The organism is Holosporales bacterium, from assembly GCA_031263535.1.
GTDB lineage: Bacteria > Pseudomonadota > Alphaproteobacteria > UBA3830 > JAIRWN01 > JAIRWN01.
Window position 1 is genome coordinate 1 of record JAISFO010000034.1, and the last position, 41,734, is coordinate 41,734.

Here is a 41,734-nt window from a genome sequence, read left to right on the forward strand (position 1 = left end):
ACGGCAATCTACAGAATAAATCTCCTCAAGGCAAACTCAATTCAACAACTACATCCCTCACTCATAAAACGTGGGACCTCAGTGGGATAAATCTTCAATATCCCTACAATTATAAAAAAACAAAACCTTCAGCAAACTAAGTAATTTCAATGGTGCCGGGCGTCGGAATTGAACCAACGACCTACTGATTACAAATCAGCCGCTCTACCAACTGAGCTAGCCCGGCATTCGACCAGCAAAATCTACTGTGCCAGGGGATTTGTTGCAATCTAAAAATAGAACTCTAAGGTACGTTTTATGGCCTCAGTAAGCCCGGTCACAGGCTGCCAGTTAAGATACTTTTTGGCGTTTTCGATCGACGGTACCCGGTGATTGGTGTCCTGATAAGACCCTCCGTAATAATCATTGCCTGGCACAGAGATAATCTTTGTTCGCGACGCCTTATCCTTCAATTGCGGAACGGTAACGGCAACCTCTAACAGCTTCTCAGCCAGCTCGGCAATTGAGTATCTTTCATGCGGGTTGCCTATATTGAATATCCTGCCTTTGGCGCAGTCGTCTTTGTTTTCTATAATTTTCATCAAGGCAGACACGCCGTCATCAATGTAAGTGAAGCAGCGCTGCTGTTTTCCTCCATCGACCAGCTTAATTTCACCGTCATAAAGGATGTTGCTTATAAACTGACTAAGCGCGCGCGATCCGCCTTCTTTTTGCTTACCAATAGAATCAAGCCTGGGGCCGATCCAGTTGAATGGACGAAATAAAGTATAACTAAGTCCATCCCTGATTCCATAAGCATATATCACGCGGTCAAGTAGCTGCTTGCAGCAGGAGTATATCCACCGCTGTTTGTTGATAGGACCTACGATAAGGTTGGACTCTTCTTCCTTGAACTCTGAGTCCTGGCACATGCCGTAAACCTCGGAAGTAGACGGGAAAATGATGCGCTTTTTATATTTGGCTGCCAGTTTGATTACTTCAAGATTGGCGGCAAAATCCAAATCAAATACGCGTAAGGGGTCGCTGACATAGGTCGCTGGAGTAGCGATGGCCACCAAAGGCAAGACAACGTCGCATTTTTTAATATGATACTCAATCCATTCTTTGTGTATGGTTATGTCGCCCTCCTGAAAGGTAAGGCGTGGATGGGAAAGGTAATCTTTAAGCCAATTGCACCTTAGGTCCATGCCATAAAGCTGCCAGTCGGTGTCCTTAAGGGCCTTTTCTGTCAGCGTGCTGCCGATAAAGCCGTTAATACCAAGTATCAAAACCTTCATGTGCTAATCCTTATTTCTCAATTATTTTTTTTATTACGTATCGCGGATGGTTACACAGCGAAAGATAAGCCCTTCCCACGTATTCCCCTATAAGACCTATGCCGGTTATCAGAACGCTCATCATAAAAAACAAAAGGGCAAATAAGGTAAAAACTCCTTCGACCTCAGGGCCGATGAAAATACGCCTAATCACCAGGTAGACAACTAATGTCCCGCTAAGTAGGGATGTAAGTACCCCGACCAAGGTGAACACTTGCAAGGGAATCAATGAAAACCCAGTCAACAAATCAAATCCAATTCTGATTAATTTGTATGGGTTATATTTCGATATTCCACGCTTACGCTCACTGTGGCGGACGGGAATATCGATTGGGTTTTTGGAAAATTTTTGTGCCATAGCCGTTATAAACGTAAAGGCTTCACGGGTTTTTATTACCTGGTCGACGATATCACGGCTGTAGGCGCGAAGCATACAGCCATGATCACGCATATGAAGGCCAGTCAGCTTATCTCGCATTCCGTTTACAAACTTGGACACATAGGTCCTGTATAAGCTGTCCTGACGATGTTCTCGATACCCGCCCACAAGGTCGTAACCTTCGTCAATTTTTTTAAGTAATTTTGATATATCCTCAGGTGGATTTTGAAGATCGGCGTCCAAGCTGATTATGACCTGACCACGGACATGCTCAAACCCAGCAAAAATGGCGATATACTGGCCATAGTTATTGTTAAACTCTATTACCCGTACGACATCTTTGTGTTTTTGAAAGATGTCTGCAAGTATCTGTGCAGAGCGGTCTTTACTGCCGTCGTTTACGAAGATTATCTCATAACTCTTGCCCGTAGAGTTCAAAGTTCCGAACAAGCGGTCAAACAACTCACTTATGCTTTCTTCCTCGTTATATATGGGTATTACTACAGAGATATAAGGCGTTTTCCTAAGCATCATTCTTCCAGGATCTTTTTAAATGTGTCGATGACAAGATCCTGCTGATCTTCTGTCATATCAGGGTAGACTGGCAAGCAAATTACCCTACAACCAGCGTCCTCAGCCTCAGGAAAATCATTTAGTTTATAACCGAATTTCTCTCTGTAGTAAGTGAACAGATGTACTGGATAGTAGTAGGCTATGCTGCCGATATTGTGTTTTTTCAGGCGAGCTATGACCTCATCCCGACTGAGGCTGATTTTTTTAAGATCCAACAGTACCGGAAACAAGTGACCTGAACGCGTAAAATCGTACAGAGCTTTATCTGGCACAAAGACTTTATCCCAGCCCTCGAAGGCAGAAGAATACTTAGCGGAGATTTCACGGCGGCGGTCGTTCATTTCATCAACTCGCTTGAGCTGATACAGCCCAATAACAGATTGTATGTCAGACATGTTCAATTTATAGCCTGGACACACAACGTCATAATCCAGCCTTCCACTTTGCTTTTTGAATCTGTCCCAGATAGAGCGATTGATGCCATGAAACCGTATCTGGGCAAACAGGTCGGCCTCTTGCTCGTTGCGGAAAACTACGCACCCTCCCTCGCCAGTGGTTATGTTTTTAATTGGATGAAAGCTGAATACCTGAATATCGCCAAAGCTGCCAATCTTTTTGCCTTTATAGCTTGTGCCAAAGGCGTGGGCGCTGTCCTCGATAACCCTAAGGTTATGTGATGCGGCGATTTTATAAACAGCGTCCATATCTACTGGAACGCCAGCATAATGAACAGGTATGATTGCTTTGGTCTTGCTGGTAATTTTATCCTCAATGGCTTTGGGAGAGATATTCAAAGTATTAAGGTCGATATCAGCAAACACCGGCACACAACCTGCATGGACAATCGCATTAGCGGTTGCGACAAAAGTAAATGGTGTTGTGATGATTTCACTGCCTGGCTCTATACCGGCCGCCATAATCGCCAGATGAATCCCAGCCGTCCCAGAAGTTACCGTCATAGCAAGAGGTGCCCCCATATAGTCAGCCAAAGCACGCTCAAAACGCTCATTAATCGACCCGGTCGTTAACCAACCAGATCGCAAGACTTTGGCGACTTCCTCTATGGTTTCCTCATCTATTGACGGGATTGCAAGAGGAATAAAGTCTTCGTTATGCATATTTTGTCTTTTAGCTTTTTGCAACTAAACACACCCCAATAACTATTACTAATATGCCGGCAATTCTTACGGGCGAAAGATCTTCTTTAAGTAAATAGTATCCCGCCACAGCCGCAATAACATAAGATATGCTTCCCATCGGGTAAAGGTAGCTGACTTCTAGCTTGGAAAGTAAATAAAGCCAAATACCAAAGCTTAAGCCGTAGCAAAGCACGCCAATCACAACATACCAATTAGTGATGGTTTCAAACAAAATCTGAGCTAAACTGCGCTTAGTAAGATCGAATGACAGCGAATTAACCCCGCTCTTCAGAATAATCTGTGTTCCCGCATTCAGCGTTATCTGAAACATAAGCAAACAGATAAGAAACAATTTCTCCATTGTCAGCGATTAGTTAAGACTATGTTTCTTTTATCACAAGCTAGTACGTGATGTCTTCGGTTTTTCCAGAACATCTCGTAATTTCGCATTTTCATAATCACGAAAATCCTTTTTTCCCCATCCCAAAGGTCCCAAAACTGTTGAAAAGTTAAGAACCTGTCGAATACTTTTTCTGAACAAGCCCCGAATTCAAGCTCGTCCCAGCTTTCAACAAGGCCGACAAATTCTTTCATGTAAAGCGGAAGCTCCTGGTAATAGCCATAAAAACAAAATACTAAATCGCCGTTTGCTTTGTTTGCTTGTATGGTCCTTATCAGAGGTATGATGTTCGGCTTATTATTTTCCTGAACAGAAGGAATCGCGTAATTTAGGAAAGCGTACGCACAGCATACAAAAATCAGTCTGCACGTTACGAAAGATCTGGACTTTTTGGTGAAATACGGAACAGCGGCGGTCAGTAAAACGCTTCCGCCAAAAACCAACATATATATAAGCTCTGGCGGCTTATAGTCCTGAAATCCCTCGCGTGCCAGAAAAAATAAGGCCCCGCACCCCAGCGTCACATCAATCAGTACGCACCACCAGGGAATGTTCAGGATCTGGCGTTCAATTAACCTGTCCAGCCTTATAGCGATAATGATACTTGCAGCAGGAATTGCCGGTAGTATGTAAGGGATTAGCTTGGATCCAGAGAACGAAAAGAAAACAACCGGTGCCATAAACCATATCAGCAGGAACAACATGTTTTTATCGACAGTCTTTATCTTTGTTACGGCGCCTGAGCACTCCGCCAGTAAGATCCCTGTCCATGGCAAAATCCCTATCGCGGTTATCGGCAGGAAAAACCACCATGCCTGAAAACGGTTGTGGATCGTGGTTGTATAGCGAATAAAGTGCTCATAAATAAAATACTGATAATTAAAGTCTGGATTCCTCATCGCTACAGCTACATGCCAAGGTAGGGCTATCGCCAAAAACAGCAGTACGCCGGGATGCTTGATAAGCTTAAGGTATTTCCATTGACGAGTAACGCATATAAAAGCGCCCAGAATAATGCCAGGAAGCACAACTGCAATCAGCCCTTTGGTTAGGAAAGCAAGCCCCATGCAACCAAAGCCGCCATATACCAGTGTGTTAAATAGACGTCTATCCTCGCTGGCTTTATTAAAGGCCGACATAAAACAAAGCAGCGAAATGGTGAAGAAAACCGAAAATATCATATCCAGGCAAACGAATTTCGCCAGCGCATAGTAGATAATACAGCTGGCCAAAGTCGCAGCCGAAAGCATGCCTGCGCGCCATGAAAGCAAAAATTTGCCGGCCAAAAACACCGCAAAACAGCCTAAAACACCAATGACCGCATGCCATAACCTGGTTGACCAATTGTTTATGCCGAACAATTTTATCGCACCGGCCTGCATCCAGTAGAAAAGCGGAGGTTTTTCGAAATACTTAACTCCATTAAGTCGCGGCGTTATAAAATCACCAGAAACCAACATTTCACGTGGGATTTCCGTGTAACGCGCCTCATCAGGCGAGTTTAGTGGTCGCAACGCATTGCCCATCAAAAACATAGCCGCAATAGCCAAAAACATCAGCAAAGTTTGTATGCCGCGCTGTGTACAAAGCTTGGGCGCGTTAAGACTTTTATTATCTTTGCTGCTCATAATGGCCTTGTTAACACGGGTTAAATGTAGTTCGCACTTTATACAATGCTCTCGGTAATTAGTATACTTGCCACTACGGCTCTTTTGTCGTACCTGGTTTATCGGGGAAACACAATACTGCTGTTCTCTGCTTTCTGCACGCTTCTGTTGGTCATACTGAGCGGAAGAAAAATCACCGGCGAAGTTAAGTATATTCAAGTGTTGCTGTTTGCTCAGTAATGTAAAATCCGTATACCAATTTATTGACCAGCTTTAAGCTTTACGTGCAAAAAACAGTGTGTTTGCCGCAGAGCAGGCTTCGTTCGTAACTTTATCATCCATGGTCAGCATTTTCGCAACAGCCTCCAGCCTGTCTTGCCCATCGACGTAACCTATGGTGGTTATGTTTTGATGATCAGACATAGACTTCTTGACCAGCAAATGTCTTTCAGCATGTACAGCGACTTGTGGCGAGTGCGTTATCGCAAACACTTGCTTGTACTTGGACATAGAATTCAACATAGAACCAATAGCAGAAGAAGCAACCCCACTGGTACCGGAATCGATTTCATCGAAAACGAAGGTTGGGATATCCATGGTTTTGGCTAAAGCTACTTTGATCGCCAGCATAATGCGCGCAGCTTCCCCGCCTGAGGCAATTTTGTCGAGCTTGGTCATTGGCAGCCCAGGATTGGTACTCGTCAAAAAGGTAATTGTATCCTTGCCCGTTGCCGTCGCTTTTTGTGTATCTTCCACCAAAACCTGAAACCGACATTGGGCAAGCCTTAATGCTGATAACTTAGCGTTAACAAGGCTGGATAACGTCAATGCCGCCTCTTGCCTTTTTGCTGTAATCTTGTCCGCCAGCTCGTTGTATTGGCTGATTATATCGCTCAGCGTAACTTTTATCCGATCGCGTTTTTTTGTAAGGGCCGTAATCTCAAAAGCTTTTGCCTTCATGTCTTTAAGAGCTTGGGACAGCGAGCTTATGTTGCAATTATGCTTACGGGCAAGATCTCTTAAAAGCATCAAACGCTCTTCGATATCATCCGCGGATTTATCTTGCGAATCAACCTCGCGGCGTATTGCCTCAAGCCCTACCAGCACCGCATCAACCGAAGCAACGGCTGCTTCAATTGCTTCAAACGTATTTTTTAGGCCTGGATGAAGCTCAATACTCCTGGCGACAAGTTTTTGCGCCTCTATAAAGTTGTTGATACCGCAAAGGTTTTCGGTCGCCAAAACAAGTTCTTGAAGTTTTGCAGAATTTTTTATTGCTAAGCGTTTTTGAAGTAGTTCCGCCTCTTCATTTTCGCTCAGATTTGCGCTTTCTAGTTCTTCTATGCAGGACGCTATATAGTCTTGCTCTTTAGCAATCTGCTCAAGCTCGTCATTAACAGAATCGAGCTCGTTTTGCGTTTGGCTTTTTTTGGTATAGATATTAGTCAGATTTTTTCGCTCACAGCTGACGCCAGCAAACTGATCCAGTACCATAAGCTGCGTATCGGCGGACAGTATACTGTCGCGCTGTCCATGAACTTCCAAAAGATCGGCAAATATGCTTTGGGCAAATTTGGCACTTATAACCTGATCGTTTATAAATACTCTGCTTTTGCCGTCTGAAGACAGCGTTCTTCTTATGATCAGATTGCCTTCCACGTCAATATCGACGCTACTTAGTAAATCCGCAGCGGAGCGTGGTAAATCATCAAACTCAACCGTGACCGATGTATTATCACACCCTTGGCGGATTAGCTTGGTTTCAATCCTCGCGCCCAGGGCAAACTCAATCGCGCTAAGCAACATAGATTTCCCAGCGCCAGTCTCGCCGGTTATAACGGTCATACCATAATGAAAATCTAACAAAACCTCATCTATTAAGATGAAGTCTCGTACAGCTATGCTTCTGAGCATGACCTACTTACGAAGAAGTTTTTTGGCTTTAGCGGTCCAAATTGACTCTTTTGTGTTTCTGATCATCTCTTCATAGTAACGATGAGCCTCTTCGATTATCCCGAGGCAAAGATAGCACTCCATCACACGAAAATAGGCCTCGCTGGCTTGATCAGTATGCGAAAACGAATTTATAGTCACCTTAAAGCGCTCTAACGCCGCCATAGCGTTACTTCGACCTTGATAATACCTGCCGACATGCATCTCGTGTGCAGCCAGGATATTGTCCAACAGCTCAACGTTCCTAATTGCCTGTTGAGCATATGTGCTGTTTGGGTAACGCTTAGAAAGCTCGATAAAACTGTCACGCGCCCTTATTGCATCTGCAACATCTCGGTCTGCGGTTGGAACCTGCTGAAGATAATTCGTTGCCAGCAGATACTGCGCATAGTCTATATACCTGTAGTTTGGGTAATAGCTGATCAGCGCGTTTAAAATACGGATCGAGTCATCATATTTCCGGTCCATATAGTAGCAAAAAGCCGACATCAGCTGAGCCTTTGGCGCCCAGTCAGAGTACGGATGCTGACGCTCAATTTCTTGAAATGCTTTGGCTGCGTCGTAGAAGTCTTTCTTTTTATAGGCTTCTAAGCCTTCTCTGTAGATGGCATAGACTGATTTTTCTTCATAAGGCTTTTCTTTGCTGCAAGCGCTTAAGAATACAAGCGCAAACATAAGATAAAACAGGAAATTCTTCGCTTTCATTACTGGCATTTAAATAAAACCGCTTAATGATACACAATTGTGCGCTTTAAGCCCAGAGGTAAATTTAAACCTTTTTGACCTGCAGTATGAAATGGTTTTAGGCGCCAAACACACGGTCTATTTCGCTTTGATCTGTAACGCCTTTGTCCTTAAGACTTAGGGCGAAGCTCATCATGCTGTCAAAGTATGTGCATATTACGCCGGCAAATGCTTTCATTTCAAAATTTGGCTGAACCATAATTCTTCTTACATCATCGTTTATAATAAGTAGTTCTGGTATAGCTGCACGTCCTGAATACCCAGATCCATGGCAAGCGGCGCAATCTTGGCCGCCCTTTTGACAATTTTGGCACAGCTTTCGCAAAAGGCGTTGAGACATCACGCCTACTAAGCAACACGACAAATCGTGCAGGGTTACCCCTAAATCCATCAGCCTAGGGAAAACGCCTAGTATATCGACAGAGTGAATAGTCGCCATAACTAACCTTCCGGTTAAGGCTGCCCTCACCGCCATCGCGGCAGTGTTTTCATCCCTGATTTCCCCTATTAATATAACGTCAGGGTCTTGTCGTAGAATCGATCTTATACCTTCCGCAAACGTCAATATTCCTTCCTCGCGTAGGTCTAATTGACGCAGTCCTGGCATTTGGTATTCCACCGGATCTTCAAGCGTCATGATGTTAAGCTTCTTGCCCTTCAGTTCATGTATCAAAGCATAAAGTGTTGTCGTCTTACCGGCCCCAGTTGGCCCAGCGATGATAAACAGCCCAGAAGGCTTGAAAATGATACGCTTTAAAGCCGCGGTTATATCATCCGGAAAGCCTAGCTTTGATAAAGACAGCAAGTCGTTATTAAGATCCAACAACCTTACCACAACCGCCTCGCCAAACACGCTGGGGTGTGTGGCTATGCGTAAGTTGACGCTGCGGTTACTTAAGATAACGTTAGCGTGACCACTTTGGGGCATGCGGCATTCAGTAATATTAAGGTTGCCCAAAACCTTGATCCTTCCTTTGATTTGCGGCCAGGATTCTATGTGTATCTCTTTGTATAGAGCAAGAATGCCGTCTATTCGTACTCGTATGCGAACTACATCTTGCAATGGCTCAAAGTGAATGTCGCTGGCATTATTCTTCGATGCATATACCAAGATTTCATCCACAGTTTTTGATGCATTTTTATGACTAAGCTTTAAGTACCTGGCACGCTGACCATCAAGCGCGTGTTTTATTTGCGCCGTTGATGCGCAAAAGAACTTAACAGATCTGTCGGGCAAAAGCTGTTCGATTTCATTTTTGGCAACTACATTTCCAGGATCGGACAGCGCTATGCACACAGCGTCGTATTCAAAAGCAAAAGCAACCGCCTGATGCCTACGCGCAAGCGGCTCTGTCAATATGCATGACGATTCATCATCTATAGGTTGCTTATCCAGGTCAACAAACGGCAACCCAAAATACCGAGCAGTTGCTTTGGTCAGCCGAGGCTCATCAATGAAGCCAAGCTTAACCGCCAAATCCCCGAACAACTGGCCTTCTTTCTTCTGTTCAAGCAAGATGGCGTCAACCTGATCCTGCCTTATAAGGTCCCACTCAACCAAACACTGCCCAAATCTGTCCCAAGTTATGTAAGGTGTGTGGGCGGCCTTTTCAGCGCTCATAATCGATGGCTGTTTTTAAGAAAATCACAAGCTGTTCTTAAAGCGGTCTGAGTAATAGAATGCCCGAAGCCTTGCGAAATAATCGCCTTTACCGAAATATTGGCCCTTTTAAGGCAGTTTTCTGCTTTGGTGCAGAATGAAACTGGCACGACCATATCTTGACTGTCGTGCAAAAGCAAAACCGAGGTTCCTGCGGTATTTTCGCCACCGACTACGCTTTCGTCTAATAATATTCCTGAAAAGCCGATAATGCCGGCTACTTTGCGCTGTAATCCTATATGCAAAGCCATCATAGCTCCTTGCGAGAAACCGACGAGGTAAAGGTTAGAGTCATCAAGCTTATATTCCTTAAGCAGAGCGTCTATTTTGGCATTCATTTTTTTGGCCGCTTCATTTATGCCGATTTTCAATTCCTCTAAATCGCCCCAGTCTTTTGACCTGAACCATTGATAGCCTGTCGGATTTTCTTCACAGGGATCAAAGCCGTCCGGCACAAATACGTCTGCGTCGTCTATCGCATCGGCCATTGCTTGGGCGACCGGCGCAATATTATCCGCATCTGCCCCATACCCATGCATAACAATAATGATTTTTTTAGGCGGTTGGCTTTTTGCTTTTATGTATAAGCAATTAAATTTGTCTTCTTTTTTCATATCGCCTCTTTTACTAACAAAGTTTATGTCGGTACGATCAGCACTTTTCGCGCAAGCCAGCGAAGGGGTGTAATCCAAGACGCTAAAATTAGCGATAGTTAAGGTCAAAATCAACCCTCCGCCTATTGCCGGGGCAAAAGGGAAGACTTTTGATCTGTAGATAAGCGCAAGCAGAACGCCAAAAGCGCCAGTTATAACTAAGAACAAAGGAATATTGCCAGGATCCAACCAAACAGAACTTGCAATAAGCATTTTTATATCGCCTCCTCCCAACAGCCAATTTTTGCCAAGATACCTGAACAGCAGAAAGATGACAGCTAATGCGGCGGTTACTAATAAGGGTGAAATCAAACCTGCCCAATTGCTTTGTAAATATCTGTAAGTAAGGGCAAGGCCAGCCAACATTAATGTTAATATATTCGGAATTCTGCGTGTTGTTAAATCACAAACCGCCGCACAAACCCAAATAACAGTCAGTAAAATAAAACCCAACACGTAATATTACCGCTCCAAAATGGTCGGAGCGGCGGGATTTGAACCCGCGACCACCGCACCCCCAGCGCGATGCGCTACCAGACTGCGCTACACTCCGCTTAAAACAAAAACAAGAGAGTCGCCGGATTTAGGTAGCCGCCACCCCCTGTATACAGCTTATATTATGGCCTCTGCGCGTTATAAAGTAAATGTTATAATTACGAAAGCTTAGTTACTACAGATTATAAAAATCGCCTGGATTCAGGCGTATTATGACTTGTTAAGGTTAGGTATTTTGAAAAGCCCGTGCCTGGTTTTAAAATACCCGCCCTAACCTAATTATGTCAGTTTTTGCTCTGCAAGACATTTAGTTGCCTAAGCCCCAAAAAGGACGGCTCTTCAGTCTACTATTGGCGCTACCCCTTTCTTCCTAGGGTAAGAATCTTTACTCAGCATTCTGTATATCTGCTTATACTAGTTCTAGATCATTTCCTCAAGGGAGGTTCCTAGCACTTTAAAGCCTTCCATCAACCTTATTTGTATTGACGATATAACAGCGTGATTTATATTTAACGGGTTTTGTCTGCTACTTCTTCTTACTTCCGCTGCCTGTATCTTTATCCACCATATGCAGGCAAAGTGGATTGTTTTTATCAAAGTATAAGAAGTGGCCATCTGCTGGCAAACTTATGCCCTCCTCAATCAATTTTGCCCTAAGCATTTTATTCATGCTCAGGCCAATATATCCAAATGGGTCTGGAGAGGTCTTTATGGCCCACTGAAGGATAATATCTCTGCCTTCTATTGACTTTACGCCCAAGATGCGGGCTGGCTCTATGATTTTTAAATTGTGCCCAGGGTCTTTTGATATGCATTTGCTGCATTCATCCAAAATCGAAGCAACTTTGTCAATGTTTGCGTCCATGCTCAACTGCAAATTAAATATATTAAATTTAAAGTCCCGTGACAGATTACAGTAAGTAACAATGGTGTTATATGGAATGATATTGAGTTTACCAGTTCTCTCTCTCAAATGAACGGTTCTAATTGTCAAATTTTCTACAAAACCTTCAAAATCATTAATTCTGATAAGATCGCCCACAAGAAAATTATCTTCAGCTAAGATAACAAGCCCTTGAATAAACGACTTTATTATATCCTGAGTGGCAAAGCTGGCTGCCAATCCAAATACACCAAATCCAGCGATAAGCGGTGCGATATTTACCCCAAAGTTCGACAGTATAACAAGCGCACCGAGGACAAATACGACTATACGCATCGTGTTTTTAAACAAAGGCATAATGGTTTTGCTGTGCAAATCCGATTTACGGCCGCGTTTTATATGAACTTTGTAATCCAAAATCAACTCAAGCCCCATGTACACTAGATAAATGGCAACGGCCACAATGACGTTTGCTATGATTAGGCTAACAGTTTTACAAGTGTGATAATTTACAGCCAACGAAATCAAGTCTATTCCAAACAATTTTGAGGCAAGCAGTACTGCTGCAGACCAAAACAACGCCATAAAAGCAAATTCTAGTTGTTTAGAATATGAGGAAAACTTAGTGCCCAAAATTCCACGGGCAGATTTCCTAATTATTTCATCCTTTTTTAAAATTAGCGAAGTCAGCAAATATTGTAAGTAGAACAGCAAAAAAAGCGTCAATGAGAGATTAATAACAAAGTATATTGCCGAAACACTTCTGTTAAAGCACCAAGATGCTCCGCCAATCAATGTCACCAACGCCAGCATGTGTCCCCAATATTTGTTCACATAGTACAGGGTGCTGAGCAGAGTTTTTTGTTTGCTTAACTTATCTATGCTTATTTTGCGATTAAGCCAATCGCCTATGCTTCGTTGGCTACAGCTGTAGGCAACTAATATGATATATACGCACACCGATACAGCATATATGATGCTGAAAGTTTCTAAAAACCATGAGCAAGTTCGGCTAATCACGTCGTGAGACAGATGACCTGTGGCGACGATAGCTAAAAAGACATTTATGGTTGTGCTTGTTATTTTGGCTATTTTATCATCAAGTCTAATAAGGCGCTCGCTAGCATGATTTGGCGCAAAAATCCTGTGAACCAACAGACAACTGAAAAGCAGTACAGCGCACGTGCGGACTGCGGACATGATAATTAAACTGGCTGTATATGTGCAAAACACATGTGCGATCAGGAAAACCGTCACCACCAGCGTCAACGCTGGCAAGAAAGCGATCGCCGCATCCTTACAAGCGATAAAAAACTCTTCGACTATATGCGTTCGACGAGCATTCGTTTTGACTCGCGCATCAAGACGTTTTTTTATAATAAGCTTTGAGATAAGCCAGAAAAAAACAGTTCCACACAGCGCCACAACGATAAAAAAGACAGTCATCAAGTGGCTGTAGACAAAACCGGAAAAGCCAATCAATTCGTTTTCCACTATCGCTTCAATTGGCTGATTTGCCGATGCAAAATGAGGGAGAGTTAACAACACTAAGAAACTGACAAAAAACTTAAACACAACAACCACTCTTACTGCCATATTTCCTAAAAACTTATACAACATTTATTTACTTAATGTTAATGCGACGTTGATGCTTAAATCTGTACTTTTGCCGAGCGGTAGCAAATTTTTCAATCAAACTTCGCCGCAAGAAGCCAATATCCCGCCAGAGCGGATTGGGGTGATAGAGGTCGCCAGCCCAGATTTATCGTCTATCTCGACCATTACGCAGCATACAGTCGCTTCGCCATCTGCAATGGTCAGGCGGTTATAAGGAAGGCTGAACTGCTTTGCCATACGGTTAATTGAGATCTGTTTTTCCATACCAAGGATTGAATCATAATTTCCGCACATACCTACGTCGGTCATGTATGCAGTTCCGTTGGGTAAGATTCTGTGATCAGCGGAGGGAACATGAGTGTGAGTACCTATAACAGCTGAGACTTTACCGTCCAAAAAATTCCCTAAACACAATTTTTCGGACGTCATCTCTGCATGAAAATCCACAAAAATCGCATCGACTTTTCCTTTTAAAGCGTATTTTTCCAGAATTTGTTCGGCGCAACTGAACGAACTGTCCAACTTTTGAGGCATCTCATACTGCCCTTGAAGATGCAGAACCAAAACCTGGCCAGTACTGTTGTGTGTTTGCGCAAAGGCATATCCTGCCCCTGGAGTACCGTTTGGGTAGTTAAGAGGGCGAAGCACCCTTTGAGTTTGAGCAATATAGCCGATCGAATCTTTTTGATCCCAAATGTGATTGCCGCCCGTTAAAACATCTATACCTAAAGCAAACAGCTCTTCAGCAACGCTTTTGCTGATACCAAATCCATGGGCTGCATTGTCTGCATTGGCGATTATCAGGTCGGGTGAGAATTTACTCTGCAGCTTAGGCAGAATCCGCTTCACCCCATCGCGTCCGCCACGCCCAACTATGTCGCCGAAAAACAGTATCCGCATTCAGGTTCAGATTTCGCTGATTACTTTTTCTTTAAAGTGCCTGCGACACAGGCTTATATACTTGTCTTCTGCGCCTATGTCGATTTGCTTACCTTCTATAACCGCTTTGCCGTTTTTGTCCTGACGCATATTCATGCTCGCTTTCTTGCCACAGAAGCATATGGCCTTAAGCTCACGCAATTCATCCGCCCAGGCCAGCAGCCACTTACTTCCTTCAAATAATTGCCCCAGAAAGTCCGTCCTAAGGCCATAGGCCAGAACCGGAATATTCAATATATCAGAAATATCAGTCAATTGGCGCACTTGCTCACGCGTAAGGAACTGGGCCTCGTCAACCAACACGCAAGCCAAATTCTGCGAAGAAGCTTGCTGATCTTGAGTGTAGGTAAATAAGTCGAAACTTTTGTTTACAGGTATAGCTGGGGATGAGAGGCCGATTCTGGATGCAATTACTCCTTTACCGAACCGGTCATCAAGCTCGGGAGTGAAAAGTATGCACTCCATCCCGCGCTCGTTATAGTTATATGCAGACTGCAAAAGATTGGTCGATTTACCTGCGTTCATCGATGAGTAGTAGAAATATACCTTAGACATTTGCCGCGCCTTGGAAATTATACTAGAATGGTTATCAGCATACCGCTAGCATCAGCGGTTATCAATTCGTAATTTTTGTGAAATGAGCAACGATTTACTACTGTTTCAAGATTCATCAACCGATACGCCGATGATGCAGCAGTATTTTGAGGTTAAGTCGCAATACTCTGACTGCTTGCTTTTATTTCGCATGGGCGAATTTTTTGAGCTGTTTTTTGAAGATGCCAAAGTCGCGTCAGCCGCCCTTGATATAGTTTTGACCCATCGCGGTAAACACCGAGGGCAAGATATTCCGATGTGCGGTATTCCGGCTATACATTTGGATACTTATATGCAGCGCCTTATAAAGATGGGGTTCCGCCTGGCCATTTGCGACCAGCTAGAGACCCCGCAGGAGGCAAAAAAACGCGGATCAAAAGCGGTGGTGAACCGCGGAGTTGTAAGAATTGCGACCTCTGGCACAATCACCGAAGATGGGCTGCTGCAGGCTAAGGTCAATAACTTTTTGATCTCGATTATGCCATGCAGCTCTGACGCAAAGGTTATAAACATTGCAGAATCCTTTGGCTTGGGGGTTATCGATATTTCTACGGGAACGTTTCTGGTTGAGACGGTAAAAAAAGATGACCTGCTAAGTGAACTTACAAGGTATATCCCCAGCGAAGTCATCTGCCCTCAAAGCATATCCGATAACCCGTGGCTAAGCGAAGTTATGGCGACGATTAGGGTACGCATCACCCCTATACCAGACACGAAGTTTGCACCGATTACAGAGCGGTCTAGGCTAGAGAAAGTGTTTGGCGTCAAAACACTCGACAGCTTTGGCCAGTTTAGTGAGGCGGAAATCTCTGCAAGTGGAGCGTTGATTGAGTATCTCACTATTACCCAGCGCTCACAATTTCCGCGGCTTAGCCCGCCGCTTAAAGCTCATCTTGACCGTATGGTACAGATTGACGCAGCTACGCGTAAAAATCTTGAGATTTTGGCCCCCAACCAGCCTGGGTCAGCCAGTCTTGTAGATTGCATTGACGAAACCGCTTATGCAGGAGGTGGAAGGCTTTTAAGATCTAGGCTTTCAAGCCCCATCTTCGATGTGCAAGAGCTGAATCGTCGTCTGGATGGAGTTGAGTTTTTTGTAAGCAGCCCAGACCTTGCCGGCAGTATACGAGAATCCCTTAAAGTATGCCCTGATGTAGAACGTGCCTTGTCCAGAGTTCTGTTCATGCGCGCCTCGCCAAAAGATCTTTGTAGCATCAAGGGGGCCTTAGAAATCTTTAATGGATTTCATAAAAAGCTGACAGAAGCTGTTGATGTTTATGAGAAAGACGCCGGAGAGGTTGGTGACTTTGTTAGGTCTGTCCCAGATATTTCCAATATTCAAGAGATGCTTCAGCAAGCTCTTGTCGATATACCGCCATACTTGACCAAAGATGGCGGGTTTATACGCCAGGGATACAACACTGAGCTTGATGAGCTTAGGTCCCTGAAGGACGAGTCGCATAAACATATAGAAAAGCTTAAGGAAAAATATGTACACATGACCGGAATCTCGTCGCTTAAGATCCGGCAAAATAATATCTGGGGCTGGTATGTGGAGGTCCCGTATACTCAAAAAGACTATATGCCTGAGGATGTATTTACTCACCGCCAGACGTTAGCTAATGCGGTTAGGTATGTAACCACTGAGTTGGCTGAGCTTCAGTTCAAAATAGAGCAATCGCATGAGGCTTCGATAATCTTAGAACTAAAAATATTTGACGATATAATCAGGATGATTGCCGAGCGCGCAGAAGACCTAAGGAAATTGGCCTATACGCTGGCTGTGTTGGATCTGTCGTCTATGACGGCTTTGGTTGGCAAGAAAAAAGACTACTGCCGGCCTGTATTAACCGATGATTTATCCCTATATATCAAGCAAGGCCGACATCCGGTTGTAGAAGCTGTCTGCCGAGACAACATATCCGGCAATTCGTTCGTGCCGAACGATTGCTATTTTGATGACAAAACGAGGGTCAGCCTGCTTACTGGTCCCAACATGTCCGGTAAAAGCACTTATCTCCGGCAAAATGCGCTTATAATAATTATGGCTCAGGCCGGCCTGTTCGTTCCAGCCAAACAAGCCCACATTGGCGTTGTTGATAAACTATTCAGCCGTATTGGCGCCAGCGACGAGCTAGCCCGCGGCCGATCCACCTTTATGGTAGAGATGATTGAGACGTCTGCCATTTTGCATCAAGCTGGACCGCGTTCGTTTGTGATTCTTGACGAGGTGGGGCGCGGCACGTCAACGTTTGACGGGCTGTCTTTAGCTTGGGCAATCCTTGAGCAAATACACAACAAAAACCGCTGCAGAGCTTTGTTTGCAACGCATTATCATGAGCTTGTCAATGCGGCGCAGCATCTAAGCGGAGTAAAATGTCAAACCCCTAAGATACAAGATTGGAACGGCAAGATTATCTTTCATCATGAGATTTTGGAAGGGGTCGCAAGCAAATCATACGGCCTTCATGTTGCGGAAATGGCCGGCATTCCGTCAGAGGTTATTAAGCGCGCAAGGGATATTCTGTCGCAGATAGAAAACGATAAATCAGTCTCAGTTTCAACCGAAGTATCTGAGCCGCAAGACAAAGACGATCAGTACAACAACTCTGAAATAATAGGAATGCTTGAAATGTATGATTTAAATAATTTATCCCCAAAGCAAGCGCTTGATGCTTTGTACGAAGTTAAAAATAAACTGGCGACAAAGTAGGCGGGTGTATCACATATGAGGCGGATTTAGTGGATGTAATCAAGTCGATATTTACCGTAGGCGGTTATACAACGCTCTACAGAATAACCAGCGTTATAAGGGACGCTCTGCAGACGGCTGTATTGGGGGCTGGGCCGATTACCGACGCATTTGCAGTTGCGTTCAAGCTTGCCAATCTGCTGAGGAAGTTATTCGCTGAGGGCGCATTTAACGCCGCTTTTCTGCCAAGGTTTACCAACGTCCTTAGCAAGGACGGTAAGATTGCCGCCTCTGTATTAGCTTCGCAAGTCCTGTCCCAATTGGCGCTGATATTAACAATCTTTGCTGTATTCTTCCTGTCTTGCTTTCCCAGCATTATAAAGGCGCTTGCGCCAGGATTTGCCGTTGGCAGTGTGCAGTACAGCTATGCGGTAGAGTTTGGGTATATATGTTTTCCTTTCGCCATTACATCGTTCATTGCGGCTTTGTTTGGCGGAATACTGAACGCATTCAATAAATTCGCTGTACCAGCCGCTGTTCAGATGACGCTGAACATATGCCTGATCATAGCGCTGCTTTTTGGCTATTTCGGATTACCAAGGGTTGGGCATATGATGGCTTGGGCGACAATGACGGCCGGTATTCTTCAGGTAATGATACTCTGGATCAATGTCAACATGTACGGAATCAATGTCAGAATAACGACCAGAAGGCCTTCGGCGGAAGCTTTCGCGATAATCAAGCGCATTATACCTGGCGCAGTGGGCGCTGGCGTTTGGCAGATCAACGTTTTTATCGGCTGTATCAGCTTGGCGTCGTTTTTGCCATCAGGATCTGTTTCATATGTGTACTATACCGATCATATTAATCAGATTCCCCTTGGGATTATGGGGGTATCTCTTGGTATTGTGCTGTTGCCGCCGCTGACAAAATTTTTGCAGAGCAAAGACCTAAAGAGAGGCAACGCTCAGTTCAATATGGGGATTATTTTTGGGCTGGCCCTGATTCTTCCGGCGACAGTTGTGCTGTCAGTTTTGGCCGAGCCAATTACCGCGGCTTTTTATGGACACGGCAAGTTTGGCTCAGCCGAGATACGAAACGCCGCGCCAGTTTTGACCGCCTTTGCCTTGGGATTGCCGTCTTATATACTGACCAAAATATTTTCCACTGCCTTTTTTGCTCAGAAAAATGTTCAAACCCCGGTTATAGCTGGCGGTATCGCTCTGGCGGCCAACCTTGTATCCGCCTTCTTTTTTATTCAGGCTTTTAACCAAATCAACCTTGGACACGTTGGTATTGCGGCTGCTATATCGGCTTCCTCCTGGATAAACGTAGCAGTTTTATATGCCGCAATGGTGCGCCGTAAACAGCTGCACATTCTTAGCAAAAGCTGGATCGTCTGCCTGAAGTTATTGCTTGTTTCGGGTGTTATGGCGGTAAGCGCATATATGATGGATTTATACACGAACAACGCTTATTCACATGGCAGCTTAGGGCAAACTGTGATAATAATTACAATTATAGTAATCAGCGGGCTGATTTTCTGGATACTAGGAAAATCGCTTGGCTGTTTTAAGGCGATTACAGAACTTCAGGCAGTCGCTAGCTATAGCTCAGTCAAAGAAGAAGAGTAGGCAGGGTATGGGCAAGATAATCCTAACTGGCGACAGGCCGTCTGGTCGTCTGCATCTTGGGCACTACATCGGGTCGCTGCTAAACCGGATAGATCTTCAAAATCAATATAAGCAGTACGTGATGATCGCTGATGTTCAGGCGCTAACTGATAACTTCGACAATCCCGATAAAATACGTAGCAGTATATATGAGCTTGCTTATGACTATCTGGCGGTTGGCCTTGATCCTAAAAAAACGACTATATTCATACAGTCCCAGATTCCTGAAATCGCTGAGCTAACGATATATTTCCTTAATTTGGTCAACCTTGGAAGACTTAAGCGCAATCCAACAGTTAAGGCGGAAATACAGCAGAAGGGTTTTGGCAACACCATCCCAGTTGGGTTTTTGTGTTATCCCATAAGCCAAGCGGCCGATATTGCAACATTCCAGGCAGAGCTGGTGCCCGCAGGTGAAGATCAAATCCCTATAATCGAGCAAGCCAACGAGATTGTTAGGCGGTTTAACAGCATTTATAATACCAATTGCCTAAAAGAATCTAAGCCGCTTTTAAGTAAGACCCCAAGGCTGGTTGGCACTGATGGACAAAACAAAGCCAGTAAGTCTTTGGGTAATGCTATTTTCCTTTCTGACGAGCCAGGCGTGATAAAAGAGAAAGTCTTTTCTATGTTCACCGACCCTGATCATATACGCGCCAGCGACCCAGGAAAGGTCGAAGGTAACGTCGTGTTTACTTACCTTGACGCCTTTCATCCGGACGAAAATGAGTTGGAGGACCTAAAAGTCAAATACAGGCGTGGCGGCCTTGGGGATACGGTCATAAAGGGCATTTTGAATGATGTTTTGCAGAATCTGCTAACCCCGATTCGCGGAAAGCGCCTAAGCCTGAAAAAAGAGTATATCCTTGACGTGCTTAGGACGGGAACCAACGAGGCTAAGCTTGCTGTAGCCGAAACCATGGCCCAGGTCCGCGCTGCAATAGGCGTTAATTATTTGGATAATAAATAACAACCGCTTTTAGTTGAGTATCTGACTCCACGCGGTAATTAACATTTCGATATTATACTTTGCGTTGGCAGTGCTTGTCGAAGGCAGTTTTATAATATTTTGTAAAGTTTTGCCGTAATACTTGAGAAGTAATCGATAGGCTTTATCTCCATTCGCGAAGATATTTTTAATGCTTGCGTTACTTAGTATCTTTGACAGGTCGGTTGGCGTTGGATTTTTTATACTGCCGTCGTCTGAGCCTTCAATATCACAGCTTTGTAATATATCCCCAAGAGCGATTTTATTCGCAAGAAGCATTTGTTTTTTATCGGCGATTGTTTCCGGAAAAGGATTGGTGTTTGTAACGCTTGCAATTATTTTCCAAAACCTATTCTGCGGATGCCCGTAATAGAAACCTTCTCCACGCGATTTTACCGACGGGAACGTTCCTAGTATCAAGATGGATGAGCTTTTATCAAAAACCGGATTGAAAGGATGATCTAAGCGCGCCAACTCACTGATTTTAAATTATTCGGGCTTCCAGGCTGTAAGCCTTGGGATCCAGCGAGGCACGTTGCATTGATAGTTTAGATAATCCACGCCAAAGCTTTTCTCTAATTTTTTCTCTTCAACCAAGGGGAAATAGACCAAATTTCCTGCTAAAAACACAACCGACCAAATGAAAATATGCCAGGAATTCAGCAGTAACGACTCGGCGGTTAGCATGATTATCACGCTTACTATCATTGGATTTCTGACATAACAATATGGGCCAGCAACGACTAATTTCTTAGGCGGATCCCATGGGGCGGCGGTTCCCTCCCCCTTCTGGGCGAAAAGCCGCATAGTCCATCCGGCTAAAAACAACCCGATCGTCAACAACGTTGCGCCAATAATCATTAAATACATCTCGTTAAGTTTCCAATGATAACCGGCAAAGAAAAGTATAATCGCGGGCGCTACTACCAAGACATTAAACGGCAACGCAATAACAGCCTTTATCCATCTCCAGAGCATATCTTTCCTCATGCACATTTCTTAATAGTAATATTCTTATAATTTTACTTCAACTCTTCGTTGCATTTTTATGGCTAAGCCACCTTAAGTCGTAGTTTTGGCCTTTTGATTGGTTATTTTTAGCATACTAAATTTGCAAAAGTCTGATTAAATATGCTAAAAAGACGCAAGCGTTTTTCGTATCATAAGCAGCAATGTCATTCGAAAAATCCGTTATCAGCAATTATGTAAGCGCGCTCAGTAAACTTCTTACGGAAGAGATGATCGCAAATCTAGACACTAACGTTGAGTATATGGCTGAGTTGCTTGATTTATTTAAGGCCGACGACGGCGCTTCCCCAAGCATGACTCAAATATTTCGCGCAGCAGACCTGTATGATGAGATGTTTGACGCAGTAAAAGGCGCGCTTAAAGACCTGCCAGAGGTTTTCCGCAATCTAATAGGTGTTATGCATGAAAACCAAAGGCTTGGATTTTTCCCGCAGGTAATCGAAAAGGCCTACGAGATATGTCTGGTTGCGCAAGAAGTCAGGCGTGTAGAAGTCATATCGGCTGAAGAAGTTAAAGGCAAAGAACTGGCTGATTTGAAGGTCAATCTTGAAAAACTGTTTGGCAGGAAATTGCTGATTGACTGGCGACGAGACAGCGAGTTGGTTGCCGGGTTCACTTTGAAGATCGGGTCATGCTTGATCGACGCCTCGCTTAAGAACAAATTACAGCGTGTTAAGAACGCAATAACAGGAGAAGCCTATGCTTAACACAGCAGAGATATCGTCCAAACTGAAGGAGCGTTTGGCCGACCTGAACAAGAAGTTCGATCTGTCTGAGATTGGCAAAGTCATATCCGTAGGCGATGGAGTTGTGCACGCAACTGGGCTTGATAACGTGCAGTACGGCGAGATGTTGCAATTTAATTCTGGCGTAAAAGGAATGGCCCTTAACCTGGACAGCGACTCTGTTGGAATCGTGCTGTTTGGCGAAGATAGTAAAGTAAAAGAAGGCGACGAGGTCAGTCGCACCGGCCAAATCGTCGAGGTTGGCGTGGGAAAGGCTCTTTTAGGGCGAATTGTTGACGGCCTTGGTAACCCAATCGATGGTAAGGGGCCGATTGAGACGTCAGAGCGCCGTCGCGTTGAAACAAACGCCCCGGGCATTATTGTAAGAAAGTCTGTTCATGAGCCTATGCAGACCGGAATAAAGGCCATTGACGCCCTGGTGCCCATAGGACGCGGGCAGAGAGAGCTTATCATAGGCGATCGCCAAACCGGTAAAACCGCAATAGCCATTGACGCGATTATAAATCAGCGTGAAGCGTTCAAGAACGGCGCAGAAAACGAGAAACTCTATTGCATTTATGTGGTAATAGGACAAAAGCGTTCATCAGTGGCTCGGGTCGTTAAGGTCCTTGAGGACACTGGGGCGATGGAGTATTCCGTCGTAGTAGCGGCTACGGCTTCGGATCCAGCGCTCATGCAGTTTATGGCCCCTTATACCGGATGCGCGATAGGCGAGTATTTCCGCGATAATGGTATGCATGCTTTGATTGTTTATGATGATTTGTCCAAGCATGCAGTTGCTTATCGTCAGATGTCGCTGCTTTTGCGTCGTCCGCCTGGAAGAGAGGCGTATCCAGGGGATGTGTTCTTCATTCACTCTAGGCTGTTAGAACGGGCGGCTAAGCTTGATGATAAGCATGGGGGCGGGTCACTCACGGCCCTGCCGATTATAGAAACCCAGGCCGGAGATGTATCCGCATATATTCCGACCAACGTTATATCAATCACTGATGGTCAGATTTTTCTGGAAACCGAGCTGTTTTTCAAAGGCATAAGACCGGCGGTAAATATCGGAATTTCCGTAAGTCGCGTGGGGTCTGCGGCTCAGCCTAAATCAATGAAAAGCGTAGCATCTGGTATCAAAATGGATTTGGCGCAGTACAGAGAGATGGCCGCTTTTTCCCAATTTAGCTCAGACCTTGACCAGTCCACCCGAAAGCTGCTGGAGCGTGGCGAACATCTGACTATGCTGCTTAAGCAGGATCAATACCATCCGCTTAGCATGGAAGACCAGGTGATCAGTATCTTCAGCGGCGTGCATGGATACCTGGACAACGTTCCAGTCAATCTTATCCAGGGCTTTGAGGAACAATTGCTGCAAAAAATCAGGACCGCCCATCCTGAAATTGTAGAATCAATCAAAAAAACCAAGACTTTAAGCAAAGAAACAGCCGAGGTATTGGATTCTTTCTTGAAGGATTTTACCGAAGATTACCTTAAGAAACTGAAAGCTGACGAGTCTTCCTGAGATGGCCAATCTAAAGCACCTTCGCACTAGAATCGGAAGCATCAAATCCACGCAGAAAATCACCGCTGCGATGAAATTGGTGGCTGGCGTGAAGTTTCGCAAGTCTGAAGAAGAGGCAAAGGGCGGCCGTTATTATGCAAATGCTGTACGAGCAGCCGTCAGATACTTGGGGACATGCCGTAACAGCCTGACGGCAGAGCATCCGCTACTGATCGGCCCGGTTAGAGAGATAAAAAGCGTTGCTGTTATAATTTACGCATCGGATAAAGGTTTGTGCGGCAGCTTTAATGAACATACCGCGAAAGAGTCAATAGCGCGTATCAAGGAGTTTTTAGGTCGTGGAGTAAGTGTAAGCGTCTTTTGCATAGGGACTAAGATTGTTAATAATCTGCGTAAAAACCTGCCGAATGCGCGGGTAGAGGGATATTCTTCAAATTTCTTTAGCAAGAGTGATAACCTCAAATCATTCACAAAACAGCTGTTGATGGCGTTCTATAAGAAAGAGCTGGACCAAGTTTTCTTGATATATAACCATTTTCTTACGGCGATAAATACCGAACTGCGTTTTGTGCAGATTGCGCCAGTTGTCGACTTTGCGCGGCCACAAGACGAAAACGATAAAATCAGCCGCCAAATTCCTTCCTTTGCTGTTCAGGAAGCTAAGCTTATGGCCGAATTGCTTGAACATAACCTTCTGATACAGTTAAAACAGGCAGGGAAAGAAAGCGGCGCTTGTGAAAACAGCATACGTATGACGGCGATGGATAATGCCACCAAAAGCGCACAAGAGATGGTCGAGAAGCTTGTGTTGACTTATAACAGAACGCGTCAGGCGGTTGTGACTGGCGAGTTAATAGAGATAATCTCTGGCGCAGAGGCGCTTTAGGAGCAATAGTATGTCGGAAAAATCTGAAGGCAAGGTTACCAGAGTCATCGGCGCAGTTGTGGATGTGTACTTTCCAGGCGAAGTACCACCAGTACTAACTGCGCTTGAGATGCAAAACGGTAAAGATAAGTTGATACTTGAGGTTGCCCAGCATATAGGCGACGGCCAGGTAAGAACGATCGCTATGGGCTCGACCGATGGTTTGGTCAGGAATCAGCCTGTTAAAAATCTGAATCATCAAATAGAGGTTCCAGTTGGGGAAGGTACGCTTGGGCGTATCATGAACGTACTGGGTGAGCCAATTGACGAGCTGGGGCCGATAGAACATAAGATGAAGCTGCCCATTCACAGATCTACCCCAAAGCTTACCGACCAGACGACAGAAGCGACGATTCTTGAAACAGGCATAAAGGTCATTGACCTCCTTTGCCCTTATGTACGGGGAGGGAAGGTTGGCCTGCTTGGCGGTGCCGGTGTTGGTAAGACGGTTCTTATTATGGAGCTGATTAACAATATCGCAAAGGCGCATGGTGGGTACTCAGTCTTTGCGGGCGTTGGTGAAAGAACGCGCGAAGGTAACGACCTTTATCATGAAATGATTGACTCTGGCGTTAATACAGCCGACGGCAAAGGATCAAAAGCATCGCTTGTCTATGGGCAGATGAATGAGCCGCCTGGGGCAAGAGCCAGAGTTGCTTTGGCCGGACTTACAGTAGCCGAATATTTTCGCGATTATGAGAATCAGGACGTTCTGCTGTTTATCGACAACATATTTCGGTTCACGCAAGCTGGGTCCGAGGTATCAGCGCTGCTTGGGCGCATTCCGTCGGCAGTTGGTTATCAACCTACGCTTGCTACCGAAATGGGTGAGCTGCAAGAGCGTATAACCAGTACGAATAAAGGATCTATTACCAGTGTGCAAGCCATTTATGTGCCGGCGGACGACTTGACGGATCCGGCGCCGGCTACTTCGTTCTCGCACTTGGACGCGACTACAGTTTTAAGTCGTAAGATATCTGAACTTGCGATATTTCCTGCGGTTGACCCGCTGGATTCTACTTCCAGAATCCTGGATCCTGGGGTACTTGGTAAAGATCATTATTATGTGGCTCGCGAAGTTCAAAGAATTCTGCAAACCTATAAATCTCTTCAGGATATTATTGCTATCTTAGGAATGGACGAGCTGTCCGAAGAAGATAAGCTGACGGTTGCACGCGCAAGAAAAATACAAAAATTCCTGTCTCAACCATTCTATGCCGCCGAGGCATTTACTGGCATGAAAGGCGTGTATGTAAGCCTGGATGACACCATCAGAAGCTTCAAAGCGGTAATAGAAGGTCAGTGCGACCATCTGCCAGAGATGGCTTTTTACATGGTCGGAACGCTGGAAGATGCTTACAAAAAGGCGGCTGATATAGCGGAAACAATTTAGGTTTTTACATGGATTATAAATCAACGGTTTTCCTGCCTAATACATCGTTTTCAATGAAAGGTGCTCTGCCAAATAAAGAGCAGGAAATCTTCGACCGTTGGGAAAAGACTGGTTTATACCAGAAGATTCGGGCTAAATCTAAAGGCTGGCCAAAGTTTATTCTGCACGACGGCCCTCCATTCGCTAATGGATCGCCGCATGCAGGCACAGCCTTGAATCGCATTCTTAAGGATGCGGTGATAAAGTTCAAGCAAATGCAGGGATATGACGCTCCGTTTGTACCGGGATGGGACTGTCACGGCTTACCGATCGAGTGGAAAGTAGCAGAGCAACTTAAGGACGAAAAGCAAGATAAGCCAGATACAATTAAATTTCGCAAGATGTGCCGCGATTTTGCAAGCTACTGGATCGATGTCCAAAGAAACAGTTTCAAGCGTTTAGGGTCGCTGGGCGATTGGGAAAATCCATACTTAACCATGGATCCCAAAAACGAGGCGATTATGGTTCGCGAGTTCGGCAAGCTGCTTATGAGCGGGGCCATATATCGCGGCGAGCGACCGGTTTTATGGTCTATAGTTGAAAAAACCGCCCTGGCCGAAGCTGAGCTTGAGTATAAAGACAAAAAGTCCGCAAGCATATATGTGGCCTTTAAGATCAAAAAGGCTTCGTCGAGCAACCTGCTCGATGCGTCTTGTGTTATATGGACCACTACGCCTTGGACTTTACCGGGTAACAGGGCGATATCGTTTTCCGATAAAATCAAGTACTTACTTATCTCGGTTAACGGCTGTTTAGAGGATAGAAACTTAAACACCAAACTGATCATCGCAGAGGAATTGAAAGACAATTTCCTTAAGGATATCGAGGCAAGTGACCATACTGTAATTCGGCAGGTAAGACACGACGAGCTAAAACAGGTTGTCTGCCAGCATCCTTGGGCAGGAATGGGGTATAACTTTGACGTTGCGTTGATTGACGGCAAGCATGTTACCTCTGACCCTGGCAGGGGCTCAGGACAGATGGAGCCCAATGACAATGGACCTGATGACTTTTACGATCAACATCCTTGGGCAGGTATGGGATATGATTTTGACATACTTTTACTTGAGGGCCAGCACGTAACCGCAGATTCAGGTACTGGCTTGGTTCATACTGCCCCAGGACATGGCTTGGATGACTTTTACGTTTGCAAGAAATATGGCGTTCCGGTAGTGCAAACGGTGGACGATGGTGGCTGCTATTACGACTATGTGCCAATATTTGCCGGAAAGCATATCTTTAAGGTAGAGCAGGATATCCTTGATCAACTGCGCAAGCGCCCTGGGACTTTGCTGGCAGCAAAGGAAATATTGCACAGCTATCCTCATTCGTGGCGATCGAAGGCTCCGCTTATATACCGCACAACCAAACAGTGGTTTATAAGTTTGGACAAAACTAATCTACGTGAAAAAGCCCTTAAGGCGATTGAAAATGTAAGATGGCTGCCGAGTCAGGGGTATAACAGGATAAAATCGTTCGTAAGTTCTCGCGGTGATTGGTGTATATCAAGACAACGCGCTTGGGGTGTGCCTCTGACGATGTTTATCGACAAAAAAACTGGCGACATACTAAAGGACCAGTCCGTAATAGACACAACAGCCTCGATAATAGAAAAAGAAGGGACTGACGCTTGGTACAGCCACCCGGCGCAAGATTTTCTTGGTGATAAATATAAGGCCAGCGATTTTGAGCAAGTATTCGATATAGTCGATGTTTGGCTTGAAAGCGGAAGTACTCATGCCTATGTCCTTAAAAACCGCGAAGAACTTGCGTGGCCGGCCGATCTTTACCTTGAGGGCTCGGACCAACATAGGGGGTGGTTTCAAGCGTCGCTTTTACACGCTTGCGCGACTTATGACAGCGCTCCATATAAGTCTGTGCTCACGCACGGATTTGTGGTGGATGAGCAGGGCTATAAGATGTCCAAGTCGCTTGGTAACGTTATTGACCCAATGGACATTGTTACCAAAAACGGAGCCGATATAATGCGGCTTTGGGCCATCAACAACGAATACACTGAGGATATGAAGTTCGGCCCGACTATTCTTAAGCAGCAAGAGGATATATACCGACGGATTAGGAATACTTTGCGTTATATGCTGGGCGCGCTGGATCAGTTTGATGATGGTCCGTTTAACTATGATTTGCTGACGGAGCTGGATAAGTGGGTACTGCACAAAGTCTCATACTTAGATAAGTTTATTCGAGAGCAGGTTGAAACCTTTTCCCTTAACCGTATTGTTACCGAGATTCACAATTTTTGCAGCGCCGATTTGTCAGCGTTTTATTTCGATGTAAGAAAAGACTGTTTATATTGTGACGGCGATAACGACCCTAAGCGTAAGGCATATCGTCAAACTTTATCGATTCTGTTCGAAATTGTTGTTAAATGGCTGGCCCCGATAGTGTCTTTCACAGCAGAGGAAGCTTGGTTGACCAGGCATCCTGAGGCAGACAGTATCCATATGCAGGATATGCCGGTAATCCCTGCGCAATGGCATAGCCCAGAACGTGACGCAAAGTGGAAACTGATAAAGGCTTTTCGTGCAACAGCAACGGCCGGACTTGAGCGCGCCAGGGAAAACAAAGTAATTGGCTCAAGCCTTCAGGCCAGTGTGATTCTATATGATCCAGAGGCAACTGCTTCTGGTTTAGGTCTTTCGGCAAAAGATTGGGCTGAGCTGTTTATTACCTCCTCAGTCGATATCAAAAACTCTAAACCTCCGACAGATGCTTATGTTGTAGATGGGGCGATTTCTTGTGGCATTGAAGTTGTTCCGGCCAATGGCAAGAAATGCCAGCGTTGCTGGAAGGTCTTGCCGGAAGTTGAACAAAATCCTGAAGAGATATGCGACAGGTGCGCAGCAATACTTCGTGTCTAAGAAATTAAAAGCCTTATCGTTTGCGGTATTAATAACGGCGGCAGTGTTATTTTTAGATCAATGGACCAAGCATATTGTCGTGGATTATTTTAATAACTCTTTGCCGCCCAAAGAATTGTACTTAACTTCATGGTTTAACATATGTCTGGTCTACAACCGCGGTATAAGCTTTGGTCTTTTGCAAAATATGCAGATTGACGGGTCGCTGATATTGGCTTTTTTAGCTATAACAGCCGCCATCGCGCTTCTTGTTTGGGTAGTATGCAACCCTCAGTCTGCGATATCCGTATCTGCTGGACTAATTGCTGGCGGCGCTGTGGGAAATGCGATTGACCGCCTTAGTATTGGGGCGGTTGTCGACTTTATCGATTGGCATATTCTTGAATATCACTGGCCGGCGTTTAATTTTGCTGACTCGTCCATATGTGTTGGCGCTGCTGTAGCGTTTCTTTACACGCTTATTCATAACAAATGTCACAGCAAGATAACCTTATAGAGCTGTTTACCGAAGCCCTTACAGGTCAATATGGAAGTGCAGAAAACACCGTCAAGTCCTATGTTATGGATCTGCGGGCGTTTATGCAGTTTATCGGCTCTATACCGCTTACATCCGTTACAGCGGTGGATATTTCAAACTACATGGGAATGCTTTACGATCAAAAGAAGTCTAATAGGACCATTTGTCGACGCCTATCTGCATTAAGGCAATTCTATAATTTCCTAACAGAAGAGCAAATAGTAATCCTGAATCCTACGCTGCATATCGATAATCCGAAAATCGCCAAAAACTTGCCGAAATTCCTGGATACGCAGTCTATTTTTAATATGCTTCAAGCGGCCGATACGCTGGAATATCCGGAGTCGCTGCGCACTAAACTGATCGTGCATTTTCTTTATGGAAGCGGGCTTCGGGTAAGCGAGATGCTTAACCTTAAGGTAAATTCAATCGCTTTTGATGGGCAGTACGTTTTGGTGTACGGTAAGGGCGGACGAGAGCGTATCGTCCCAGTTCCCGAACAGCTTCTGTTTCTGCTAAAGGAATGGAAATTACACCAGAATCTTACCAGCATCAGCTGGCTTTTCCCATCGACTCACCCTAAAGGAAGACTGACCAGACAGCGTATATTTCAAATTATCAAAGCTTTGGCTTCTACATCGGGAATAGACCTAAGCCTAGTATCGCCGCATGTGATGAGGCATGCATTTGCCACTCACCTTATAAACAACGGCGCAGATATTCTAAGTGTGAAAAAGATGTTGGGACACCAAAGCATCGTAACCACCGAGATCTATACCCACCTAACTAATGATAAAATCAGGGAAGAACTGCTGGCCAACCATCCTCTTTCGAAAAATAAGTGATAAGTTCCCACAGTAATCCGCGTTGTATGATAAGACTCAATAGGGTTTGCAAAATCAGGTGCGCAGGCTGTAAGATAAAGCCATACAGGATCACAGGTATATTAGCGCTATGACAGTTACATGCCCGAATTGCAGCAAGAAATACAGGTTGGATATCAGCAAACTAAGTCCAAGCCGCAAAGTAAGGTGCAAAGCCTGCAGGCATGTTTGGCCTCTAGCTCTAGATAGTGATAAAAAAGAGGCAATCTCAGAGGTCCGCAGTTGCGCGTGCACAACTCCACCATGCCAAGACAAGTGCCTTAAAAAAAGCCGCCTTCTGAAGGTTATAAAATTTTTCATATGGATCGTTGTGTTTTGTGCATGTGTTTTTGCTGGTTATTTGTTTTTGGAAGATGAGACGCCGTTCTCGCCAGGCCATACTAATGCGTTTTACGAAAATAAGCATTATGACATATTCAAGCCATCATATTTTTCTTCTACAGATGGACATTTAGCGGAATCGAATCTCCTAAATTTCTATGCAAACTAACAAGCAGAAAATTGTCGACGTAAGTGGGGTTAAGTTTGGTAACGAACTGCCATTATCCCTTATACTTGGGCCTTGCGTTGTTGAAAGTCGCGATCATGCTATGTTTATGGCCGATCACCTGTGCAGTATAACCAAAAAGCTCGGTTTTAGCTTTGTATTTAAAAGCTCTTTTGACAAGGCTAACAGGACTAGCATTAATTCTGGTCGGGGGATGGGGCTGGAAAAAGCGCTGAAAATATTTCAAGAGATCAAGTCCGAGTTTAAATGCCCGATCGTAACAGATGTGCATTTGCCGGATCAGTGCGCGCCAGTTGCGGAAGTGGTGGATATGCTTCAGATTCCGGCGTTCCTGTGTCGCCAGACCGACTTGTTAGTTGCAGCGGCTAAAACTAAAAAGCCTTTGAACATCAAAAAAGGCCAATTTTTGGCCCCTTGGGATATTATTCAGGCCACGGAAAAGGTCGCCAAGAGCGACAATGATAGCGTCATGCTTTGTGAACGCGGAGCCATGTTCGGTTACAATAATTTAGTTGTAGACATGAGGTCCTTCCCCATAATGTCGGCAACTGGCTATCCAGTAATATTTGATGGCACGCATTCTGTACAGATCCCAGGGGGGCTTGGTGTCAAAAGCGGCGGGCAGCGTGAGTTTATTCCAACCCTGTCGCGTGCCGCTGTTGCGGCCGGTGTTGCTGGCGTTTTTCTTGAGGTTCATAACGACCCAGATCAGGCCCCCTGCGACGGGACAAATATGCTAAGGCTCGATGATTTGGAAGGCCTACTAACGCAACTAAGGGCAATCGACCGCACTGTTAAGGGGTATTAGGGCTGTGAGTACAAGTGCTCATCCTTTAAAAAAAGTCTGGTTACCGCTGTTTTGCTTAGGGCTGACGGCGTATTTTGCCTATCACATTCTTTGCGGAAAGCGGGGGATATTCTCCTGGCGGCAGGTGAACAGCAAGATCACAGTTCTAAACGATCGTTTGAGCAACTTAAAACAACAAAGCGCTGCGCTTGAAAACAGTGTAAGCAGGCTGAGAAGTCGCTCCCTCGATCCAGATCTTCTAGACGAGCAAATCAGGAAAATACTTGGCTGGAACGAAAAGGACGAGATCGTAATAGTAGACCCAAGCTATAAATTCTGACTGTACGCCCCAAAGCCTTGTTATGTATCAAGGCTAGCTCTTGAATAAACAACAGCATATCTGCGCCTTTGCCAAGCGTCAGGATAAATTTTTTAAAAAAGTGTTGACTTCTGAAAAATTTTTTTGTAAACTATTAACGGTTATTGGAATTTATATAGGAGAAATTATGATTACTAAAAAAACTTTGTTGATTGGTAGTATTGCTTTATTAGGTTTAGGTGGAGCTTTTGATAGTAACGCTGCTCTGGACACTGTCCTGTTTGTAGATTTGACATTTACTGATACACAGGGACAAAAGACACGCCAGCATATAACGAATCGAGGCTTTGTAGGTGTCTTGAAAGACACAGCGGATGAAGCTGTCGGGACTGGTGAAGGAACATATTCAAATTATTTTGATTGTTCTAAGCTTACGCATATGAGGCCATTTGTGGAAAAAGGCCCACACGGCTTTATGGCAGAATACCATCACTCTTACCTGTCTGATATGATACAACGTTCTCTTGATACGCACTTTGAGCCAGGAACTTTAGGCACATTCAATTTTTTATGTGATGTCGCAAATTCGGAAGATAAGAAGGTATATAAGGCGATGCTTCACAATTCATTTGATGAATACTGCATGGGTGATATTTCCGATACTCAGTTTTTCATGCAAGTTTATGGAATTCTTTGTCTTTTGGATCCTGGAGAGCCGGAGTTTGGTCGCATTGATTCGTTGATGAAGAAAAGAGATCAATCTCAGGAGCACAGTGACATGTGGAGACAAATATTTCAGATATTGCGTCAGTGCAGGCGAGATATGGACAGCGGTCATACGGAAATCGACGGATTATTTGACGATATGGATGAATAAGGTTAGTCGATTGAGAATCAAATATTGAAATTTAGTTTTTGAGAGCAAAGATGAGGGCCTCGGCCCTCTTTTTATTGTTCTGAGGTAATATTTCGAAATGTACCTTCTCTGCAGCTTCCCAGACACACTAACAGATTATGTAGATTGCCAAAGTTCGTTAAAATGCTTTGGGCTCAGAAGAATACTATCTATAACTTTGTTGGCCACATCTATAATGCCTATCTCCTTACTCTTACAGGAAGTTTCCAAATAATCAACAACGCTCAAGCGTCTTCTTCTCTTTTAATGAAGGTAGATCAAAATACTCGGTAAAACGTTGGCAGTTTGCACCTTAAAGTACATAAAATTTTTTGTAATAGCTTCTGTTGTGATAAGATCCATTAGTTATTTACATTTTGTGTGAGGAACGTAATGGCTAATTATTATATCGTCTGCTTTCTGGCTGTGTTGGCTTTATTGTACGGCCTTGCTTCGGCCTATTTAGTTTTCAAAGCTGGTACGGGCAACGCCCGTATGAAAGAGATTGCCGCGGCAATACAAGAAGGAGCCAAGGCCTACTTAAGCAACGAATATCGTGCCATCTTGGTTGTAGGGACGGTGGTGGCAATGGCGGTTGGCTATTTCATGGGGACTTATTCCGTCATTGGATTTATTATAGGTGCGACGTTCTCAGCGCTAGCGGGCTATATAGGCATGATGGTGTCCGTTCGGGCCAATGTTCGCACGGCAGAGGCCTCACGCGGCGGGATTGCGGCTGGGCTGTCGCTGGCATACAGGGCCGGATCTGTAACCGGATTTTTGGTTGTAGGCTTGGGGCTGTTAGGCATAACCGGGTACTATATTTATCTACGCAGCGCATTTTTAGATGACCACAGCATATCAGAGGCCCTGCTAGCGTTCAGTTTTGGCGCTTCGCTTATATCCATATTTGCACGACTTGGCGGCGGCATATTCACCAAAGGCGCCGATGTGGGTGCAGACTTGGTTGGAAAAGTAGAGGCCGGTATTCCAGAGGACGACCCAAGAAACCCAGCGGTTATTGCAGATAACGTAGGCGATAATGTAGGCGACTGCGCAGGCATGGCGGCGGATCTTTTTGAGACGTATGTTGTTACGACAACCGCCTCTATGGTGCTGGCAGGGATATTCTTTGCCGACATTCATTTAGAACTTTTGACGCTTTATCCCTTGGCGATATGTGGGGTCTGCGTTGTCAGCTCTATCCTTGGGACGTTTTTTGCCCGCCTGGGTAACGGCAAGAATATTATGATGGCGCTGTATAAAAGTCTGTTTGCGACTGCTCTGTTCTCACTCTTGTCAATTGTTGGGGTGACGTACTATCTTATTCCGCCAGACGAAGTGTTTTTCGTTAATAACCTAACTTTCGGGGCGACGAGTTTGATTGTTTGCTGCTGTGTAGGACTGGTCGTTACGACCTTAATCGTATGGGTTACCGAGTATTATACCTCATCGTCCTATCGCCCTGTGCGGTCCATCGCCAAAAGCTCTGAGACTGGGCACGGCACCAACGTAATTCAGGGGCTTGCGGTTTCGATGGAGTCTACGGCAATTCCGGTAATTATCATCAGTGCAGGTATTATCGTGTCCTATATAACAGCTGGGCTTTATGGCGTTTCTATCGCAGCGACAAGCATGTTGGCGTTGGCAGGAATAGTTGTAACAATTGATGCCTATGGCCCAATAACCGACAACGCAGGAGGGATCGCCGAAATGGCTGAGCTGCCCGCGAATGTAAGGGAAACCACCGACGCTCTGGACGCAGTAGGCAATACTACAAAGGCCGTGACTAAGGGATATGCCATTGGCTCAGCGGCGTTGGCGGCGCTGGTTTTGTTTTCAACCTATACCCAAGACCTGCAGCGTTTGTTTGAGCATGTTGCTGTCAATTTCAGCCTGGAAAACGCGTATGTAGTGATTGGCCTGTTTATTGGCGGACTGCTGCCATATCTGTTCGGCTCATGTGGGATGACTTCGGTTGGGCGTGCTGGTGGAGCGATCGTGATGGAGGTCCGCCGGCAATTTAAGGAAAAACCTGGTATCATGAAGGGTACGGATAAACCTGATTACAGTTTGGCTGTCGGAATACTTACCAAATCGGCAATCAAAGAGATGATCTTGCCGTCTTTGTTGCCGGTATTTACGCCTATATTACTGTTTACGGTCGTATACTATGTAGCTGGTTTAGCCGAAGCTTTCAGCGCGCTTGGTGCTATGCTGCTTGGGACCATAGTCACTGGCATTTTTGTGGCAATTTCAATGACCTCAGGTGGCGGAGCTTGGGATAATGCCAAAAAGTATATTGAGGCAGGAAATTATGGCGGCAAAGGCTCAGATGCTCATAAAGCTGCGGTTACCGGTGATACGGTAGGCGATCCATATAAAGATACAGTCGGTCCAGCCATAAATCCGCTGATCAAGATCGTCAACATCATCGCCCTGATAATGCTGGCAGCATTGTCTAAGATAATTGTTCAGTAGGCCCAAATATCTTAGAGAAAAGGATTTGCTCGCCTTTTCTGTGCGGCTTTGGCTCTTATCCGTATAAAAAAATACTTGGCGGAAGGGGTGGGATTCGAACCCACGGTACACTTGCATGCACAACGGTTTTCGAGACCGCCCCGTTCAACCACTCTGGCACCCTTCCGTGTAGCTAGTCCGATGCTGATTTTTACACGAAACGCCCATTTCATCAATTCCAGTTTCGGCCAAACTATAGCCAATAGTCGCATCCAGCGCTTGCTTTCAATACCAGACTGATTTAGCGTTGTCACAGGTGATAGATTTGTCAAAGCCGTGGTATAGTTGGCGATGAAGCAATCGATGGATATGGAGTTACTGTTCTCGCGCTTGCTGTCAAACACTAACAAGCCAGAGATAGAGCTGAAGTATTTTGACGCCTATACGTTGTTAGTAGCGGTGGTTTTATCTGCGCAAACTACAGATAAAGCCGTCAATCTTATCACGCCTAAGCTTTTTTCGCTTGCGAAAACCCCAATAGAGATGGTTCAGCTTGGCGAAGAGAAAATTGCCTCAATCATCAAATCCATTGGACTTTACCGGACTAAGGCGAAAAATCTTGTGGCTTTAAGCAGGATTTTGGCAGATAGCTATAACTCAGAAGTTCCCGACTCTCTAGACCGGCTGACAGCGTTACCCGGCGTTGGTACTAAAACGGCGAAGGTCGTGCTTGCTTGCGCATTTGGCAAACCCTACATCGCCGTTGATACCCATGTTTTTCGGGTGGCGCACCGCCTGAGTATATCGGATGGGCGTACGCCGGATGCTGTCTCTAAACAACTGGAGAGTATTATTCCAACGCATATGGCGGCAAAAGCAAATTCTTTGTTAGTGCTACACGGACGCTACGTATGCAAAGCCAGAGCACCGCTGTGCAAACAATGTTGCTTATCCGATATGTGCCCTAAACTGATAGAGCCAAAAAAATAAAACATGAGTTTAAGGAGAAACATCTTTAAATAACCTCATTATTTGCTTAGGATGTGTTGGATTTATAAGCCTATTGTATGAAGTGGTTTTTTTGCATCCTGCTTGTTTTAGTGCTCATTGTGATTGGTCATGTCAATTCTACGAAGTTTGGATGGCTGCCAAGCGGGGCAAGTTTGGAAAGGATTCACAGCTCGCCAAACTATAAAGACGGTCAGTTTAGGAACATTGAGTCTGACGCCTCAGATTACAGTATGAGCTGGAGCAAGTTTGTCAGTATAATCAAGGCGCTTCGTACCATCTTCGCCGGACAAAATTGTGTTATTCCGTCCGTAAAAACAGATCTGATGAAATTGAAGGCGAACGAGGACGTTCTGGTGTGGTTCGGTCATTCGTCTTATTTTATTCAGCTTGACGGCATAAAAATATTGGTCGATCCGGTGTTCAGCGAAGTATCGTCCCCAATTCCATTCTTCCCAAAAGCCTTGCCTGGGTCAAATGTGTATAAGCCACAGGATATGCCAGAGATAGACTATTTAATCATCACGCACGATCACTGGGACCATCTTGACTATGAGACGGTCAAAAAGCTTAAGGTCAAAACAGCCATTTGTCCGCTTGGGGTGAGGGCACATCTTGAGCGCTGGAGGGTTCAAAATATAATTGAAATGGATTGGAATGAAAGTATAGAGCTTGATCGTGGACTTAGGATACATTGCTTGCCCTCCAAGCACTTTTCTGGTCGCAGTTTTTTCAGGAATAAAACACTGTGGGCGTCATTTTTGCTTGAGACTATATCGCGGTTCAAAATATTTATTGGTGGAGACGGCGGGTACAGCGGCCGATTTGCCGATTTCAGCAAAAGGTTTGGGCGCGTTGACCTTGCCATTCTGGAAAACGGGCAATACAACGAAAACTGGCAGAGCATTCACATGCATCCAGGGGAAACTTTACGCGCCGCTGAAGATCTTCACGCCAAAGCTTTACTTCCGGTTCATTTCGCGAAATTTACCTTGGCGCCTCATAAGTGGAACGAGCCTTTGTGTAAGATCAGCAAACTTCCGCGCAGCAAGGATCTTCGGCTTTTAACGCCAATGATTGGGCAGAAGGTTAATCTTAGGGATGCTGATCAGACGTTCAATAAATGGTGGGAGTAGTTGCGTTTTAAAGAGCTGCCTTCCATAAAAAACTTAAGGTATGTTAATATCTTGCTTGAGAATGCAGAATTATCCGTAAGCCGCTTCACAAGAGGGAATGTTGTTTAAACTTGATAAGCTTTTGATGTCGGGCAAAGAAGTCCTGCCGATAGTTGAAGGGGGCAAGGGAATTGCCGTATCAACTGGCGTGACTGCCGGCAATTGGGCAAAATCCGGAGGGATTGGGACGTTTTCTGGTGTAAATGCTGACTTTCAGGATGAGAATGGTAAGATAATAAAGCCGGTTTATAAAGGTAAAACCAGGCTGGAACGCCATGTCGAGATGATAAAGTTTGCCATAAAAGGGGGCGTCTCGCAGGCCAAGATTGCTCATGATATCGCGGGCAAAAATAATGGGCGTATTCACATGAACGTTATGTGGGAAATGGGCGGGGTAGAAGAAATTCTGGACGGCATTTTAAGCGGCGCCAAAAACCTTATCCATGGGATTACTTGTGGGGCGGGGCTGCCTTATAAAATCGGGGAAATTGCCGCCAAGTACGGCGTGTTTTATCACCCTATTGTCTCTTCCGTCAGAGCGTTTCAAGCCCTTTATAAGCGCTCTTTCCACAAGGTAAAAGAGCTGCTTGGCTCAGTCGTTTATGAAGATCCATGGCTGGCGGGTGGGCACAACGGAATATCCAAAGCAGAGTCAGCTGACGTACCTGAAGAGCCTTATACTCGTGTAAAAAAGCTGCGAGAGGCCTTGCGCGAATTTGGACTTAATTGTGTTCCAATAACAGTAGCCGGCGGTGTTTGGTGGCTTAACGAATGGAAGGATTGGATCAATAATCTGGAAATAGGGAAAATTGCATTTCAGTTCGGAACCAGGCCTTTGCTAACCAAAGAAAGCCCCATCTCTGATGCTTGGAAAAGATTACTGGTTAAACTAAAGTCGGGCGATGTAGCGTTGAATAAATTCAGTCCAACTGGCTTTTATTCCTCGGCAGTTAAGAACAATTTTATCGCTGAACTGAGCGCCAGAAACGAGCGACAAGTAAAATTCGCCAAAGCGTCAAATGATGATCAAAGTGCTGAATTTGTATACAATGATCGTGGCAATAAGGTCTATCTGAGTGAAAAAGACACAAGGTTGGCGCAAGGTTGGATTGCTGACGGATATAAGGTCGCGCTTAAGACGCCAGACGATACTTTGGCTTTCGTAACCGAAGAAAAAGCGCAGGAAATATCAGAAAATCGCGGTCAATGTATAGGGTGCCTGAGCGCATGCAAATTCAGTGGTTGGGCCCAGAATTTGCAAAACAACCTTCTTGATACGCTGCCTGATCCAAGGTCGTTCTGTATACAAAAAACGCTGCAAGCCGTCGCCCATGGCGGAAGTGTTGAGGACAACTTGGTTTTTGCCGGGCACAAGGCATTTAGGTTTGCCGAAGATCCTTTTTATCTTAACGATTTTATTCCAACGATAAAGCAATTGGGGGACAGGATTCTAACCGGCTTTTAGTCTCACAACGTTTTGACTGCGCAGGCGGATGAAAGCCTTAGAAAAAGAAGAATATAACCGTCTGGTTGATCGGCTTAAAGAATACGCCGAGGCATATTATTTGCGCGACAATCCCATAGTCAATGACGATGAATATGACCGGCTTTACCTGCGGCTGGTTGAGCTGGAAAAACTGAATCCAGGGTTTATAAGGCCAGACAGTCCTACGCGGAATGTGGGAAGCAATATCGGTAAAACCAAGTTTGCGAAAGTTAAGCACACTGAGCCTATGCTGTCACTGGAGAATTCGTTTTCACAGCAAGAAGTTGAGGATTTTTTTGCTAGAGCGGCCAAAATGCTTGGGGTTCCGGCAGAATCAATAGAGATAGTTGCCGAACCTAAGATGGACGGCTTGTCGCTTAGCCTGATATACGAGAACGGCAGGCTGGTAACCGCGTCAACCCGGGGAAATGGGCAGGAGGGTGAGAATATAACCCAGAATGCTAAGGTAATTAATTCCATACCCCATGTAATTGCTTGCAAAGATCGCCGGCTTGAAGTGCGTGGCGAGATTGTAATAAAAAAAGAAGATTTTATTAAGTTGAACAGCGATCGCCTCAATAAGAAAGAGCCAACTTTTTCTAACCCGCGCAATGCTGCTGCAGGATCGATAAGACAATTAGATTTACAAATAACAGCATCCAGACCCTTGCACTTCTTTGCGTATAGTGCCTTACCGGATCAAGCCGATACACAGTGGGAAATGTTATCTCGACTTAAAGAGTGGGGGGTTTCGGTCGCTTCAATCAGTAAACTTTGCCCAAATTTAGATGCGGCGATCCAACACTACCAGGATATAGGCGAAACTCGCGCCAGTATCGAATACGACATAGACGGGGTCGTGCTGAAAATCAACCGCTTGGATTGGCACAAACGCCTTGGCGCCTCCAGTAAAACCCCAAGGCACTCGGTGGCGTATAAGTTCTCGTCTGAGCTGGCGGCAACCAAGCTTATCGACATCAAGGTTCAAGTTGGCCGAACGGGAGTATTAACGCCTGTCGGTATTCTTCAGCCCGTTAACATAGGCGGTGTTATGGTATCACGGGCAACTTTGCATAATCAGGACGAGATTAAACGCAAAGACGTAAGAATCGGCGATACGGTACTGGTTAAGCGTGCAGGCGAAGTCATCCCAAAGGTTGAGTCTGTTTTGCTTGAACATAGAGGCGCAGAAAGCGTCCCTTTCGTGTTTCCGGCAACTTGCCCAAGCTGTGGCGCGGAAGTTGTAAAACAGGAAGGCGAAGCAGCGATTAGGTGTTTGGCTGGACTGACCTGTCCAGCACAAGGCATTGAGCGTCTTAAGCACTTTGTCTCACGCAAAGCATTCGATATAGTGGGTTTGGGTGATAAGGTTGTCGAAGAATTTTTCGGCGCCGGCATAATTACCAACCCGGTTGATATATTTACGCTTGGGCAAAGGATTTTTGATGGGAAGGTTAACCTGTTCAATCGCTATGGATGGGGTCAGCAATCGGTTGATAACCTGATAGACGCTGTAAACAAATCAAAAAACATCTCGCTGGACAGATTTATATTCGCGCTTGGAATACAACAAGTTGGCGAATATACGGCCAGAATGATTGCCCGCGCTTACTTAAGCTACGATAGCTGGTTCGCTCATATGCATGATGCAGGGATTAATGATCTTGATATCGAAGGTGTAGGTCAAGTCGTAGCCAGCGAACTGAAGGCCTTTTTTGCTTCAAAGCAGAATATTAAGCTGCTTAAAGATCTGGAGCGATTTATAACGGTAAATGATTACGCGCTGCAGGTCTCTGACAATGCGTTTTTAGGCAAAACAATTGTGTTTACCGGTACGCTGGCGAGTATGGGGCGTACGGAAGCAAAAGAAAAGGCCTTGGCTCTGGGGGCTAAAGTGTCTAGCTCTGTTTCGGCTAACACCGACTTTCTGGTCGCGGGGGAAAGCCCGGGATCTAAACTAAAACAGGCTCAAAGCCTTGGCGTCGTTGTCCTGGACGAAAGCGCCTGGAGGTCGATGGCTGGGATAGAGTGATTTTTTATGGCTGCCGTCTCCCCTACACTTGCGACATTAATGCAATACTTCCCCTCCCCCCATTCGCATCACTTCTCTGCCTGGGACGGTGATGTAGGCGGGACCTATTCCTCCTTTACAGTTGTAGTTGATAAACCTAGGCAGACGAAGATTGTTCATGTTGCCCGGTATTGTCAGGAACTGCAATCCTACTGAATTAACCAAGTCCAAATCTGAAAACTTAGAGTCGCCTACATCCAACGTGATCAGTCCTGTCAACCCTGAACAACCTTTTATTTCCGACAGCTCCGTACAACCAGAGGCATTAAGCGCAGCAAGATCTGCACATTCTTCAAACTCTAACGTATTCAGCACAGCTAGCCCACTAACGTCTACGTTACTTACACCACTTAGGTCGCTTAACTTCAGATAACTCAATCCCACACATCTTTTAAGGTCAAGAAGGTCTTTATGCCCGCTGATGGTCAAACTAGTTATACGTCCAGCCATAGCGGCTATGCTTGCCATCCGAACCGATTGCCCAACGTTCAACCTAACTTCCACTGCTTGAAATAGAGATAAAAGATTAAGCTTTGACAGTTCATCCTCAGGTTTCAAACCGTAATTGCCTGGAGATAAATCTAATGTGAGCGACGAGGTGTCTGTAACGAACATAATCTCTGGCCTCTAGTTTATAAGTAAAGGTATAGCCGTCAACTCTGTCCTAGTCCAATTTTGAGCATCCGTTGCGCATTCGACCTTAGCGATCGAAGGAAGATCGAGTATCTCCTGATGAGAAAACGTTCTAGGTTTGTTGCAGCGATCTACGACTGCTTGGCAGATTGATTTCACATCAGG

At 45.1% G+C, this 41,734-nt stretch carries 35 protein-coding genes and 3 tRNA genes; 20 read left to right on the forward strand and 18 right to left on the reverse strand.

Annotated elements, in window-relative coordinates:
• Positions 1–150: 150 nt before the first annotated feature.
• From LBL30_04160 to LBL30_04185, 6 genes are all read right to left on the reverse strand, one after another.
• Positions 151–226, reverse strand: a tRNA-Thr gene (locus tag LBL30_04160).
• Between the two features lie 43 nt (positions 227–269).
• A complete protein-coding gene (locus LBL30_04165; GenBank protein MDR1032283.1) occupies positions 270–1,277 on the reverse strand; it encodes a bifunctional UDP-4-keto-pentose/UDP-xylose synthase in 1,008 nt (335 codons plus the stop codon).
• A gap of 10 nt (positions 1,278–1,287) precedes the next feature.
• Positions 1,288–2,226: a glycosyltransferase gene (locus tag LBL30_04170; protein MDR1032284.1), complete on the reverse strand. Its 939-nt coding sequence runs from the start codon at positions 2,224–2,226 to the stop codon at positions 1,288–1,290.
• Positions 2,226–3,386 (reverse strand): DegT/DnrJ/EryC1/StrS aminotransferase family protein, encoded by a 1,161-nt coding sequence (locus LBL30_04175; protein ID MDR1032285.1) that lies wholly within the window; start codon positions 3,384–3,386, stop codon positions 2,226–2,228. The genes LBL30_04170 and LBL30_04175 overlap by 1 nt, the downstream gene beginning before the upstream one ends.
• A 10-nt stretch (positions 3,387–3,396) precedes the next feature.
• Positions 3,397–3,768 carry an EamA family transporter gene (locus LBL30_04180; protein MDR1032286.1) on the reverse strand — a complete coding sequence of 124 codons (372 nt, stop codon included), beginning with the start codon at positions 3,766–3,768 and terminating at the stop codon, positions 3,397–3,399.
• A 2-nt stretch (positions 3,769–3,770) separates the two neighbouring features.
• Complete coding sequence (locus LBL30_04185) at positions 3,771–5,435, reverse strand: glycosyltransferase family 39 protein (protein ID MDR1032287.1); 1,665 nt, start codon at positions 5,433–5,435, stop codon at positions 3,771–3,773.
• Between the two features lie 45 nt (positions 5,436–5,480).
• Between LBL30_04185 and LBL30_04190 the strand changes: the two genes are divergently transcribed.
• Positions 5,481–5,654, forward strand: coding sequence for a hypothetical protein (locus tag LBL30_04190; GenBank protein MDR1032288.1), 174 nt, complete (start codon positions 5,481–5,483; stop codon positions 5,652–5,654).
• A gap of 33 nt (positions 5,655–5,687) precedes the next feature.
• On the opposite strand, the gene LBL30_04195 is transcribed toward LBL30_04190, so the two are convergent.
• The 8 genes from LBL30_04195 to LBL30_04230 form a co-directional block, all read right to left on the reverse strand.
• On the reverse strand, positions 5,688–7,328 hold the full coding sequence (locus tag LBL30_04195; protein MDR1032289.1) for a DNA repair protein RecN: 1,641 nt from the start codon (positions 7,326–7,328) through the stop codon (positions 5,688–5,690).
• 3 nt (positions 7,329–7,331) lie between these two features.
• Positions 7,332–8,081 (reverse strand): outer membrane protein assembly factor BamD, encoded by a 750-nt coding sequence (gene bamD / locus LBL30_04200; GenBank protein MDR1032290.1) that lies wholly within the window; start codon positions 8,079–8,081, stop codon positions 7,332–7,334.
• Positions 8,082–8,169: 88 nt separating this feature from the next.
• Positions 8,170–9,732, reverse strand: a complete 1,563-nt coding sequence (tadA, locus tag LBL30_04205; GenBank protein ID MDR1032291.1) for a Flp pilus assembly complex ATPase component TadA — start codon at positions 9,730–9,732, stop codon at positions 8,170–8,172.
• On the reverse strand, positions 9,729–10,880 hold the full coding sequence (locus tag LBL30_04210) for a prepilin peptidase (GenBank protein MDR1032292.1): 1,152 nt from the start codon (positions 10,878–10,880) through the stop codon (positions 9,729–9,731). The genes tadA and LBL30_04210 overlap by 4 nt, the downstream gene beginning before the upstream one ends.
• Positions 10,881–10,900: 20 nt before the next feature.
• A tRNA-Pro gene (locus LBL30_04215) sits at positions 10,901–10,977 on the reverse strand.
• Positions 10,978–11,445: 468 nt separating this feature from the next.
• Entirely contained in the window at positions 11,446–13,398 is a 1,953-nt protein-coding gene (locus tag LBL30_04220; protein ID MDR1032293.1) for a mechanosensitive ion channel family protein, read from the reverse strand.
• Positions 13,399–13,494: 96 nt separating this feature from the next.
• Positions 13,495–14,319, reverse strand: coding sequence for a TIGR00282 family metallophosphoesterase (locus LBL30_04225; GenBank protein ID MDR1032294.1), 825 nt, complete (start codon positions 14,317–14,319; stop codon positions 13,495–13,497).
• Positions 14,320–14,325: 6 nt separating this feature from the next.
• Positions 14,326–14,913, reverse strand: coding sequence for a thymidine kinase (locus LBL30_04230; protein ID MDR1032295.1), 588 nt, complete (start codon positions 14,911–14,913; stop codon positions 14,326–14,328).
• A gap of 82 nt (positions 14,914–14,995) precedes the next feature.
• On the opposite strand from LBL30_04230, the gene mutS reads away from it, so the two are divergent.
• From mutS to trpS, 3 genes are read left to right on the forward strand one after another with little or no spacing between them, the layout of a single operon-like run.
• Positions 14,996–17,665 (forward strand): DNA mismatch repair protein MutS, encoded by a 2,670-nt coding sequence (mutS, locus tag LBL30_04235; protein MDR1032296.1) that lies wholly within the window; start codon positions 14,996–14,998, stop codon positions 17,663–17,665.
• A gap of 29 nt (positions 17,666–17,694) precedes the next feature.
• Positions 17,695–19,278: a murein biosynthesis integral membrane protein MurJ gene (gene murJ, locus LBL30_04240; GenBank protein MDR1032297.1), complete on the forward strand. Its 1,584-nt coding sequence runs from the start codon at positions 17,695–17,697 to the stop codon at positions 19,276–19,278.
• Positions 19,279–19,285: 7 nt separating this feature from the next.
• Complete coding sequence (gene trpS, locus LBL30_04245; protein ID MDR1032298.1) at positions 19,286–20,287, forward strand: tryptophan--tRNA ligase; 1,002 nt, start codon at positions 19,286–19,288, stop codon at positions 20,285–20,287.
• Between the two features lie 9 nt (positions 20,288–20,296).
• Here trpS and LBL30_04250 read toward each other — a convergent pair whose 3' ends face one another.
• Both LBL30_04250 and LBL30_04255 read right to left on the reverse strand, forming a co-directional pair.
• Complete coding sequence (locus LBL30_04250) at positions 20,297–20,779, reverse strand: DNA-deoxyinosine glycosylase (GenBank protein MDR1032299.1); 483 nt, start codon at positions 20,777–20,779, stop codon at positions 20,297–20,299.
• 15 nt (positions 20,780–20,794) lie between these two features.
• Complete coding sequence (locus LBL30_04255; GenBank protein MDR1032300.1) at positions 20,795–21,283, reverse strand: isoprenylcysteine carboxylmethyltransferase family protein; 489 nt, start codon at positions 21,281–21,283, stop codon at positions 20,795–20,797.
• A gap of 194 nt (positions 21,284–21,477) precedes the next feature.
• Here LBL30_04255 and atpH point away from each other — a divergent pair, with 194 nt between their 5' ends.
• The 12 genes from atpH to LBL30_04315 all read left to right on the forward strand — a co-directional run bounded on the left by atpH (position 21,478) and on the right by LBL30_04315 (position 35,217).
• A complete protein-coding gene (gene atpH / locus LBL30_04260) occupies positions 21,478–22,041 on the forward strand; it encodes an ATP synthase F1 subunit delta (GenBank protein MDR1032301.1) in 564 nt (187 codons plus the stop codon).
• A complete protein-coding gene (gene atpA, locus LBL30_04265) occupies positions 22,034–23,587 on the forward strand; it encodes a F0F1 ATP synthase subunit alpha (GenBank protein ID MDR1032302.1) in 1,554 nt (517 codons plus the stop codon). Before atpH ends, atpA begins: the two co-directional genes overlap by 8 nt.
• A gap of 1 nt (position 23,588) precedes the next feature.
• Complete coding sequence (gene atpG, locus LBL30_04270) at positions 23,589–24,473, forward strand: ATP synthase F1 subunit gamma (GenBank protein ID MDR1032303.1); 885 nt, start codon at positions 23,589–23,591, stop codon at positions 24,471–24,473.
• A gap of 10 nt (positions 24,474–24,483) precedes the next feature.
• Entirely contained in the window at positions 24,484–25,905 is a 1,422-nt protein-coding gene (gene atpD / locus LBL30_04275; GenBank protein ID MDR1032304.1) for a F0F1 ATP synthase subunit beta, read from the forward strand.
• A gap of 8 nt (positions 25,906–25,913) precedes the next feature.
• The gene (ileS, locus tag LBL30_04280; GenBank protein ID MDR1032305.1) at positions 25,914–28,826 is read left to right on the forward strand and encodes an isoleucine--tRNA ligase; all 2,913 of its coding nucleotides are present in this window, start codon (positions 25,914–25,916) and stop codon (positions 28,824–28,826) included.
• Positions 28,819–29,322, forward strand: a complete 504-nt coding sequence (gene lspA / locus LBL30_04285; GenBank protein MDR1032306.1) for a signal peptidase II — start codon at positions 28,819–28,821, stop codon at positions 29,320–29,322. The genes ileS and lspA overlap by 8 nt, the downstream gene beginning before the upstream one ends.
• Positions 29,298–30,188 carry a tyrosine-type recombinase/integrase gene (locus tag LBL30_04290; GenBank protein ID MDR1032307.1) on the forward strand — a complete coding sequence of 297 codons (891 nt, stop codon included), beginning with the start codon at positions 29,298–29,300 and terminating at the stop codon, positions 30,186–30,188. Before lspA ends, LBL30_04290 begins: the two co-directional genes overlap by 25 nt.
• A gap of 109 nt (positions 30,189–30,297) precedes the next feature.
• Positions 30,298–30,717 carry a zinc-ribbon domain-containing protein gene (locus LBL30_04295; GenBank protein MDR1032308.1) on the forward strand — a complete coding sequence of 140 codons (420 nt, stop codon included), beginning with the start codon at positions 30,298–30,300 and terminating at the stop codon, positions 30,715–30,717.
• On the forward strand, positions 30,707–31,543 hold the full coding sequence (gene kdsA, locus LBL30_04300; GenBank protein ID MDR1032309.1) for a 3-deoxy-8-phosphooctulonate synthase: 837 nt from the start codon (positions 30,707–30,709) through the stop codon (positions 31,541–31,543). The genes LBL30_04295 and kdsA overlap by 11 nt, the downstream gene beginning before the upstream one ends.
• Positions 31,544–31,547: 4 nt before the next feature.
• A complete protein-coding gene (locus LBL30_04305; protein MDR1032310.1) occupies positions 31,548–31,862 on the forward strand; it encodes a septum formation initiator family protein in 315 nt (104 codons plus the stop codon).
• Between the two features lie 40 nt (positions 31,863–31,902).
• Complete coding sequence (locus LBL30_04310; GenBank protein ID MDR1032311.1) at positions 31,903–32,718, forward strand: hypothetical protein; 816 nt, start codon at positions 31,903–31,905, stop codon at positions 32,716–32,718.
• Positions 32,719–33,129: 411 nt separating this feature from the next.
• Positions 33,130–35,217 carry a sodium-translocating pyrophosphatase gene (locus LBL30_04315; protein ID MDR1032312.1) on the forward strand — a complete coding sequence of 696 codons (2,088 nt, stop codon included), beginning with the start codon at positions 33,130–33,132 and terminating at the stop codon, positions 35,215–35,217.
• A gap of 76 nt (positions 35,218–35,293) precedes the next feature.
• Here the strand turns inward: LBL30_04315 and LBL30_04320 are convergent.
• Positions 35,294–35,383: transfer RNA gene (locus LBL30_04320), tRNA-Ser, on the reverse strand.
• 164 nt (positions 35,384–35,547) lie between these two features.
• Here LBL30_04320 and nth point away from each other — a divergent pair.
• From nth to ligA, 4 genes are all read left to right on the forward strand, one after another.
• Positions 35,548–36,186, forward strand: coding sequence for an endonuclease III (gene nth, locus LBL30_04325; GenBank protein ID MDR1032313.1), 639 nt, complete (start codon positions 35,548–35,550; stop codon positions 36,184–36,186).
• Positions 36,187–36,263: 77 nt separating this feature from the next.
• Positions 36,264–37,340, forward strand: a complete 1,077-nt coding sequence (locus tag LBL30_04330) for an MBL fold metallo-hydrolase (GenBank protein ID MDR1032314.1) — start codon at positions 36,264–36,266, stop codon at positions 37,338–37,340.
• Between the two features lie 97 nt (positions 37,341–37,437).
• Positions 37,438–38,844 carry a nitronate monooxygenase gene (locus LBL30_04335; GenBank protein MDR1032315.1) on the forward strand — a complete coding sequence of 469 codons (1,407 nt, stop codon included), beginning with the start codon at positions 37,438–37,440 and terminating at the stop codon, positions 38,842–38,844.
• A gap of 28 nt (positions 38,845–38,872) precedes the next feature.
• Positions 38,873–40,897: an NAD-dependent DNA ligase LigA gene (ligA, locus tag LBL30_04340; GenBank protein MDR1032316.1), complete on the forward strand. Its 2,025-nt coding sequence runs from the start codon at positions 38,873–38,875 to the stop codon at positions 40,895–40,897.
• A 36-nt stretch (positions 40,898–40,933) separates the two neighbouring features.
• Here the strand turns inward: ligA and LBL30_04345 are convergent, their stop codons facing one another.
• Positions 40,934–41,551: a hypothetical protein gene (locus LBL30_04345; GenBank protein MDR1032317.1), complete on the reverse strand. Its 618-nt coding sequence runs from the start codon at positions 41,549–41,551 to the stop codon at positions 40,934–40,936.
• Between the last annotated feature and the right edge of the window lie 183 nt (positions 41,552–41,734).

Coding starts and splice junctions, on each gene's coding strand:
- LBL30_04165 (MDR1032283.1), bottom strand. CDS start 1,277: ATGAAGGTTTTGATACTTGGTATTAACGGCTTTATCGGCAGCACGCTG.
- LBL30_04170 (MDR1032284.1), bottom strand. CDS start 2,226: ATGCTTAGGAAAACGCCTTATATCTCTGTAGTAATACCCATATATAAC.
- LBL30_04175 (MDR1032285.1), bottom strand. CDS start 3,386: ATGCATAACGAAGACTTTATTCCTCTTGCAATCCCGTCAATAGATGAG.
- LBL30_04180 (MDR1032286.1), bottom strand. CDS start 3,768: ATGGAGAAATTGTTTCTTATCTGTTTGCTTATGTTTCAGATAACGCTG.
- LBL30_04185 (MDR1032287.1), bottom strand. CDS start 5,435: ATGAGCAGCAAAGATAATAAAAGTCTTAACGCGCCCAAGCTTTGTACA.
- LBL30_04190 (MDR1032288.1), top strand. CDS start 5,481: ATGCTCTCGGTAATTAGTATACTTGCCACTACGGCTCTTTTGTCGTAC.
- LBL30_04195 (MDR1032289.1), bottom strand. CDS start 7,328: ATGCTCAGAAGCATAGCTGTACGAGACTTCATCTTAATAGATGAGGTT.
- bamD (MDR1032290.1), bottom strand. CDS start 8,081: ATGCCAGTAATGAAAGCGAAGAATTTCCTGTTTTATCTTATGTTTGCG.
- tadA (MDR1032291.1), bottom strand. CDS start 9,732: ATGAGCGCTGAAAAGGCCGCCCACACACCTTACATAACTTGGGACAGA.
- LBL30_04220 (MDR1032293.1), bottom strand. CDS start 13,398: ATGGCAGTAAGAGTGGTTGTTGTGTTTAAGTTTTTTGTCAGTTTCTTA.
- LBL30_04225 (MDR1032294.1), bottom strand. CDS start 14,319: ATGCGGATACTGTTTTTCGGCGACATAGTTGGGCGTGGCGGACGCGAT.
- LBL30_04230 (MDR1032295.1), bottom strand. CDS start 14,913: ATGTCTAAGGTATATTTCTACTACTCATCGATGAACGCAGGTAAATCG.
- mutS (MDR1032296.1), top strand. CDS start 14,996: ATGAGCAACGATTTACTACTGTTTCAAGATTCATCAACCGATACGCCG.
- trpS (MDR1032298.1), top strand. CDS start 19,286: ATGGGCAAGATAATCCTAACTGGCGACAGGCCGTCTGGTCGTCTGCAT.
- LBL30_04255 (MDR1032300.1), bottom strand. CDS start 21,283: ATGCTCTGGAGATGGATAAAGGCTGTTATTGCGTTGCCGTTTAATGTC.
- atpH (MDR1032301.1), top strand. CDS start 21,478: ATGTCATTCGAAAAATCCGTTATCAGCAATTATGTAAGCGCGCTCAGT.
- atpA (MDR1032302.1), top strand. CDS start 22,034: ATGCTTAACACAGCAGAGATATCGTCCAAACTGAAGGAGCGTTTGGCC.
- atpG (MDR1032303.1), top strand. CDS start 23,589: ATGGCCAATCTAAAGCACCTTCGCACTAGAATCGGAAGCATCAAATCC.
- atpD (MDR1032304.1), top strand. CDS start 24,484: ATGTCGGAAAAATCTGAAGGCAAGGTTACCAGAGTCATCGGCGCAGTT.
- ileS (MDR1032305.1), top strand. CDS start 25,914: ATGGATTATAAATCAACGGTTTTCCTGCCTAATACATCGTTTTCAATG.
- LBL30_04290 (MDR1032307.1), top strand. CDS start 29,298: ATGTCACAGCAAGATAACCTTATAGAGCTGTTTACCGAAGCCCTTACA.
- LBL30_04295 (MDR1032308.1), top strand. CDS start 30,298: ATGACAGTTACATGCCCGAATTGCAGCAAGAAATACAGGTTGGATATC.
- kdsA (MDR1032309.1), top strand. CDS start 30,707: ATGCAAACTAACAAGCAGAAAATTGTCGACGTAAGTGGGGTTAAGTTT.
- LBL30_04315 (MDR1032312.1), top strand. CDS start 33,130: ATGGCTAATTATTATATCGTCTGCTTTCTGGCTGTGTTGGCTTTATTG.
- nth (MDR1032313.1), top strand. CDS start 35,548: ATGAAGCAATCGATGGATATGGAGTTACTGTTCTCGCGCTTGCTGTCA.
- LBL30_04330 (MDR1032314.1), top strand. CDS start 36,264: ATGAAGTGGTTTTTTTGCATCCTGCTTGTTTTAGTGCTCATTGTGATT.
- LBL30_04335 (MDR1032315.1), top strand. CDS start 37,438: ATGTTGTTTAAACTTGATAAGCTTTTGATGTCGGGCAAAGAAGTCCTG.
- ligA (MDR1032316.1), top strand. CDS start 38,873: ATGAAAGCCTTAGAAAAAGAAGAATATAACCGTCTGGTTGATCGGCTT.
- LBL30_04345 (MDR1032317.1), bottom strand. CDS start 41,551: ATGTTCGTTACAGACACCTCGTCGCTCACATTAGATTTATCTCCAGGC.